General features: G+C 71.8%; 52 protein-coding genes (1 of these 52 running past the window's edge). 32 read left to right on the plus strand and 20 right to left on the minus strand.

Translation table 11 applies throughout. The features are described 5' to 3' along the window. Positions 1 to 801: 801 nt before the first annotated feature. Entirely contained in the window at positions 802 to 969 is a 168-nt protein-coding gene (locus IE108_RS07890) for a hypothetical protein (protein WP_159394651.1), read from the minus strand. A 1,079-nt stretch (positions 970 to 2,048) separates the two neighbouring features. Here IE108_RS07890 and IE108_RS07895 point away from each other — a divergent pair. After that, positions 2,049 to 2,495: a DUF5707 domain-containing protein gene (locus tag IE108_RS07895; protein WP_064731575.1), complete on the plus strand. Its 447-nt coding sequence runs from the start codon at positions 2,049 to 2,051 to the stop codon at positions 2,493 to 2,495. Positions 2,496 to 2,665: 170 nt separating this feature from the next. On the opposite strand, the gene IE108_RS07900 is transcribed toward IE108_RS07895, so the two are convergent. Continuing rightward, positions 2,666 to 3,622 carry an alpha/beta hydrolase gene (locus tag IE108_RS07900; RefSeq protein WP_064732119.1) on the minus strand — a complete coding sequence of 319 codons (957 nt, stop codon included), beginning with the start codon at positions 3,620 to 3,622 and terminating at the stop codon, positions 2,666 to 2,668. Positions 3,623 to 3,681: 59 nt separating this feature from the next. Further along, entirely contained in the window at positions 3,682 to 4,515 is an 834-nt protein-coding gene (locus IE108_RS07905) for a helix-turn-helix domain-containing protein (RefSeq protein WP_064731574.1), read from the minus strand. Between the two features lie 115 nt (positions 4,516 to 4,630). Between IE108_RS07905 and IE108_RS07910 the strand changes: the two genes are divergently transcribed. Beyond that, entirely contained in the window at positions 4,631 to 5,476 is an 846-nt protein-coding gene (locus IE108_RS07910; RefSeq protein ID WP_064731573.1) for an SDR family NAD(P)-dependent oxidoreductase, read from the plus strand. A 433-nt stretch (positions 5,477 to 5,909) separates the two neighbouring features. Here the strand turns inward: IE108_RS07910 and IE108_RS07915 are convergent, their stop codons facing one another. The 3 genes from IE108_RS07915 to IE108_RS07925 form a co-directional block, all read right to left on the minus strand. Then, positions 5,910 to 6,806, minus strand: coding sequence for an RNA polymerase sigma-70 factor (locus IE108_RS07915; protein WP_064731572.1), 897 nt, complete (start codon positions 6,804 to 6,806; stop codon positions 5,910 to 5,912). A gap of 105 nt (positions 6,807 to 6,911) precedes the next feature. Beyond that, positions 6,912 to 8,066, minus strand: a complete 1,155-nt coding sequence (locus tag IE108_RS07920; RefSeq protein WP_079163880.1) for an NAD(P)/FAD-dependent oxidoreductase — start codon at positions 8,064 to 8,066, stop codon at positions 6,912 to 6,914. A 248-nt stretch (positions 8,067 to 8,314) separates the two neighbouring features. Beyond that, the gene (locus IE108_RS07925) at positions 8,315 to 9,241 is read right to left on the minus strand and encodes a LysR substrate-binding domain-containing protein (protein ID WP_064731570.1); all 927 of its coding nucleotides are present in this window, start codon (positions 9,239 to 9,241) and stop codon (positions 8,315 to 8,317) included. A 140-nt stretch (positions 9,242 to 9,381) separates the two neighbouring features. On the opposite strand from IE108_RS07925, the gene IE108_RS07930 reads away from it, so the two are divergent. Then, on the plus strand, positions 9,382 to 10,392 hold the full coding sequence (locus IE108_RS07930; RefSeq protein WP_064731569.1) for an aldo/keto reductase: 1,011 nt from the start codon (positions 9,382 to 9,384) through the stop codon (positions 10,390 to 10,392). Positions 10,393 to 10,421: 29 nt separating this feature from the next. Beyond that, a complete protein-coding gene (locus IE108_RS07935; protein WP_064731568.1) occupies positions 10,422 to 10,850 on the plus strand; it encodes an SRPBCC family protein in 429 nt (142 codons plus the stop codon). A gap of 169 nt (positions 10,851 to 11,019) precedes the next feature. On the opposite strand, the gene IE108_RS07940 is transcribed toward IE108_RS07935, so the two are convergent. From IE108_RS07940 to IE108_RS07950, 3 genes are all read right to left on the minus strand, one after another. Further along, positions 11,020 to 11,460, minus strand: a complete 441-nt coding sequence (locus IE108_RS07940) for an OsmC family protein (protein WP_064731566.1) — start codon at positions 11,458 to 11,460, stop codon at positions 11,020 to 11,022. A 142-nt stretch (positions 11,461 to 11,602) separates the two neighbouring features. Continuing rightward, a complete protein-coding gene (locus tag IE108_RS07945) occupies positions 11,603 to 14,032 on the minus strand; it encodes a glycoside hydrolase family 95 protein (RefSeq protein ID WP_064731565.1) in 2,430 nt (809 codons plus the stop codon). Between the two features lie 151 nt (positions 14,033 to 14,183). Further along, on the minus strand, positions 14,184 to 16,073 hold the full coding sequence (locus tag IE108_RS07950) for a right-handed parallel beta-helix repeat-containing protein (RefSeq protein ID WP_064731564.1): 1,890 nt from the start codon (positions 16,071 to 16,073) through the stop codon (positions 14,184 to 14,186). Between the two features lie 391 nt (positions 16,074 to 16,464). Here IE108_RS07950 and IE108_RS07955 point away from each other — a divergent pair, with 391 nt between their 5' ends. Next, a complete protein-coding gene (locus tag IE108_RS07955) occupies positions 16,465 to 17,634 on the plus strand; it encodes a GntR family transcriptional regulator (protein ID WP_079163787.1) in 1,170 nt (389 codons plus the stop codon). A gap of 16 nt (positions 17,635 to 17,650) precedes the next feature. On the opposite strand, the gene IE108_RS07960 is transcribed toward IE108_RS07955, so the two are convergent. After that, positions 17,651 to 18,433: an IclR family transcriptional regulator gene (locus IE108_RS07960; RefSeq protein ID WP_064731563.1), complete on the minus strand. Its 783-nt coding sequence runs from the start codon at positions 18,431 to 18,433 to the stop codon at positions 17,651 to 17,653. A 278-nt stretch (positions 18,434 to 18,711) separates the two neighbouring features. Here IE108_RS07960 and IE108_RS07965 point away from each other — a divergent pair, with 278 nt between their 5' ends. The 12 genes from IE108_RS07965 to IE108_RS08020 all read left to right on the plus strand — a co-directional run bounded on the left by IE108_RS07965 (position 18,712) and on the right by IE108_RS08020 (position 32,444). After that, positions 18,712 to 19,590: a fumarylacetoacetate hydrolase family protein gene (locus IE108_RS07965; RefSeq protein ID WP_064731562.1), complete on the plus strand. Its 879-nt coding sequence runs from the start codon at positions 18,712 to 18,714 to the stop codon at positions 19,588 to 19,590. Between the two features lie 172 nt (positions 19,591 to 19,762). Beyond that, positions 19,763 to 21,004: a mandelate racemase/muconate lactonizing enzyme family protein gene (locus IE108_RS07970; protein ID WP_064731561.1), complete on the plus strand. Its 1,242-nt coding sequence runs from the start codon at positions 19,763 to 19,765 to the stop codon at positions 21,002 to 21,004. Beyond that, a complete protein-coding gene (locus IE108_RS07975; protein ID WP_064731560.1) occupies positions 21,001 to 22,020 on the plus strand; it encodes a hydroxyacid dehydrogenase in 1,020 nt (339 codons plus the stop codon). Before IE108_RS07970 ends, IE108_RS07975 begins: the two co-directional genes overlap by 4 nt. Positions 22,021 to 22,025: 5 nt before the next feature. Further along, positions 22,026 to 23,039, plus strand: coding sequence for an aldo/keto reductase (locus IE108_RS07980; RefSeq protein WP_064732117.1), 1,014 nt, complete (start codon positions 22,026 to 22,028; stop codon positions 23,037 to 23,039). Then, positions 23,036 to 23,920 carry an amidohydrolase family protein gene (locus tag IE108_RS07985; RefSeq protein WP_064731559.1) on the plus strand — a complete coding sequence of 295 codons (885 nt, stop codon included), beginning with the start codon at positions 23,036 to 23,038 and terminating at the stop codon, positions 23,918 to 23,920. The genes IE108_RS07980 and IE108_RS07985 overlap by 4 nt, the downstream gene beginning before the upstream one ends. A 26-nt stretch (positions 23,921 to 23,946) precedes the next feature. Beyond that, positions 23,947 to 25,392, plus strand: coding sequence for a hypothetical protein (locus IE108_RS07990; protein ID WP_229851707.1), 1,446 nt, complete (start codon positions 23,947 to 23,949; stop codon positions 25,390 to 25,392). A 50-nt stretch (positions 25,393 to 25,442) separates the two neighbouring features. Further along, a complete protein-coding gene (locus IE108_RS07995; RefSeq protein ID WP_064731557.1) occupies positions 25,443 to 26,711 on the plus strand; it encodes an ABC transporter substrate-binding protein in 1,269 nt (422 codons plus the stop codon). Positions 26,712 to 26,714: 3 nt separating this feature from the next. After that, a complete protein-coding gene (locus tag IE108_RS08000) occupies positions 26,715 to 27,626 on the plus strand; it encodes a carbohydrate ABC transporter permease (protein ID WP_064731556.1) in 912 nt (303 codons plus the stop codon). Beyond that, complete coding sequence (locus tag IE108_RS08005; protein ID WP_064731555.1) at positions 27,623 to 28,465, plus strand: carbohydrate ABC transporter permease; 843 nt, start codon at positions 27,623 to 27,625, stop codon at positions 28,463 to 28,465. Before IE108_RS08000 ends, IE108_RS08005 begins: the two co-directional genes overlap by 4 nt. 70 nt (positions 28,466 to 28,535) lie before the next feature. After that, positions 28,536 to 28,877, plus strand: coding sequence for an L-rhamnose mutarotase (locus IE108_RS08010; protein WP_064731554.1), 342 nt, complete (start codon positions 28,536 to 28,538; stop codon positions 28,875 to 28,877). Between the two features lie 28 nt (positions 28,878 to 28,905). Continuing rightward, positions 28,906 to 29,697: an SDR family NAD(P)-dependent oxidoreductase gene (locus IE108_RS08015; protein WP_064731553.1), complete on the plus strand. Its 792-nt coding sequence runs from the start codon at positions 28,906 to 28,908 to the stop codon at positions 29,695 to 29,697. Positions 29,698 to 29,777: 80 nt separating this feature from the next. Next, on the plus strand, positions 29,778 to 32,444 hold the full coding sequence (locus tag IE108_RS08020; protein ID WP_064731552.1) for a right-handed parallel beta-helix repeat-containing protein: 2,667 nt from the start codon (positions 29,778 to 29,780) through the stop codon (positions 32,442 to 32,444). A gap of 72 nt (positions 32,445 to 32,516) precedes the next feature. Here the strand turns inward: IE108_RS08020 and IE108_RS08025 are convergent, their stop codons facing one another. Further along, positions 32,517 to 33,266, minus strand: a complete 750-nt coding sequence (locus IE108_RS08025) for a FadR/GntR family transcriptional regulator (RefSeq protein WP_064731551.1) — start codon at positions 33,264 to 33,266, stop codon at positions 32,517 to 32,519. Positions 33,267 to 33,391: 125 nt separating this feature from the next. Between IE108_RS08025 and IE108_RS08030 the strand changes: the two genes are divergently transcribed. Together IE108_RS08030 and IE108_RS08035 are read left to right on the plus strand one after the other, a co-directional pair. After that, positions 33,392 to 34,534 (plus strand): mandelate racemase/muconate lactonizing enzyme family protein, encoded by a 1,143-nt coding sequence (locus IE108_RS08030; protein WP_064731550.1) that lies wholly within the window; start codon positions 33,392 to 33,394, stop codon positions 34,532 to 34,534. Positions 34,535 to 34,589: 55 nt separating this feature from the next. Beyond that, positions 34,590 to 35,255 (plus strand): ThuA domain-containing protein, encoded by a 666-nt coding sequence (locus IE108_RS08035; RefSeq protein WP_064731549.1) that lies wholly within the window; start codon positions 34,590 to 34,592, stop codon positions 35,253 to 35,255. Between the two features lie 97 nt (positions 35,256 to 35,352). Here IE108_RS08035 and IE108_RS08040 read toward each other — a convergent pair whose 3' ends face one another. Next, entirely contained in the window at positions 35,353 to 36,396 is a 1,044-nt protein-coding gene (locus tag IE108_RS08040; protein ID WP_064731548.1) for a LacI family DNA-binding transcriptional regulator, read from the minus strand. A 20-nt stretch (positions 36,397 to 36,416) separates the two neighbouring features. Next, positions 36,417 to 37,589, minus strand: a complete 1,173-nt coding sequence (locus IE108_RS08045) for a fumarylacetoacetate hydrolase family protein (protein ID WP_064731547.1) — start codon at positions 37,587 to 37,589, stop codon at positions 36,417 to 36,419. A 207-nt stretch (positions 37,590 to 37,796) separates the two neighbouring features. Between IE108_RS08045 and IE108_RS08050 the strand changes: the two genes are divergently transcribed. The 5 genes from IE108_RS08050 to IE108_RS08070 are packed head-to-tail and all read left to right on the plus strand — an operon-like array spanning position 37,797 to position 42,737. Beyond that, positions 37,797 to 39,008, plus strand: coding sequence for a CaiB/BaiF CoA transferase family protein (locus IE108_RS08050; protein WP_064731546.1), 1,212 nt, complete (start codon positions 37,797 to 37,799; stop codon positions 39,006 to 39,008). Next, a complete protein-coding gene (locus tag IE108_RS08055; protein ID WP_064731545.1) occupies positions 39,005 to 40,114 on the plus strand; it encodes an extracellular solute-binding protein in 1,110 nt (369 codons plus the stop codon). The genes IE108_RS08050 and IE108_RS08055 overlap by 4 nt, the downstream gene beginning before the upstream one ends. After that, positions 40,111 to 40,917 (plus strand): enoyl-CoA hydratase/isomerase family protein, encoded by an 807-nt coding sequence (locus IE108_RS08060; RefSeq protein WP_064731544.1) that lies wholly within the window; start codon positions 40,111 to 40,113, stop codon positions 40,915 to 40,917. The genes IE108_RS08055 and IE108_RS08060 overlap by 4 nt, the downstream gene beginning before the upstream one ends. Before the next feature lie 9 nt (positions 40,918 to 40,926). Next, a complete protein-coding gene (locus IE108_RS08065) occupies positions 40,927 to 41,673 on the plus strand; it encodes an SDR family NAD(P)-dependent oxidoreductase (protein ID WP_064731543.1) in 747 nt (248 codons plus the stop codon). Beyond that, positions 41,670 to 42,737, plus strand: a complete 1,068-nt coding sequence (locus IE108_RS08070; protein ID WP_064731542.1) for an aldose 1-epimerase family protein — start codon at positions 41,670 to 41,672, stop codon at positions 42,735 to 42,737. Before IE108_RS08065 ends, IE108_RS08070 begins: the two co-directional genes overlap by 4 nt. Positions 42,738 to 42,778: 41 nt before the next feature. On the opposite strand, the gene IE108_RS08075 is transcribed toward IE108_RS08070, so the two are convergent. The 3 genes from IE108_RS08075 to IE108_RS08085 all read right to left on the minus strand — a co-directional run bounded on the left by IE108_RS08075 (position 42,779) and on the right by IE108_RS08085 (position 45,850). Beyond that, complete coding sequence (locus IE108_RS08075; RefSeq protein WP_162494716.1) at positions 42,779 to 43,405, minus strand: YoaK family protein; 627 nt, start codon at positions 43,403 to 43,405, stop codon at positions 42,779 to 42,781. 236 nt (positions 43,406 to 43,641) lie between these two features. Continuing rightward, on the minus strand, positions 43,642 to 44,865 hold the full coding sequence (locus IE108_RS08080; RefSeq protein ID WP_064731540.1) for a serine hydrolase domain-containing protein: 1,224 nt from the start codon (positions 44,863 to 44,865) through the stop codon (positions 43,642 to 43,644). Positions 44,866 to 45,010: 145 nt separating this feature from the next. Then, positions 45,011 to 45,850 carry an endonuclease/exonuclease/phosphatase family protein gene (locus tag IE108_RS08085; protein ID WP_064731539.1) on the minus strand — a complete coding sequence of 280 codons (840 nt, stop codon included), beginning with the start codon at positions 45,848 to 45,850 and terminating at the stop codon, positions 45,011 to 45,013. Positions 45,851 to 46,151: 301 nt separating this feature from the next. Here IE108_RS08085 and IE108_RS08090 point away from each other — a divergent pair, with 301 nt between their 5' ends. From IE108_RS08090 to IE108_RS08100, 3 genes are read left to right on the plus strand one after another with little or no spacing between them, the layout of a single operon-like run. Further along, the gene (locus tag IE108_RS08090) at positions 46,152 to 46,997 is read left to right on the plus strand and encodes a hypothetical protein (protein ID WP_159394650.1); all 846 of its coding nucleotides are present in this window, start codon (positions 46,152 to 46,154) and stop codon (positions 46,995 to 46,997) included. Beyond that, the gene (locus IE108_RS08095; RefSeq protein WP_064731537.1) at positions 46,981 to 47,649 is read left to right on the plus strand and encodes a hypothetical protein; all 669 of its coding nucleotides are present in this window, start codon (positions 46,981 to 46,983) and stop codon (positions 47,647 to 47,649) included. The genes IE108_RS08090 and IE108_RS08095 overlap by 17 nt, the downstream gene beginning before the upstream one ends. Next, the gene (locus tag IE108_RS08100; protein WP_064731536.1) at positions 47,646 to 49,025 is read left to right on the plus strand and encodes a hypothetical protein; all 1,380 of its coding nucleotides are present in this window, start codon (positions 47,646 to 47,648) and stop codon (positions 49,023 to 49,025) included. Before IE108_RS08095 ends, IE108_RS08100 begins: the two co-directional genes overlap by 4 nt. Positions 49,026 to 49,038: 13 nt before the next feature. Here IE108_RS08100 and IE108_RS08105 read toward each other — a convergent pair whose 3' ends face one another. Then, entirely contained in the window at positions 49,039 to 49,347 is a 309-nt protein-coding gene (locus IE108_RS08105; RefSeq protein WP_064731535.1) for an ArsR/SmtB family transcription factor, read from the minus strand. A gap of 61 nt (positions 49,348 to 49,408) precedes the next feature. Between IE108_RS08105 and IE108_RS08110 the strand changes: the two genes are divergently transcribed. Beyond that, on the plus strand, positions 49,409 to 50,392 hold the full coding sequence (locus IE108_RS08110) for a zinc-binding dehydrogenase (protein WP_064731534.1): 984 nt from the start codon (positions 49,409 to 49,411) through the stop codon (positions 50,390 to 50,392). A gap of 40 nt (positions 50,393 to 50,432) precedes the next feature. Here IE108_RS08110 and IE108_RS08115 read toward each other — a convergent pair whose 3' ends face one another. The 3 genes from IE108_RS08115 to IE108_RS08125 all read right to left on the minus strand — a co-directional run bounded on the left by IE108_RS08115 (position 50,433) and on the right by IE108_RS08125 (position 52,467). Continuing rightward, positions 50,433 to 50,759 carry a hypothetical protein gene (locus IE108_RS08115; protein WP_064731533.1) on the minus strand — a complete coding sequence of 109 codons (327 nt, stop codon included), beginning with the start codon at positions 50,757 to 50,759 and terminating at the stop codon, positions 50,433 to 50,435. Between the two features lie 76 nt (positions 50,760 to 50,835). Next, on the minus strand, positions 50,836 to 51,486 hold the full coding sequence (locus IE108_RS08120) for a hypothetical protein (RefSeq protein ID WP_064731532.1): 651 nt from the start codon (positions 51,484 to 51,486) through the stop codon (positions 50,836 to 50,838). Positions 51,487 to 51,510: 24 nt separating this feature from the next. Beyond that, the gene (locus IE108_RS08125; RefSeq protein WP_064731531.1) at positions 51,511 to 52,467 is read right to left on the minus strand and encodes an SLAC1 family transporter; all 957 of its coding nucleotides are present in this window, start codon (positions 52,465 to 52,467) and stop codon (positions 51,511 to 51,513) included. Between the two features lie 364 nt (positions 52,468 to 52,831). Here IE108_RS08125 and IE108_RS08130 point away from each other — a divergent pair, with 364 nt between their 5' ends. The 4 genes from IE108_RS08130 to IE108_RS08145 form a co-directional block, all read left to right on the plus strand. Further along, positions 52,832 to 53,950: an FAD-dependent oxidoreductase gene (locus IE108_RS08130; RefSeq protein WP_064732116.1), complete on the plus strand. Its 1,119-nt coding sequence runs from the start codon at positions 52,832 to 52,834 to the stop codon at positions 53,948 to 53,950. A gap of 200 nt (positions 53,951 to 54,150) precedes the next feature. Beyond that, positions 54,151 to 54,687: a hypothetical protein gene (locus tag IE108_RS08135; RefSeq protein ID WP_064731530.1), complete on the plus strand. Its 537-nt coding sequence runs from the start codon at positions 54,151 to 54,153 to the stop codon at positions 54,685 to 54,687. Positions 54,688 to 54,896: 209 nt separating this feature from the next. Continuing rightward, positions 54,897 to 55,379 (plus strand): gas vesicle protein, encoded by a 483-nt coding sequence (locus IE108_RS35215; RefSeq protein WP_064731529.1) that lies wholly within the window; start codon positions 54,897 to 54,899, stop codon positions 55,377 to 55,379. Beyond that, on the plus strand, positions 55,369 to 55,724 hold the beginning of the coding sequence (locus tag IE108_RS08145) for a gas vesicle protein (RefSeq protein WP_229851708.1). Its footprint extends 574 nt past the window's final position; 356 of the gene's 930 nt are visible here — the first part of the coding sequence; the start codon lies at positions 55,369 to 55,371; its stop codon lies off the right edge, out of view. Before IE108_RS35215 ends, IE108_RS08145 begins: the two co-directional genes overlap by 11 nt.

A 55,724-nucleotide genomic window follows, 5' to 3' on the forward strand; every position in this document is an offset into this window, starting at 1 on the left:
GGCACCTACGGTCTGGTGAGGGTGGCCTCCGCTGCGCTCCGGCCACTCCAGACGCTGCGTGCTCTGAAGGCCGGCCCCGCTACGCGGGCCGGCCAACGGGCCTTCGGCCCGGGCGGTGAGGAGAGGGGATGCTGGGCTGGGCGGTTTTACTCGGGCTGGGTCACCGTGAGAGCCCAGCGGACACTGTCATTCGAGGCGTCAACGCCCACGGTGAAAGAACCCCGCTGCACTACCCCGGAATCCATGGTCACAGAGCCCACACCCGTGCTGACTGCGGGGCAGTCCACCGAAAACTCAGCCACGCGTGCCTGCTGCGATTCCATCGTCACCGCCACACTGCCTCCGCCTTCACAGGCCACCGTGAGCACGGTCGGCAGCCCTTCCCATACCCCACCGGACGCGACCCCGCCGTCACCCGTCCACTCCGGCACCCACACCAAACCCTCAGGCCCGGGATGAGGAAGAAGACCACTATCCGCCGCGGCCGGCATCACTCCTGCACCCACCGCCCCGAAAACCGCCAACAACGTCACTGCTACGGTCCTACGCGCACTCATCACGCCTGCCCCTCCTGATGGTCTGTCACGGCCAAGGCAGTGTGACCCGCGGGAAGACCGGCACGCATGAGTACAACGACTCAAGCCATCCAGAGCGCCATACGCTACCGGCCCGCTTGCCCGTGAACTGCGCATCGATGAGCCACGTTGCGCCCTGGATGGGGTACATGAGTAATCCGCCGTGCCCATCGGCCCTGACCGGGGCCTTGCCCACCGTCAGCCGACCTTGCCCAAGCCCCAGACACTAGTGCCCGGGGCGCATCACTTCTTCCTCCTGGCGGTGACGGCGGAGGGTCCGCAGCGTGCCGAGGAAGAACAGACAGAACATGACTGCACACGCGGCCGCCTTCACGATCTCCGCCCTGCTCTCGTCACCCGTGATCGTGTCGATCAGCAGCAGGCACCACAGCACCGTGAACCCTCCGTGAAACCAGCGGCCGAATCGGAGGATTCTCACTGGTCGGGCCGGGAGCGGGTACTGGCTTCGCCACTGGAACGGACTCATGAACGTCGGCTACCCGCCAACAGTCCACTCCCACCCCTCCCCCGCCTCTCACTTCCTATCCACATCAAATGATGCATCATGTAGTTATGGAAAAATCGGGCCACTCTCCCTGGATAAGATCGGTGAAATCGTGGAACCGGGCGGAAGGGAAACGAGGAACCCATGGACTCCTACGCGCTGGAGGCGACCTCCGAGACATGGACGCCCGCGCATAAAGCCGTGGAGACGAGCGACTACGAGACACTCTCCACCCTCCCGGACTCAGGGACCGATCCGGACGAAGTGTGCTTCGGACACACACTGCTGGCCTACGGAGGCCCGCGCGGGAACACCGGCCGAAGTGGTGCAGGCCGTCACGGCCGTGCTCAAAGCACTGTGGCGTGGTGGCTTCAAGGCCGTAGCCGCCTGTGACTACGAGGACGAGCTGCCCGCACACGGAGGGAGATCGACAGGTACCGCTCCCCGACTCTGGGACGTCCCTAGCCTCACGGGGGCGTAGTTACGGAAGCTGATGTCACCCGGGAAAGAAGAGGATGACTTACGTGATCAGCCTCCGGGAACACCAGGTGACCCAGAAGACAGCCATTCGGGAATGGGTTAAGAGGCCCTCTCACCTGGTGTGAAGTCTGTACGGCATGATGCCCGTCGTGGGCGCTGTCCGTCGTAGCGGCTGGTTCTGACGAACTCTGGGGACCGGTCGCCCCGTTGTTGCGGTCGTTCACCGCTTGTCCGCAGGGCGGTGGACCAACTGCGTCTACTGTTGCGGGCCGGCGGGGTTCCTCTCGTCCCCTTGGTATCCCTTCGGTGAGTGGTCGGCCGCGCAGAGTTCGGGCACGGGCGGCTTGCGCGAAGAAGCACGCGCCCAAGTCCCCACCCACAGTTGAGTATGCGTACTCACGGCTGGGCTGCTCCGCGCGGTGATCATTGATGCAGCGGCGCGGCCAAGCGCGCCGCTGAAGTTTGAGACGATCACGGGGAGAACTGACATGTCTCGACGCATCATCCTGGGCTCGGCCGCCGCGCTCGTCGTCCTCGGCGGTGGCGGAGCGTTCGCCCTGGCCCACGCAGGGGAGCAGCCGCCGGCCCTGAACAACAGCACCGCCCGCTATACGGCCCCGGCCGGAGACCGCGAGGGCTCCTTCACCTTCACGACCGACGTCACGGCGGCCTCCGGCGTCAAGAGCCTCAAGGTACTGGCCTGGCCCGCGGACTCTCCCGTCCTCGCGAAGAACCCGCTGACCCAGAAGGAACTGGCCGCCGTGGAGTCGGCCACCTGCAAGCCCACCGGTGACGACACCGCCCACTGCACCTACAGGGTCACGGTGACCGCTGCCGAGTCCGCCAAGGGCCGCTGGCACGTCGCCACCCTCGCCACGGCGGACAACGGCGACACCTCCTTCAACGACAAAACCGCCACCTTCACCGTGGACTGAGCCTGTTCAAAGTCCAAGGCGAGCATGGCCGACGGAATCTCCGAATACGGCACGGCCTTGTGCCTGCCCGGGAGGGAACGATGACCAGGCGGGGGCCGGCCCGACTACCTGGCGGTGGCCTGTCGTCTGAGCAGTAGAGCAGTTCACTGTCAGGCTGTCCGCCGGGCTGTTCAGAGCGTTCCGAGTGCCTTGCTGAGAACGTGGATGGTCTGCTCGATGGCTGCGGTGGCGGCCCGGGTGGAGCGGACGGGGTTGAGCATCATGAAGTCGTGAATGATGCCGTTGTAGCGAATGCTGGTCGTGGGCACACCGGCCCGGGTCAGCTTGGCGGCGTAGGCTTCGCCTTCGTCGCGCAGTACGTCGTTCTGGTCGACGATGATGAATGCTGGCGGCAGTCCGCGCAGTTCGTCGATACTCGCCCGCAGCGGCGAGGCGGTGATTTCCTTGCGCTGAGGGCCGTCGTCGGGAATGTAGGCGTTCCAGAACCACTCCATGGCCTCGGCGCGCAGGAAGGGCCCTTCGGCGAACGTTCGGTAGCTGTCGGTGTCCTGTGCCGCGTCGGTGACGGGATAGAACAGCGACTGCTGGACGAAGGACACGTCGCCGCGCTGCTTCGCCATGATGGCCACCGCGGCGCTCATGTTGCCGCCGACCAAGTCACCGGCGACGGCCATCCTGCTCGTGTCCAGTCCGTCGTCGACGCCATGCTCGGTGAGCCACTGGGCAGTTGCGTAGGCCTGCTCGATCGCGACCGGGTAGCGGGCTTCGGGCGAGCGGTCGTACTCGACGAAGGCGACCGCCGCGCGGGTGCCCGCACACAGTTCACGGATGAGCCGGTCATGGGTGTTTGAGTTGCCCAGAATCCAGCCTCCCCCGTGAATGTAGAGAATGACGGGGAGCGGGCCTGATGCGCCGAGCGGCTTGAGAAGACGTACCCGGACGTCGCCCACTGCTGCCGGCACGGTGAACCAGGTGTCCTCACCTACCTCCGCCTTCTCGATGGCGGCGGCCTGGATGTCATCGAGGACCTTGCGGGCACCTTCCGGACCGAGGTCGTACAGGTAGGGCGGGTTCGCGGTGGCGTCTGCGATCTCCTGGGCTTCGGGTTCGAGGACGTAGTCGGTCATCGTCATTTCCCTTCCTAGGCACGCGGGGGCATGTGGTGGCTCCCGGTGCGGGTTCAGGTTCAGGGGTGGGGTCTGCTGGTGAGGCCGAGCAAGGTGAGCCGCTCCGCGGTCGCGGTGCCGGCAACAGGTGAGAACAGGGCCAGGATCTGGGTGCGGTCCTCGTCGAGGAGCGACTGGCAGTCCAGCTCGAGCAGGCCGACCTCGGGATGCAGGATGCGTTTGCGACGGCGCCGGATCACGGCCACGTCGTGCAGGTCCCACAGGGCGGCGAACTCGGGGCTTTCGCGGCGCAGCCTGTCTACGAGGGCACGGGCGGGTGCGTCATCGCGGCGGGCGACGGCGGCCCGCAAGTCCGCGGCCAAGGCGCGTGACTCCTTGCCGTGGTCCTCGACCGGGTAGCCACAGCGCGTGCTGGGGTCGGTGAACCAGCGGTAGATGACGCTCGCCTCGGGACCCGTGTGCCCGGTGAGGTCGCCGAACACGGCGCGCGCGAGGTGGTTCTGGGCGAGGGTGTCGCCGAGGTCGGTCATCACCTGGGCGGGCACGTCTTGGAGTCGGTTGAGTACGGCCAGTAGTGTCGGGGCGACGTGCCGGTCACCGCGGCGGCGATCCGGCGCGGTGAGGCCGGCCAGCCGGTAGAGGTGGTCGCGTTCGTCCAGGCTCAGCCGCAGGGCACGGGTCAGCGCGCGCAGCACCGCCTCCGACGGCGTCGCCGTGGCCCGCTGCTGTTCGAGGCGGGTGTAGTAGTCCGTCGAGATGCCAGCGAGTTCGGCCACCTCTTCCCGGCGTAGCCCGGGGGTGCGCCGCCGCCCGGCAGCGGTGAGACCGGCATCAGCGGGGCTGAGCGCCTCGCGTCGGATGCGGAGGAACTGGGCGATTTGCTGGGTGTCCACAACAGCAAGTCTGCGCGTCCCCCTCCGCGCTAGCCAGGGACGACCTCACTCTGCCTACGGCCTGCCCGGTCTCCGAAGCTGGCACTACCTCCCTCTCACCTACGGAGAAAATCTCATGTCTACTGTGCGTACATGGTTCATCACCGGCGCCTCCCGGGGGCTGGGCGCCCTCTGGTCCGAGGCAGTCCTCGCCCACGGCGACCGAGTCGTGGCCACCGCCCGCGACGCGTCGGTGTTCGGGCCGCTCGCCGAGCGCTACGGCAGCCGGGTGCTGCCGCTGGACCTCGATGTCACCGACCGGTCCGCCGTCGACGCCGCGGTCGAAGAGGCCGAACGGAAGTTCGGTGGCATCGACATCTTGGTCAACAATGCCGGTCACATGCTTCACGGCACCGTTGAAGAGGTCGGCGCCGAGCAGGCGCGGACACAGATGGACGTCAACTTCTTCGGCGCGTTGTGGACCACTCGGGCCGTGCTGCCCGGCATGCGCGAGCGTCGCTCGGGCCGGATCCTCCAGGTCTCCTCGATCGGCGGGCTCGTCGCCTACCCGGCGCTGGGCATCTACCAGGCGTCCAAGTGGGCGCTGGAGGCCATGAGCCAGTCCCTGGCCGCCGAGGTCGAGGTCTACGGTATCCACGTCACCCTGATCGAGCCGATCATGTTCCCCACCGGCTTGGCCGAAGCCTCCCCGCAGTCACAGCCCCACCCCGCCTACGCACACGCCCGCGAGGCTCTGTTCGCTGGAGCGGCCGCGAGCGGGTTCACGCCCGGCGACCCGGCCGCGACGTCGGCGGCGCTGCTGGCGCTGGCCGACGCTCCCCACCCGCCACTGCGAGTGCTGTTCGGCACGGGCGGCATCGACGCACTGCGAACCGAGTTCGCCGGCCGACTTGCCGGCCTGGAGGAATGGGACCACATCTCACGACTCGCCCAGGGCAGCCTCGACCCGACGGGGAAGTGATGGTCCTAGGTGGTGGGGCGGTGCCGTCGTTGCCCTGTCCCATCGCCCTGCGGCCGAGCGCCGGCATCTGCGTGATGCAGTCCCCGACGGCGCCGCCTCGGCCGCCGACCTTGGCGGGGTCGACGGCGACCGCGGAGGTCTTGTACTGCGATCTCAGTCACAGCCCTTCGACGTGACACTCGCCATCGACCTGCGCCTGCCGGACCTCGCAGACGTACCGGCCGACGACCTCATCGAACGCTGGGAGGTCGACCCGGCCCTGGACTCGGACGACATCTGACGACGCCAGCCCGACGTCGGGGTGCCGCTGCCGCTACGCGTCGGCCCGCTGTTGAGGGAGGGAAGCCCAGCTTTTCCCGCAACACGTTGAAGGTTCTTTAACGACGTCCCCCGCGAGGTCCAGTAGATGACGCCCCCCGACGTCTTCGGACGGTCAGCGCGAAGCGAGCGGTGTCTCGGACTCGACGCGGGTGAGCTTGTCGGGATTGCGGACGTAGTAGAGGCCGGTGACGCGGCCGTCCTCCACGCGGAAGGCCAGCACCCCGTCGATGACGCCGTCGAGGCGCAGCACGAGTGCGGGGTTTCCGTTGACGGTCGTGGTGTCGCTGGTGAAGTTGCCGCCGGCCTTGCCGAGACTGCCCGCCATGTAGCGCAGCACCTTGTCGGCACCTTCGACCGGCTTCAGGGCCGCCAGCTTGAGGCCGCCGCCGTCGCTGACGAAGACGACATCCGGCGCGAGGACGTCCAGGAGCGCTTGTACGTCCCCCGTCTCCAGGGCGGATCGGAAGGAGTCCAGGGCCGCCTTGGCCTGCTGTGGGGAGGCCGGTGTCCGGGGCCGGCGGGCGTCCACGTGTCGGCGGGCACGGTAGGCGATCTGGCGGGCGGCGGCGGGGGTCTTGCCGATCGCGGCGGCGATGTCCTCGTATCCGAAGTCGAAGACCTCGTGCAGTACGAAGACGGCGCGTTCCGTCGGTGAGAGCGTCTCCAGGACGTAAAGGAGTGCCAGCGACAGGTTCTCGGAGAGTTCCGCGTCTTCGGCCACGTCGGGTGAGGTGAGGAGGGGCTCCGGCAGCCAGGGGCCGACGTAGTTCTCCTTGCGCCGTTTGACGGTGCGCAGCCGGTTGAGGGCCTGGCGCGTGGTGATGCGTACCAGGTAGGCGCGCGGGTCCCGGATCTGGTCCGGAGCCACCTTGACCCAGCGCAGCCAGGTCTCCTGAAGGACGTCCTCGGCGTCCGCCGCTGAACCGATCATCTCGTAGGCGACGGTGAACAGCAGGTCGCGATGGGCGACGAAGCTCTCCGTCGCGGGGTCGTGTACCGGGTCGTTCATGGGGTGTGCTGCCTCTCGGGGCCGGCTGATTCGGCGCGAGCAGGCGCCGTGGTGCGGGTGCCGGGTCCTGGCCCGGTCAGGTCTTGGGGTCCGGGATGAAGAGGGCTAGGGCGTTGTGACACTTTCGGCGCCGGCGGCGCGTGGCGCGCTCGACGTCGCTCTGCGGGCCCCGGTCACCAGCTGGCGGACGGTGGACCTGCACACGATCTCCTTGATGCCTGCTCCCGGCCGTCCGCTGACGTGAAGGGCGTTGACCCGGTCGTCCGGGTAGGAGAACTGGGTGACGCCCTCCGTACGGCCGAGGCTGAGGCACTGCCCGGCGAACAGCACCCGAACCGGGGAGGGCGACTTCCCCGCGATGCGGCGCAGGACGGTGGTCGCCGCTCCCGGGCCCAGCTGTACAGCTGCCTGGCAGCTCATCCGGAACGGTCGGCCGACGATCGCCGCTGCGTCTCCTGCGGCGACCACGTGCACGTCGTCGACGCTTGTCAGCGTGGCGTCGGTGAGCAGCCGTCCCTCCGGGTCGGTGCTCAGCCCGCTGCGGGCGGCCAGGTCGGGGATGCGGAAGCCCGCGGTCCAGATGGTTGTCGTGCTGGGCACGTCGCGTCCGTCCTCAAGCCGAACGGCGTCCGCCGTCACCGCGGTCACGCGGGTGCCGGGGCCTTCGAGCACGGTAACGCCGAGGGCTGCGAGCCGACGGGCGGCCGGACGGCGGACCCGGGCGTGCAGAGAGGGTCCGAACACGCCGCCGCAGACCAGCGTGACCGGGTGCCCCTCCTCCGCCAGCTCGGCGGCGGTCTCCAGACCGGTCGGGCCGGAGCCGACCACGGTCACCGGAGCTTGCGCGGGCGCCGCGGCCAGCGCGGACCGCAGCCGACGGGCCGCTTCGAGATCCGAGACGGAATGGGCGAACTCCGACGCCCCCGGCACCCCGGGATCGGAGGCTCCGCTGCCCACCGCGTACACCAGGTAGTCGTACGGCAGCGGGGCCCCGCCCGCCAGCAGCACGCGGTGCTCCTCCGCGTCGATGCGAGTCACCTCGTCGACCACGAGCCGGACGTCGCCGCCCAGGACCTCGTCGTAGCCGACGACCGCGTCGTCGGAACCCGTCAGCAGCTGGTGCAGACGGATCCGCTCGACGAAGTCTGCCCGCCGGTTGATCAGCGTCACCGCCACCCCGTCGCGTCGCGCCAGCCGGTTGGCCGCGCTCACGCCACCGTATCCGCCGCCGACTACGACCACCCGTACGTTCCCGCTCATCATGTCTCCCTCGGTTGTGGACTCGGCATGGAGACACCGGCCGGGGCGGGGGCATAACAAAGTGCAGATGAGGCGTCGTGCACATGCTTCACGGAGGCCGATTCGTAGGAGGCTGCCGCGCCCTGCCGGCCCCTGGGCAGCCGGAGCGCCGCCACACGGCTGTTCGTCCAGCTCGGCGACTGCGGACTCCTCCCCGCTACCCGTGTCCCACCGACCGTGCGGGGTCCACCCATGTCACCGAGGCTGGGCTACTCCTGTTCGGCCGGCACCATCGCGCCCGTCTCCCGTTCTTGCGACAGCACGGTCTTACGGAACGAGGCGACGACCGGCCGCAGGTCGATGTGGTGCCAGACCGCCCAGAGCTGGATGGACGCCGCGTGCCAAGGCAGGGCGCGCACGGCCACGGCCTCGGTGGCGCCGCGCACCATGCTCTTCTGCACCAGGGCAAGACCGAGGCCGGAGGCCACCAGGCCGAGTGCCGTCAGGGGATCCGCGGCGTCGAGCCGGATGTCGGGGGTGAATCCCGAGGCCACGCACGAGGCAACGAATGTGTCCCGCCACGCCGGGTCGCCCTCCTCCTCGACCGCGATCCACGGTTGCCCGTTCAGATCCTTCGCCGAGATCGTCTCGCTCGCGGCCAGCGGGTGGCCCACCGGAAGGGCCAGCAGCAGCGGGTCCTCCAGCAGCATCGCGGCCCTCAGCAGGGGGTCGTCGCGGTCCGGTGGCTCCCGCACCAGGGCGATGTCCAGGCTGCGCTGGCGCAGTCCCTCGAACTGCTCGGCCGCGGACATGCTGTACAGCGCGACATGGATGCCGGGGCTCTCCTCCTGGAGCCGGCGCAGCGCGCCCGGGAGCACACCGGTGTGCATGGCGTCGGCCACGTAGCCGATGCAGAGCCCGCCCTCCTCGCCCCTGCCCAGCCGGCGGCCGAGGTTCTCCAGCCGGTCGGCGTGGCGCAGCAGCGCCTGGGCCTCGCTGAGGAAGGTCGCGCCATCGCGGGTGAGCCGGATGCGCTGCTGGCTCCGCTCGAACAGGGTAAGGCCGAGGTTCTTCTCCAGCTGAGCGATCTGCCGGCTGAGAGGGGACTGGGAGATATGGAGTTGCTCGGCGGCGCGGCCGACGTGTTCGGTCTCGGCCACGGTGACGAAGTAGCGCAGTTGTCGCAGGTCAAGCATGTAAGACCTCGGAGGACTCAAGTGTATCCAAGAGAGTCTTGGACAGTCTGAACTTCCGATCCTAACGTCGAAGGCGAACGAACGGCGGACCGGCCGAAGGCCATGAGTCCGCCCCTTCCACCCCTCCCCGAGGACGCTTCATGACCATCACATCTCTGCTCCCGGGCCGCCTCGGACTGGGCACGGCTCCGCTGGGCAGCATGTTCCGCGACGTCACCGACGAGGAGGCCGCCGCGACCGTCGACGCCGCGTGGGACCACGGCATCCGCTACTACGACACCGCACCCTTCTACGGCGCGGGCCTGGCGGAGATACGCCTCGGCGACGCGCTCGCCGGGCGTCCCCGCGACAGCTACGTGCTCAGCACCAAGGTGGGCCGTGTCGTCCTCGACGAGGTCGAGGACCCCGCCACCCGTGAACTCGGCGAGAAGGGCGGCCTGTTCGAGCACGGCCGTCCCAACAAGCTCGTGCACGACTGGACGGCCGACGCGACCAAGCGGTCCATCGAGGACAGCCTGCGGCGGCTGCGCACCGACCGGCTCGACATCGTCTGGGTCCATGACGTGGCGCAGGACTTCCACGGCGACGAGTGGCTCGCCGTCTACGAGAGTGCCCGTACCGGTGCCTTCCGCGTCCTTCAGCAGCTGCGCGACGAGGGCGTGATCAAGGCGTGGGGGCTCGGCGTCAACCGCGTCGAACCCGTCGAGCTCACTCTCGAACTGGACGAGCCGAAGCCGGACGCCTTCCTGCTCGCCGGGCGCTACACCCTGCTGGACCACGACCGGGCCCTGCAGCGCCTGCTCCCCACGGCGGCCGACCAGGACGTCAGCCTCGTCGTCGGCGGCCCCTACAGCTCCGGCATCCTCGCGGGCGGCACCCACTTCGAGTACCAGGACGCGCCCGCGCACATCGTCGAGAAGGTGGCGCGCATCAAGCAGCTCGCCGAGCGGCACGGTGTCAGCATCAAGGCTGCCGCCCTGCAGTTCTCCCTTGCCCATCCGGCGGCCGCCGCCGTGATCCCGGGCGCGACCCGGCCCAGCCGGATCGCCGAAGACGTCGCAGCACTCGACGAGAGCATCCCCGCGGCGTTCTGGGCCGAGCTCCGCGAGGCCGGGCTGGTCTCCGCCCTGGCACCCCTGCCCACCGCCTGACACCCCCCACCTAGGACAGGAGCAACCCCGTGGCCTCCACCACCGCTACCCTCGACGTGGCCGTGCCCCCGGATCGGGTGTGGCAGCTCATCGGCGGCTTCGACGCGCTGCCCGACTGGCTGCCCTACATCTCCGAGAGCGTCGCCGCCGAGGGCGGCCGCGTACGCCGGCTGCGCAATGAGGAAGGCGGCGTGATCGTCGAGCGGCTCGTAGCCTTCGACGACGCGGCACGCTCGTACAGCTACGCCATCCTCGAGGCGCCGTTCCCGGTGACCGACTACCACTCCACGCTGCGCGTGCGCGAGGTCCCCGGCCGGTTGGACTCGTCGCGCGTCGAGTGGTCCGGGACGTTCACCCCCACCGGCGTCACCGACGAAGAAGCAGTCGCGCTGTTCCACGGCATCTACGCCGACGGGCTGGCCGCCCTGCACGACACCCTGTCGGGCTCGCTCGCCTGACGGGCCGTCACACCGAGGCAGTCGAGGAGCAGCCCGCCCGGCAGCACCCCCGCCCGGGCGGGGGTGCTGCCGCCGATCGTGGCGAGGCGGTCACGCGCCGCGTCCACCGGATGCGGGTCGACGACGTCGATGTTCGTCACGGCGCCGGCTGCGCTCGCGGTCGGTGGCCTCAGCCACTCGCGACGGTCGTGGTCACGGGCGTGCCGGTCTCCACCGTTCTGCTCACGGTGCACAGACGGTCGTGGGACGCCTTGACCGCGCGGGGCAGGATCGTGCGAGCGCGGTCCGCACCCTCGACGTCGGGGAAGGCGACGCTGAACGTGACCTGGAGGTTGGTCATGCGATTGCCCTGCTCGTCGCTGATCTTGTCGCCGGTGACCACCACGGAGAACTCGGTGGGCTCGGCGTGACGGCCGGTGGCGGCTTCGACGTCGACGGCCGTACACCCGCCGATCGCGGCCAGGAACAGCTCCACAGGGGTGAAGCCGGTGGGCCCGATGCCGTCGGGGGACGTGCCGAAGCCGATCGACTCACCGCCGGAGTTGGTCGCGACGAACCGGCCACCGCTGGTGCGCTCGACGACCACGGAACGCTTCGAGGTTTCACTCATGCACGGACACTAATGGTTCGGGGTGTGACGCAGCACGAGGCCCGGCCGACGGGGCCTGCACACGCCGGGCGGTGGGGCGCCGGCCCTTCGGGCTGTCGGTGAGGCGGCCGTGGTGGCGGTGTGTGTGGGCTGAGCCGGGCTGTTACGGGGTGAGCGGGACGAGCCGGTAGTGGCCGTTGCGGTGGGTGTCGAAGGACAGGACGTGGTGCTCGGGGCGGTCGGCGTCGGCGCCCTCGACGCGCACCGGGTGCGGGGTGCGGATCCGTACGGGGTTGCCGAGGAGCGAGCGTACTTCCGCGCGGGTGATGCCGTGGGCCGTCCACTCCAGGTCGATCTCGAAGCCGCCGCGTGCCCGCAGTCCCCGGAAGGCACCGGTGGGCCAGGCGTCGGGCAGGGCGGGCAGCAGCTCGATCTCGTCGGCGTGGCTCTGCAGCAGCATCTCGGTGATGCCGGAGACGCCGCCGAAGTTGCCGTCGATCTGGAAGGGCGGGTGCAGGTCGAAGAGGTTGGGCGCGGTGCGGGCCGGGGTGAGCAGGTCCGCCAGGTGCTGGTAGGCGCGGGCCGGTTCCAGCAGCCGGGCCCACATGTTGATCTTCCAGGCGAGGGACCAGCCCTGTCCTGCGGTGCCGCGCAGTTCCAGGCTCTTCCTGGCGGCCGCGGCGAGCTCCGGGGTGCCCCTCGGGGTGATCTGGGCGCTCGGGAAGACGCCGTAGAGGTGGGACACGTGGCGGCTTCTGACCAGGGCCGCCTCCTCCCAGTCCACCAGCCACTCCTGGATCTGGCCCAGGTGGCCGACGCGGGTGGGGGCGAGCCGGTCGCGGACCTCGGTGACGCGTTCGACGAGGCGGCGGTCGCGGTCCAGCACCTTCGCGGCCTGCCGGAAGGCGTCGAAGAGGTCCCGCAGCAGTTGCATGTCCATGGTGGGGCCGGCGCAGATGCTGACGCTCTCCCCCTCGTCCTGGTGGTGGGTGACCTCCGGCGACTGCGAGGGGTTGGTGACGAGCCAGCCGGTCTCCGCGTCCACCTGCAAGGTGTCGAGGAAGAACTCCACCGCGCCCTTCATCACCGGGTAGTTGCGGCTGAGCGCGCCCGTCTCGCCGGTGAACCGGTAGTGGTCCCACAGCATCACGCACAGCCAGGCGCCGCCGGTCGGCCACATGCCGTACTGGGCGGCGTCCACCGGTGCCGTGCCGCGCCAGCCGTCGGTGTTGTGGTGCAGGACCCAGCCGGGGGCGTCGTACAGCTCCCGTGCGGTGCGGGTGCCGGACTCGGCCAGTTCGTGCGCCATCCGCACGGCGGGGTCCCAGCATTCGGCGAGGTTGCCGGGGCCGGCGGGCCAGTAGTTCATCTCGAAGTTGATGTTGACGGTGTACTTGGACTCCCAGGCCGGGTTCAGGCTGTCGTTCCACAGTCCTTGGAGGTTGGCGGGCTGTCCGGGCGACCGGGAGCTGGAGGCGAGCAGGTAGCGGCCGTACTGGAAGTAGAGCGCGGCCAGTTGGGGGTCCTTGCCGTCGGCGAACAGCGGGATGCGTTCGTCGGTGGGCAGGGTCGTGCGTTCGGACGGGCCGAGGTCGATGGCGACCCTGCTGAACAGGCGCCGGTGGTCGGCGACGTGCCGGGCGCGCAGGACGTCGTACGGCTTGCTCGCGGCCGGTGTCAGGTGCTTGCGGGCGCGGGCCTCGGGGTCCGCGCCGACGTCGAGGTAGTTGCGGTAGCTGGTCGCCATGGAGATCACCAGGGTGACGCTGTCGGCGTCCTCGACGGTGAGGGTGCCGCCTTCGGTGCGCACCCGGCCTCCCTCGGCCTCGGCGCGTGCCAGGGCCCGGAAGCGCACCGAGCCGGGCAGGCCGTACCAGTCGCCGCTGACGCCGTCGAGGGCGATGGTGTGGGCGTCCACGGCCGAGGTGCCGGATCTCTGCGGGCTGCCGAAGCGGGCCGAGAAGCCGACGGCGCCCGGGGTGTCCGTGCTCAGGCGGACGACGAGGACCTGGTCGGGGGCGCTGGCGAAGACCTCGCGGACATGGCGTACGTCGCCCCGGGTGTAGCTGGTGCGGGCGACGGCGGTCTCCAGGTCCAGTTCGCGTTCGTAGTCGCTCACCTCGCCCTGGCCCGCGAGGGTGAGTTCGAGGTCGCCGAGCACCTGGTAGGCGGCCTGCTCCGAGGGGCTCCCCAGGAATTCGGCGTCGATCAGCCGCTGTGCCTGGTTCCATTTCTCCTCGGCCACCAGGCGGCGGATCTCCGCCAGGTACTTGACGGCGTCGGGGCGGGCGTAGTCGTTGGGGCCGCCGGCCCACAGGCTGTCCTCGTTGAGCTGGAGCCGTTCGGTGTCGGTGCCGCCGAAGACCATGGCGCCGAGCCGGCCGTTGCCGACCGGCAGGGCCTCCAGCCACTCCGCTGCCGGGGCGCGGTACCAGAGCCGCATCGGGTTGGCGGCGTGGTCCCCTCGCCGCCCCGCCGACGCGGCGGCGTCCGCCGTCTGTGGCGCGGCCTGTGCGGGAGCGGCGCTCAGCGCGGTCGCTGCCGCGGACGCTCCGGCCGCGGCCAGGACGTTTCGTCGGGACAGCTCGGGCATGGCGGGCCTCCAGGTGTGAGTCGGGTGCGGCGGCTGGTGCTCGGTGTTCTCGGCACGGGCGGATTCGGGCCCGCGCCCACCGCACCCCGGGCGGCGGCGCGTGCGGCACGCTGCCCGGGGGCGTTTCGTCGGCCGACCGGTCAGGGACGGCTCACTGGGTGTCCCCGTCGGGCAGCGGGTAGGGGAAGCCGGCGGTGACGCCGATCTTGTCGTACTCCATGCGGGAGGTGTCGTACCCGTCCTCCCAGTTGGCGTTCTCGACGTCGTTGCACTGGTAGCTTTGGTACGACTGGTCGGTGGTCTTGCCGACCTCGATGTCCTCGAAGGTGAAGCCGCAGCCGCCGGCGTCCATGTGGATGCCACGGGTGCCGCTGTCGGGCATCGACTCGTCCGGGATCACGTCGCCTATGACCATCTGGCGCACGTGGTTGTCCATCGGGTACGGCTCGACGTTGTTGACGCCGTAGGTGTAGAAGGCGCCCATGTCGCCGCTGTCCAGGCCGGCTTCGTCGATGCGCAGGTACTCGAAGGTGTTGCCGCGGGCGTAGTTGTCCTTGAGGGCCACTTCGGGGCGCACCTCAAGGCTGATGCCGTAGCGGGCGCTGTGCTTGACGTGGCTGTGGCTGACGGTGTTGTGCCCGGTGTTCATCAGCTCGATGCCGGAGGCGTCGCCGGGGTTCAGCTCGCCGTAGTGGGTGATGTAGTTGTTGGTCAGCAGGTGGCCGTTGGAGGTGTTCCCCTCGCCCGGGTAGGGGCCCTCGACCTTGATGCCGTCGGCGCCGATGTTCTCCAGCAGGCTGTCGCGGACCGTGAGGTGGTCGTTGGCGGCGATGGCGTAGACGGCGTGGTAGCCCGTGTCGGAGATCTTCAGCCGGGACAGGGTGATGTCCTTGCTGTTGGTGAGGGTGACGGCGCCGAAGCGGTTGCGCGGCATCTCGATCTGCCGGTCGTACTCCGGGTACTTGTGCACCTCGCCGGAGTCGCCGTCGCTGATCCACCCGTTGCGGTACCAGTCGACGAAGTCGCTGTACTGCAGGGCGAGTCCGTCCAGGGTGATGTCCCGCACCCGTCGGTCGGGGTCGGCGCCGGACAGGTCGAACAGGGTCTTGACCGTCGGACGCAGCACGGTGACGTCGTCGATGTCGCCGCGGGGCTTGTAGTACAGCCGGCCCTCCTTGAAGTCCAGGTAGTACTCGCCCGCCTGGTCCAGGAAGTCGAGCGAGTTCTGGAGGAAGTAGCGCGAGCCGCCGCCGGAGTTGTTGAGCGCGTACCGGGTCCAGTACTTGAGGGTCATCTGGTTCTTGGCGGGGTTCCAGTCCCGGATCGGGACCGTGTCGGTGAACCAGCTCCAGCTGCCGCCCGACCAGACGACGGCCTGGGCGTTGCTGAGGTCCCAGTCCGCCTGCCAGTCACCGGGGTTGGAGTACAGCCACTGGTGGACGGCCTCCTTCTCCGGCTCCGGCAGGGTGGAGGTGAGATACGGGGCCCACTCGTCGTCGGACTTGCGGTTGGGGTAGCGGGCGGTGGTGGCGCGCTTGCCGTCCTCGAAGAGGGTGTAGAAGGGGCTGTCCGTGCCGACGTCGGCACGGTAGATGCCGTCCTTGTACTCCTCCCAGCCGGTGACCGGCTGGGCGCCCGTCACGCGGGCCTTGCCGGGGCCGTCGTAGGAGCGGTAGACGACCCGGTGGCCGTCGGTGCCCGAGTCGCGGTCGTCGAGTTCGACGGTGCGGCTCAGCGGGTAGTCGCCGGCACGCAGGTTGACGTGGATGTCGCAGCGCATCCTGCCGGGCCGGTTCAGGCCCTTGTCACGGATGTGGTCGCGGGCCTTCTCGATGGTCTTGAACGGCTTGCTCCTGCTCCCCTTGGCCTTGTCGCTGCCGTCGGGGGACACGAACAGTTCGGTGGCCTTGCAGCCGTCGGCCTGGGCGCTCGCGTCGGGTGGGTCAAGGGTTGCCCCGCCGACCAGCAGGGCGCCGGCCGCGAGCAGCAGGGGCAGTCGTCTGGTCCTTCGTCGGACTGGTCGTACCTGGGTGGTGGGCACGAGGTCTCCTTGCCGGGTGGAGTGCGTGATGTCGTGGTCCGGATCCCCGTGGACCGGCCGGTGTGTTCCGTGCCGTCACGGGTGCTGGTGCCGCGCGGGCTCGTGTTACTGGTCCGGGGCGTCGGCGCCGTCCGGCGGCTCGCGTCGGCCGCCGACGGGCCCGGGGCTCGGGGCCCGGAGGAGGGGGCGCCCCGAGGTACTCGCTCCGGCGGAGCACCCGCACGGCACCGCCGTACATGACTAGTGGGTCACTGATCGAGCAACGACAGTTAATATGTTCGTGCCGTGGTGTCGTCAATACACAATGCCGAACCTGAAATTGATGGCCTGAGGGGCGACGCATGCGCGGCCTCTGAGTCATAAGTCAGCGCATTCGAGGGAGCATGGTGCCATGACGGATCCCGGCCTGCCGGCGTTTCCCCAGCTCGGTGCGGAGGAGCGGGCGGCCCTGACGGGCCTCGCCCGGCAGCAGTCGGCCGGGCTCCGGCTGCGCGGCCGGATCGTGCTGGCCTGTGCCGAGGGGCTGACCAACGCTGAGGTCGCCCAGCGGCTCACGGTCAGCCCGGCCACGGTGGCCAAGTGGCGCGGGCGCTATCTGCGGCGGGGCGTCGCAGGTCTGCACGACGCTCCTCGGCCGGGGCGACCCCGCAGCGCGGACCGCCGGCAGGCGGAGGCGCGGATCGCGGCCGTGGTCGAACAGGCCCGCGCCGGTGCCCCGGTGCCCTCGACGCGCGCGCTGTCCGACACCCTCGGTCTGTCGCAGTCCACGATCGCCCGGATCTGGCGGGAGCAGCAGGCCGCGCTGCCCGATCCGCCGGCTGCCCGGCCCGAGGGTCCGCGCGGGGACGCGGGTGGGGAGGTGCGCGCGGCCGAGGGCGGACCGGTGCCGGGCACGCCGCGCATGCCGCGGCAGTTGCTCTCCGACCACGTGTACACGCTGCTGCGCGACTGGATCGTCGGCGGCCGGCTGGCGCCCGGTCAGCGCCTGGTCGAGTCGGAGATCGCACGCGGTTTCGGCACCAGTCAGGCACCACCCCGCGAGGCGATCAAGCGCCTGGCGTACGAGGGGCTGGTCATCTCCCAGCCGCACCGCGGCACCTATGTCGCTCGGGTCTCCGAGCGGCAGGCGCAGGACGTCCGGGACATCCGGGTGATGTTCGAGGAGTACGCGGCCCGCCGGGTGGCCGGCCGGCTGGACGCCGAGCACGCGCGGCTGCTCACCAAGGACGTGGACCGACTGCGCCGGGCCGCGGCCCAGGACGACATCGGCGCCTTCCGCGACGCCGACATGTCATTTCACCGGCATGTGTGCGAATCGGCCGACAACGCGGCGCTGATCCGCCTGTGGCGCATGATCGAGTCCAGTCTGTGGGACCTGCACGTGCTCGGCGACCCGCGCTACGCGGGAAGCTGGGGCGCGATGGCCGAGCACCACGCCGAACTCCTGGACGTCCTGCGCCGCGGTGACCCGGACGTTGCCGGGCCGATGTTCGCCGACCACGCCGCGGGCGAGACCGCCCGCTACCTTCCCGACCGGTCCGGGCCCGCCCCCGGACGGTGAAGCGACCGCCACCCCCTCACTCCGCCCCGCCCATCCGTCGGACGACACCCTTGATGAGCGCGGCGAGCGCCGCCACCCGCTCGGGTGTGGCCTGGGACTTGAGCAGCGAGGAGCTGACGGCGAAGGGCCGGCCGCCCGTCGGCGGTCCGGGCACGGCCGCCGCGACGCAGACGATGCCCTCGGCGGTCTCCTGGTCGTCGACGGCGTGACCGGTCGAGCGCGTGTCGCGCACGTCCGCGAGCAGGGCGTCCAGGGTGGTGATCGACCAGGGTGTGCGGGACTCGAACGGCTCACGGCCGCGGAGCAGTTCACGCACCCCGGCGTCGTCCAGGCCGGCCAGCATGGCCTTGCCCAGCGCCGTGCAGGTGACCGGGAGCCTCGCCCCCGCCCTGCTGGTGAGGCGCATCAGGACGGTGCCCTCGTGGACCGCCAGGTAGACGACGTCCGTGCCGTCCATGGTGGCCAGTTGCAGCGTCTCCTCGCGGTCGCCCAGGCGGCGCATCTGCTCCCGGAAGGCGTGGACAGGGTCGAGGGCGTCCAGGTAGGACTGGGCGAGCCCCAGCAGCCCGGGTCCGAGGGCGAAGCCGCCCTCCACGGCCCGGACGAGTTGCCTTTCGTGCAGGGCCGCGCAGATGTTGACGACGGAGGCTCGCGGTATGCCGCCCGCGGCGGCGGCCAGTTGGGCGGGCGACAGTGCGCGGCCGCGGGCGTCCGCCAGCGCGTCGAGGATCGCGCCCGCCCGCAGCACGGCCGGTGCCGGTGCGGCACTGGCCCATACCGATCGGTCCCGAGTACTCATGGCGCCATACCTTAGTTGTCAGCCTGTTGACTGGTAAACCACTCCATTGACAACTGGCGGTGTCGTACACCGATACTGGGCCCACCAGCCCGGAGCGGCGGCACCACGACGGTGCCGGTCACCGCGAACCCCCGCGCACGCCCGAAGTTCGGCACCCGTCCCGTCATGGCGATCGCCGCCGCCGCCCTCACCGCACCCGGCCGACCCGGCCGGGACAGGCGTGTCCGACGCGGCGGGCGCCACCGGCCGCCGGGGGCCTCGACCAAGGAAAGCGGCACATGAAACTCGTACGGCTCGGAGACCCCGGGCGGGAACGCCCCGCCGTCATCGACGACCGGGGCGTCACCCGGGACCTCTCCTCCCTCACCACCGACATCGACGGAACCTTCCTCGCCGCGGACGGCATCGCCCGCACCCGGCGGGCGCTGGCCGAGGACGCGCTGCCGGCGCTGGCGGCCGGGGGACTGCGCTTCGGGCCACCCGTCGCGCGGCCGGGCGCGGTGGTCTGCGTCGGCCAGAACTACGCGGCGCACGCGGCGGAGTCCGGCGGCGAGCCGCCGTCGCGTCCGGTGATCTTCTTCAAGCCGCCCAACACGGTGGTCGGCCCGCACGACGACGTGGAGATCCCGCGCGGTTCCGCCAGGACGGACTGGGAGGTCGAACTCGCCGTCGTCATCGGCCGCACCGCGCGGTACCTGGACTCCCCCGAGCAGGCCCTGGACCACGTGGCCGGCTACGCCGTGTCCAACGACGTCTCCGAGCGCGACTTCCAGCTGGAGCACTCCGGCGGCCAGTGGTCCAAGGGCAAGTCCTGCGCCACGTTCAACCCGCTCGGCCCGTTCCTGGTCCCCGCCGACGAGGTGGCCGACGTCCAGGATCTGCGGCTGCGCTCCTTCGTCAACGGCGAGCCGCGGCAGGACTCCCGCACCACGGACATGATCTTCTCCGTCGCGCAGATCGTGTACGACCTGAGCCAGTACCTGGTGCTGGACCCGGGGGACGTCATCAACACCGGCACCCCGGAGGGTGTTGCGCTGTCCGGCCGCTTTCCCTACCTGAAGCCCGGTGACGCGATGGAGATCGAGATCGGGGGGCTGGGGCGCCAGCGCCAGGCACTCGTCGCCGCCGAGACCTCTTCTCAGTCATCACTTGTATGATACGTTACGACTCGATGAGGGCGCGGTTGCGGAACTGATTCCGCCGGCCGCACGACGCCCGTTCCCCTGGCCCGACGGCACGCTCCCCCCACCTCCCGCGCCTCTGGGTCTCCCGGCGCGGGACGGGTGGTCCGGCAGGCGGGACGGCGAGGAGACCGAAGAGGGGGAGCAGTTGAAGATCACCGGATTCCGGAGCCTGACGACCGTGCACCGCTGGGGACGTCCCGTCGGGGACGCGAACGGCTTCGTCGCGCAGGGCGTCACCGAGGTCCCGGTCCTGCTGGTCGAGACCGACGGCGGCCTCACCGGAGTCGGCCTGGGCGCGCACGTCGAGGCCCGCCGGGTCTTCCCCGCCCTCGACGGGCAGGATCCGCGCGCCGTCACCACGCTCTACGACCGGATGCTGGCCCACACCTTCAAGAGCGGCCACGCCGGCACGGCCTTCGGCACCATCGGCGCCTTCGACATGGCGCTGTGGGACCTCAAGGCGAAGATGGCCGGCGAACCGCTGTGGCGCACCCTCGGCGCGGCGGACCGCTTCGTGCCCGGCTACGCGTCCGGTCTCGACATCGCGCTGGACGAGGAGGAGTTGGTCCGGCTGTACTCCGGCTGGGCCGCACGCGGCTTCACCGGCGCCAAGCTCAAGGGCGGCCTGGACGCCGAACGCGACGTAGGCAGGCTGCGCGCGGTCGCCGAGGTGCTGCGCGCCAACACCCGCTCCCCCGCCCTGATGCTGGACGTCAACGAGTCCTGGGGCAGGCACCAGGCCGTACGGCTGCTCGCCCGGATCGAGGACCAAGTCGAACTCGCCTGGATCGAGGAGCCGGTGCGCCGCTGGGACGCGGAGGGCCACCGGGCCGTGGGCCGGGCCTCCCGCACCGCCGTCGCCAGTGGCGAGAACCTGACGGGTCTGGAGCAGTTCCGTCCCCTGCTGGCGGCCGACGCCCTCCAGGTCGTGCAGACCGCCGGTGTCTGGGGCATCACGCACTTCCTGAGGGTGGCCACCCTGGCCCACGGCCACGACCTCCCGGTCAGCCCGGTCGGCTACCACGCCAACCCGTTGGCGCACGCGGCCGCCGCCACCCCCAACCACCTGGTCACCGAGGTGCAGGACACCGGCGCACCGGCCGGACTCACCGTGGACCAGGTGATCGAGGACGGCGGCATCGTCCTCGGCGACGCGCCGGGGCTCGGCATCACGGTCGACGAGAGCAGGCTCACCGCCCCGGAGGCGGACGCCGGCTGGACGCGTCCCGACGGTCCGCACGTGCGTCCCCGCGACGCCGGTCTGCGGCTGGTGCCCGAGTCCGGCCCACCGGGTCCGGCCACCCGCACACCCGCGGGCACCGCCTTCGCCGCCGTGCCCGGCCCCGTCCACCGTCCCGAGCGCACCGAGAGGGAGAGCACGCCGTGACGCGACCACGTGCCGTCCTCGCCATGAACCCCCGGCTCGTCCGCGCCGTCTTCGACGAGGACGCCCTGGCGCGGCTGCGCCGCGCGGCCGACATCGACACCGAACTGGTCCTCGGCGAACTGGACTCCACCCGCTCCCGCGACGCGCTGGCCGCTGCCGAGATCCTCGTCGCGGGCTGGGACGCACCCGTCGTACGGGCCGAGCACCTGCCCCGCACCGAGCGGCTGCGGGCCGTGGTGTACGCGGGCGGGGTCGCCGCCACCTGCCTGGAGGACCCCGCCGCCTTCGCCGACCGCGGCGTGGTGGCGGCCAACGCCCGCACCGCCAACTCGGGGCCCGTCGCCGAATACACCCTCGCCATGATCCTGCTCGCCAACAAGCGCGTCCTCGCCGAGGAGCGCCGCTACCGCGCCTCACGGACCCGCCCCGACCACTTCGGCGCGTACGCCGGACGCGGCAACTACCGGCAGACGGTGGGCATCGTCGGCGCCTCCACCGTCGGCCGCGCGGTGCTCGCCCTGCTGCGCCCCTTCGACCTGGACGTCCTCCTGCACGACCCCACCCTGACCGCGGAGCAGGCTCGGACCCTCGGCGCGCGCCTGGTGCCGCTCGACGAACTGATGGCGAGCAGCCGGGTGGTGTCCCTGCACCAGCCCCTGACTCCCGCGACCCGCGGCGGGATCGACGCGGGCCGGCTGGCGCTGATGCCGGACGGCGCGACTCTCGTCAACACCGCCCGCGGTGCCGTGGTCGACCAGGAGGCCCTGATCGCGGAGCTGCGCACCGGCCGTATCGACGCGGTCCTCGACGTCACCGACCCGGAGCCGCCCGACCCCGGCAGCGAACTGTGGACGCTGGACAACGTCGTACTGACACCGCACCTGGCGGGTTCGCTCGGCGGGGAGCTGCGCCGCCTCGGTGACGCCGTCGTCGACGAGGTGGAGCGGTTCGCGGCGGGCCGGCCCTTCGCCCACCCGGAGGACCTCGCGGCCTCCGCCCGTACGAGGGTGTGGTGAGCCGGATGCGCACCCGTACGCTCACCCGCGGTGCGAAGCTGACCGAACTCGGTCTGGGCGCGGCCCAGTTGGGCAACCTGGCGCGGGAGACCAGCGACACGGACGCCCAGGGCGCCGTCGACGCGGCCTGGGACAGTGGCGTGCGCTACTTCGACACCGCCCCGCACTACGGGCTCGGGCTGTCGGAGCGCCGGCTCGGTGCCGCGCTCGCCCGGCGTCCGCGGGCCGAGTACACCGTGTCCACCAAGGTGGGCCGGCTGCTGGTGCCCAGCCCCCGGACCGCGCACCGCCAGGACGACGGCGGCTTCGCGGTACCCGCCACCCACCGGCGCCAGTGGGACTTCTCCCGGGACGGCATCCTGCGCTCCCTGGAGGGCAGCCTGACCCGGCTCGGCCTCGACCACGTCGACGTCGTCTACCTGCACGACCCCGACGACCACTGGCACGAGGCGTCCACCACCGGCGTCGACACCCTCGTCGAACTGCGTGACCAAGGGGTGGTGAAGGCGGTGGGCGCGGGCATGAACCAGGGCGCGATGCTCGCCGAGTTCGTCCGCCGCGCGGACGTCGACCTGGTGATGGTGGCCGGGCGCCACACGCTGCTCGACCGGTCCGCGCTGGACGAGCTGCTGCCGCTCGCCCGGGAGCGCGGCATCGGTGTCGTCGCCGCCGCCGTCTACAACTCCGGCCTGCTCGCCGCCGACCGCCCGCCGTCCGACGCGACCTACGACTACCTGCCCGCACCCCGCGAACTGATCGCGCGGGCCGGCGCGCTCGCCGACGTCTGCGAGCGCCACGGCGTCACGCTGCCCGAGGCCGCGATCGCCTACCCGCTGCGGCACCCGGCGGTCGTGTCGGTGGTGCTGGGCGCCCGCGACGCGCGGCAGTCCCGGACCAACGCGGAGCGGCTCGCGGCCCGCGTACCCGACGCGCTCTGGGCGGAGCTGGCGGACCTCGGCCTGGTCCCGGAGGTCCCCGGCGCACCGTCCACGCCGTCCGTCGCCGGGGAGGGGTCATGACCGTCGTCGACGCCCACCTGCACGTGTGGGATCCCGGGGTTGCCGCCTACGACTGGCTGGGGCCCGCGATGTCGCCCCTCGACCGCGCCATGCGGTTCCCCGAAGCCCGCCCGAGCCTGCGCTCCGCCGGGGTCGACGCGGCCGTCCTCGTCCAGGCGGCCGACAACGACGCGGACACCGACCTGATGCTGGCGACCGCCGCCGCGCACCCGGAGGTCGTCGGTGTCGTCGCCTGGGTCCCCCTGGACGACCCGGACCGGGCCCGGGCCCGTCTCACCGCGCTCCGCGGCGACCCGCACGTGGTGGGCGTACGCACCCTGCTCCACGAGCGGTCCGACCCGGACTGGATCCTCGGCCCCGACACCGGCGCGGGCCTCGCACTGCTCGCCGGGGCCGGTCTGACCTTCGACTACCCGACCGGCTCGCCCGCCGCGCTGCGCCACCTGCCCGAACTGGCGGCCCGCCACCCGGGCCTGCGCCTGGTCGTCGACCACCTCGGCAAGCCGCCCGTCGGCGGCGGCCGCGAGGACCGGGCCGAGTGGCGCCGCCTGATCGCCGCAGCCGCGCGACACCCCGGCACGCACGCCAAAATCTCCGGGCTCTACCCGGCCTCGGGCCCCCTCGACGCGTGGACCACCGCCGAGGTCCGGCCGTTCGTCGAGGACGCGCTGGAACTGTTCGGACCCGAGCGGCTGATGTACGGCGGAGACTGGCCGATCTCCCTGTCTGCCGGGGGCTACGCGCGCACCTGGGAGTCCGTGTGCGAACTCCTCGCCCCGCTGGCCCCCGACGACCGCGCCGCCGTGCTCGGCGGCACCGCCGCCCGCGTCTACCGCCTCGACCCCGCCCTGCTGGACGCCGCGCACCGCGCGGCCGTGTGATCCGCTCCGGAAGGAACGCCAACGCCATGGAACACCACACCACGACGCCGGACACGGCCGCGCTGGCCGGCTGGCTGCACAGCTGGGTGACGGACGAAGGGGCGATCAACGGCTTCCACAACCACAGCGTGTGGGGCACCAACCCGGCCACCTTCCTGGACTTCACCAGCGGGCACACCACGTTCGCGGCCCCGGCCGTCGGCGCCTGGGCCCAGGCCCTGGCCGCGCGGCCGGACGGGCGGGGCCTCGCCCTGCTGCGCCGGCTGCTGCGCCACCAGTGCGCCGAGGTCCAGCCCGACGGGCAGTACGCGCACATCGGCTTCCAGGTCGGCGAGTCGGCGACCAGCGGGCTCATCCACAACGCCGTCGGCAGCCTCGGCATGCTGCTGGCCGTGCGCCACGCCGGCCATCTGCTGCCGGCCGACGAGGTGGCCGCCGTACTGGCCGCCGTACGGCGCAACCTGGACGCCTGCGAGGTCTACGGCGGCGGACGCCCAGGCGAGGACGGCACCTGCAACCAGGAGTACGCCCGGGTCTGGGTCAAGCAGCTCTACACGGAGCTGAGCGACGACAAGACGTACGCCGACGAGATCCCCGAGGACCTGTCGGAGCTGGTCCGGCTCTTCCACCACCGGGGAGTGCCCGACGCGGACAGCGCCGGGACGTTCCGCACCGTGCGCGACCGCACCGAGGGCGGCATCCTGGAGCCGGCCGAGTACTACGGGCTCATGATCGTGCCGCTGGTGCTGGGGTACCGCGCCCAGGGCGATCCGGAACTGCTCGACGAGGCGCGGCGGTTGTGCCGGCACGTGGCCAGGTCTCCCTGGACGGACGAGACCGGCGCCACCCGCTTCCACCGCTACTGGTACGTGCGGGGCGAGCGCGCGCTGAAGACGGACACGCCGATGCTGATCGCGGGCATGGGGCTGACCCTGTACGGCATCCACGAGGTGCTGGCGGAGGGGCCGGACGCCGAGTTGGAGGCGTTCACCGAGGCCTGCCTCGCCACCTACGCCCGCTACCAGACACCGGCCGGCTACTTCGTCTCGGCGAGCGGTTGGCACAACGAGGCCGACATCGCGCCCAGCACCGCCTGGCACGCGCACGACCTGCTGTTCCTGATGGCCCGGTACGGTCCGGACGACGACTTCTGGGACCGGGTGACCGCGCCGCGCGAACGGCGGTCGGTGCTGGTCAGCGATCGCGCGTACTGGGCCGAGTCCGGCGTCCACTGGTCCGTGCGCAGCCCGCTCACCGCGGGCGACCTGCATCTGTACGGCCGCAAGGACCGGGCCGTCTTCGCCCGGGAGTTCTTCGCCTGGACGGACCGTGAGCCGCTGCCCGAGGAGCTGCGTCACCCGGACGTCCCCGAGTTCTTCGTCGCCGGCGACGGCATCTACCGCGTCGACCGCGGCGAGGCCCCCACCGACATCACGGCCGTCGGCCCCCTGCCCTACCGGGGGCGGCTGTGACCACCGAACGACACCACCGGCTTTCCCCACCGAGGAAAAGAGAGATGACAATGACGTCAGCCAGAAGAGGGAGCAAGGCGCGGGGTGCCGCGCTTGCCGCCGTGGTTCCGCTGCTTCTCGTCGCGGCCTGCTCGTCGGGCTCCGGCTCGGCGGGGGGCGAGGACGGCGAGATCCGGATGATGGTGAATCTGACGGACAACCTCGACCAGGCCTACTGGGAGAAGCTGGTCAAGCCGTTCGAGGACAAGACCGGTCTGAAGGTGAAGATAGAGGGCCCCACCGGCAAGTCGGTCGCCGAGTCCTTCCCGCAGCAGCTGGCGGCCGGCACCGCGCCCGACGTCATCCAGTCGATCTTCCCGGACGACGACACGGCGCCCGAGCTGATCGACCTGAGCGGCGAGGCCTGGGCCAAGGGCACACCGATGTTCGACGAGTACGCCATGGGCGAGGCCCACTACGCGGTCGGCGTCGGCACCCAGACGCAGTCGCTGGTCTACTACAACAAGACCGCCTTCGAGAAGGCCGGGATCGGCGAGCCGCCCACCACCTGGGAGGAGCTGACCCAGGACCTCGGCGACCTGAAGAAGGCCGGGTACACGCCGATGCAGACGGCCGGCGACTTCCAGACCGGCCTCCAGCTCCAGCAGATCTACCACCCCACGCTGAATCAGCTGCACCCCGAGTGGCAGACCGCCGTCTCCGACGAGAAGCTCGCGGTCGGCGACGCGTACGAGCCCGCGTTCCAGATGTACGCCGACTGGATCAAGGCCGGACTCATCAACAAGAGCGACGTCGGGCTCAGTCCCTCCCAGGCGGACGGCAACTTCACCGCGGGCAAGGTGGGCCTCTACACCAACGGCAGCTGGTTCGCCGCCACCCTGAACAAGGCCGGGGATCTCCCCTTCGAGGTGGGCGTGTTCTCCCCGCCGGCCGCGGACGGCAAGGAGTACCCGGGCCCGCAGGGCGCCACCATGGCCAACCCCTACATGATCCGCAAGGGCATCGGCGACGAGGACGGCGCCAAGCAGCTGGTGGAGTACCTGGTAACCGACGCCAAGGCCATCGAGGCGCAGCTGGGTTCGGACGGGGTGTTCCGCAAGGGCTCCCAGCTCGAGCAGTCCGAGGTCGACGCGCAGATCCAGGGCGTCCTCGACGCCGCTCCCGCACTGGTCGCCGTCGGCGAGGGCCAGGGCAACGTGCGGCTGCCCGTCACCGGATTCAACCCGAAGTTCACCGAGGTCGCGCAGAGCCTGTACACCGGTGCGAGCCCGGCGGACGCCGCCAGGAGCATCGACCAGTGGGTCGACGAGAACCGCTGACCCATGGAACGGACAGCTGCCTCGAAACCGCGGGGATGGCGCGACCTGGGCGCCCGCGTCAGCATGGTCGCCCCCGCGGTGCTCATCTACGCCGCCCTGCTGGTCGTACCGGTGATCTACGCGTTCTACTACAGCTTCACCGAGTACAACGGATTCCCGAACCGCGTCCCCGAGTTCGTCGGCCTGGACAACTACCGGTCCATATTCGAGTCCGACGACATGACCGGGACCATGGTGGTCACCGCCGTGGTGGCCGTGGTGGGCGCGGTCGCGGTGAACCTGGCCGCGCTGGGTCTCGCGCTGCTGTTGCAGCGCACCAACCGGTTCAACACCTTCGGCCGGGTCGTCATGTTCTATCCGCACGTGCTCAGCGCGCTGGTCGTGGGCTTCCTGTGGCAGGCCATCCTCGGCCCGCAGGGCGTGGTCAACACCATGCTGGAGAAGGTGGGCACTGACAGCCTGCCCTTCCTGAGCGACCCCGACTGGGCCCTGTGGTCGATGATCCTCGTCATCGTCTGGTCGCTCTTCGGCGTCCAGCTGATCCTCTACCTGGCGGGCCTGCAGGCGGTGCCGGCGGATCTGCTGGAGGCGGCCAGGATCGACGGCGCCAACAGGTGGCAGACCTTCCGTGCCGTCACCTGGCCCTCGCTCGCGTCCACCGTGACGGTCGCCGTCATCACCTCCGGCATCTCGCTGCTGAAGACGTACGACGTGGTGGTGTCCCTGACCGGCGGCGGCCCGGCGGGATCCACCAAGACCCTCGCCTACTCGATCCTCGCCGTCTCCTTCCCGCAGCGGGACATCGGCGTCGCCTCGGCCCAGGCCGTGCTGCTGATCGTCGCCGCCGCGGTCCTGGCCATCACAGTCCTCGTGCTGCGCAGGCGCGCCGAGGACGACGCGGAGTCCATCGGATGAAGAAAACACTCACCTCGGCCGCCACCGTCCGGGTCGCGTTCGTCTCCCTGGTGTCCCTCGGCATGCTCGTGCCGATGTACCTCCTGGTGGTCAACGCCTTCAAGAGCCAGCGGGAGATCCTCGCCAACCCGTTCTCCCCCGGCTTCGGCTCGGCGACCTTCCAGTACCTCGCGGACGCCTGGAACAACCCCGACTTCAGCATCCTGAAGGGCTACGGCGTCACCATCGCGCTGGTGCTCTGCGTGAACGCCCTCGCCATGGCGGTGTGCGCGCCGGCGGCGTACGTGCTGGCCCGCACGCCGAGGCTGCTCTCGCGGCTGCTGCTGTTCTTCTTCATCGCGGGCATGTTCATCCCCACCCAGGTGATCCTGGTGCCGGTCATCTTCGTGCTGCGCGCGATCGGGCTGATGGGGACGATGCCGGGGCTCATCCTGTTCATGACGGCCACCACCGTCCCGTTCACGCTGTTCGTGTTCTTCGGCTACATCCGGGTGCTGCCCAGGTCGCTGGACGAGGCGGCGGCCATCGACGGGGCCGGAAGGTACTACACGCTGTGGCGGATCATCCTGCCCCTGATGCGGCCGATCATCGCCACGGTCTTCATCCTCAACTCGCTCAGCGTCTGGAACGACTTCGCCAGCCCGCAGATGATCCTCGGTCCCGGCAGCGGCGTCTACACCGTCACCACCGGTGTGTACGCGGCGGTCGGCCAGTACTCCACGGACTACACCAAGGTGTTCCCGACACTGCTGCTCGCGGTGATCCCGATCCTGGTGATCTTCATCGTGATGCAGCGGCACATCATGAGCGGCCTGGCGGCGGGGGCGGTCAAGGGCTGACCGGCCCCTGACGCCCCGCGCGGGCCCGCCGCACCGAGAAGCGACCCGTTGCGCGAAGGAGTGACCAGCCATGCCCGCACCTCGCCCGCCCCGCCGGGTCGCGTCCGTGATCCGGCTGCGCCCGGAGCACGCCGAGACGTACCGGACGTTGCACCGCGCCGTGCCGCAGCCGGTGCTGGACACGCTCTCGCGCGCCCATGTCACCAACTACTCCATCTTCCTGCGCGAGGACACGCTCTTCGCCTACTACGAGTACACCGGCGACGACTACGAGGCCGACATGGCCGCCATCGCCGACGACCCGCAGACCCGGCGCTGGTGGACCCTCACCGACCCCTGCCAGCAGCCCCTGGACTCGGCGCGGCCCGGGGAGCGGTGGGTGAGCGGCGAGGAACTCTTCCACCTGGACTGACCACCACCCCATGCGAAGGAACACCGCCATGCCGCACACCCCCTCTCCCCGGTCCCCCGAACTCGGCGGTCTCTCGGCCGTCGTCACGGGCGGCGCCTCGGGGATCGGGCTCGCCACCGCCCTCCTCCTGGCCCGCCGCGGCGCCCGGGTCGCCGTCCTCGACCTCGCACCGGACGCCGTGCCGGCCACCGGCTCCGAAGCCCCGTTCCCGATCCGGTGCGACGTCACCGACGACGCCTCGGTCCGGGCCGGCGTCGCTCGGGCGGTGGACCGGCTGGGCGGCCTGGACATCCTGGTCAACAACGCGGGCATCGGCGCGCAGGGGACGGTCGCGGACAACGACGACGCCGAGTGGCGGCACGTCCTGGACGTCAACGTCCTCGGCATCGTGCGGACCACCCGGGCCGCGCTGCCCCACCTGCGTGCTTCCGGGCACGCGGCGGTGGTCAACACCTGCTCGGTGGCGGCGACCGCGGGGTTGCCCCGGCGGGCGCTGTACAGCGCGAGCAAGGGCGCCGTGCAGTCCCTGACCCTCGCCATGGCCGCCGACCACGTCCGTGAGGGCATCCGGGTCAACTGCGTCAACCCCGGTACGGCGGACACCCCGTGGATAGACCGTCTGCTGTCGAGCGCCGACGACCCGGCCGCCGAGCGCACCGCGCTCAACGCCCGCCAGCCGACCGGCCGTCTGGTGAGCGCCGAGGAGGTCGCCGCGGCGGTCGTCTACCTGGCGTCGCCGGCGGCGGCGTCCGTCACGGGCACGGCCCTCGCCGTGGACGGCGGCATGCAGGGACTGCGGCTGCGGCCCGAGGGCGGCTGACCGAGCCACCGCGCGGGACCCTGCCCCGCGCCTCGCACCTCCCACGTCAGTCACATGAGAACCGACGAAAGGGCACCCCCATGCTGAGAACCCGGCCACGACCGGCCCGGACCCTGTGGGCCGCGCTCGCGCTGGCGCTGACGGCGGGCGCCGTCGGACCGGCGACCGGGGCAGCGGCCGCGGCAGGCACCTCGGCCGCTCCCGGGAAGCTGACGGTCTACGTCTCCGCCACCGACGGGGACGACGCCAACAGCGGCGGCCGCAAGGACCCGTTCCGGACCATCGCCGCCGCCCGCGACGCGCTGGCCGGCCACACGTCTGCCAAGGCCCGCGGCACGGTGCTGATCCGGGGCGGCACCTACGTCCTCGACGACACCGTCGAGCTGAAGGGCGCCGCGAACTCCTGGGTCACCTACGCCCCGTACCGGAACGAGAAGGTGACGATCACCGGGTCGCACGAGCTGCCCGCGGAGGGGTGGAAGAAGCTCACCGACCTCTCCGAGGAGACCCTCGCCCAGCCGCGGTACTCCTCCCACTCCCGTCTGGACACCCCCGAGTTGCGTGAGGGCGTGTGGGTCTACGACCTCGGCGCCCAGGGCATCGACCCGGGGACGCTGTACAAGAACGGCTTCAACTGGGTGCAGGACCCCTTCGCCCCCGAACTGGTGGTCGGCGGTGACACCCAGGTCCTGGCCGAGTACCCCAACTCGAACTCCTGCGCCACCACGGAGACCGACTGTCACCTGTGGGGCACGGGCGACAAGTGGGACGCCGAGGGTCCACGGGACCTCATGAATGTGGATCTCGACGCCCGCTTCGGACTCCAGGACGACTGGAACTCCTCCGGCACGACCCCGAGGGCGCAGTTCGAGGACAAGAAGCAGCAACTCGACGACCCGGAGCAGCGCGACACCTGGTCGCCGCAGGAGATGCGGCGCATGACGCCGCAGATCTTCACGGTGGGCGGCCGGGCGGCGGCCGGGGACCGCTACAAGAGCTGGGCACCCGAGGCGGTACCGACGGTGGACGACCTCGGCACCCGCGGCTTCGGCGAGTACGCGGACGTCCCCGTGCAGCTCGACCCGCGGTGGATCGAGGGCATCGACAACACGAAGGCCGAGACCGAGGGCTGGCTGTCGGGGTACTTCGGCAACAACTACGCCAACGACATGGTGCGGCTCCTGTCCTGGAGCGGGGACCGGCTCTACACCAAGTACCCGTCGATGTACATCCCGCAGGACGCGTGGACGAAGGTCAAGGTCCTCAACGTCCTCTCGGAGATGGACACGGCCGGTGAGTACTACATCGACCGCTACGACGACAACGACGTCCTCTACTACCGGCCTGAGGGCGGAACGATCGAGGGCAAGGACGCCACGCTCCAGACCTTCGACAAGAACTTCTTCCTGCTCGACGGGACGCGGGGCGTGACCCTGCGCGGCCTGGCCATGACCGGGTCGCTCGTCAGCGGCGTACAGCTCCTGGACGCCGTCGGCACGCTCGTCGACGCGGTCGACATCTCCAACGTGAGCATGGACGCCGTCCGCATCGGCCGGACGACCGACACCATCACGGCCATGCCGGACTACCAGAGCCTGCGGGGCGGCCACGGCAACGTCGTGCAGAACTCCTACCTCCACGACCTGGGCGGCGGCGGGGTCCTGCTCGGCGGCGGCGACCGGGCCACGCTGGAACGGGGCGGCAACGTCGCCCGGCACAACGAGATCGCGCGCTTCTCGAAGCTGGCCACCTACACGCCGGCGGGCTACCTCTACGGGGTCGGCAACTCCTTCGAGTACAACTACGTCCACGACGCACCGCACATGGCCGTACAGATCATGGGCAACGACATGCGCGTCAACCACAACCACTTCTACGACGTGGTGAAGAACGCCGGGGACATGGGGGCGGTCTACGCGGGCCGGGACTTCACCTACCTGGGCAACGAGATCGCGTACAACCACTTCGAGAAGATCGGCGGTTCCAACGACGCGCTGTACATGGACGACGGCGCCTCCGGTGTGCGCTTCCACCACAACGTGGTGAACGGCTCGAACTCCGGCGTCAACTTCAACTCCGGACACAGCAACACCGCGAACGACAACGTGTTCGTCGGGGTGAAGCACGTCGGGCACGGAGGCATCTACCACCAGAAGGGCGAGACCCGGCTGCCGCTGGACAACAGCTGGGTGCTGCACAGCAGGTTCAACACGTTCCTCGACGTCCGCGAGGGCGAGAAGTACAGCGCGACGCCCGAGACGGTGGCGGCCTGGCACGAGCACTACACGGACGGGCAGGCGACGTACTCCGACGGGAAGCCCATCGTGTACCCGCAGGTCGAGCGGTGGTACGTGCCGCGGGTGACCGCGACGGGCGCGGAGTGCACGGCGGCCGACTACGCGACGGCGGGCACCGAAGGATGCAGCCGGGCGACGGTGTGGGACGACGCCGACTCGCTCTACGTGCCGTCCGGTGTGGAGATCGACCACGCGGTGGTCGTCGGCGGCGGGTCCGGGTTCCTGGAGACGACCGCGACGTTCACGGAGCCCGCGGCGGAGTACAACCTGTCGCGCTGGAGCGACAAGGTCAACACCCGTTCGGTGGCGGCCGCTTCGGTGGCGGAGACGGGTCTGGACCTGGACACGCTGCGGTTCTCCGGCTCCGGCACGGTGGCCGAGGCGTACGGGGCCGCGTGGGTCGCGGAGTGGAACCGGCACGTGACCGCGCAGGGCATCGGCCGGCCGTGACCGGCTGAACGGGGCGAGGCGGCCGGGGGCCGGTCCGACGACGGGTCCCCCGGCCGCCTCGCGGTGGCCGTCCTACGCGTCCGGCGCGCCGGCCGGCCGGCGGCGGGCCCACGACGACGTGATGTGCTCGCGCATCGCCTCCGCGGCAGCGTCGCCGTCCCCGGCGAGCACCGCGGCGGCGACCCGGGCGTGTGCCGCGTGGGTCAGCTCGATGTCCTCGCGGGTCGGGTCCCCGCTGTACTGCGGGGAGCGCACGGCCTTGCCCTGGATGCTGGCGACGATGGCCCGCCCGAACGCGTCCCGGGAGACGCGGTGGATGATCTCGTGGAACTCGATGTCCGCGCGCGAGTACGCCTCGGGATCGTCGATCAGGCCCGCGAGTTCGTCGAGCTTGGCGGCGAGCGCCGCCGACTGCTCCTGCTCGATCAGCCCGGCGGCGCGGGCGGCCATCGCGCACTCCAGGGTGGTCCTGATCTCGATGAGGTTGTCCAGGTAGACCAGGCGGTCCTCGCGCTGGAACAGGGCGTCGAGGACGAGTGGGTCGAGCAGGCTCCACTGGTCCTGGCCCAGGACAACGGTCCCCCAGCCCTGACGGGTCGCCACGAGTCCCTTCTCGGCGAGCGTCGTCGTCGCCTCCCGGATCACGGTCCGGCTCACCTCGTACTCCTCGCAGAGCTCACCCGCCGACGGCAGCGCGGTGCCGGGCGGGTACTCACCGAGCACGATGGCCGTGGCGAGGCTCTGGACGACGGCGGCGGCGAGCGGCGGCCGGCGCCGTTGAGGTCGGGACACGGCGGCGGTGTCCGCGGATGGCTTGATCATCTGGTCAGAGACTCCCAATGTTCGTGCAGGTTCGCCCGGCCCCCGCTGTCCAATGACTCCAGGTTAGCCGAACATGCTAAGGTCATCACTCGTATCACAAGTTACGACTCACCCGTGGGAGAGCGATGCGCATCACCGGATACCGGTCCCTTGCCACGGTCCACGAGTGGGGACGGCGGGTGGGCGACGTGAACGGCGTCGTCGCCGGCGGTGTCACCGAGGTGCCGGTCCTGCTGCTGGAGACCGACGAGGGCCTGACCGGAGTGGGTCTCGGCGGGAACGCCGACGTCGCGCGGGTCTTCCCCGCCCTGGAGGGCCAGGACCCCCGCGCGGTCACCTCGCTCTACGACCGGATGCTCGCGCACGTCTTCAAGTCCGGGCACGGCGGGCAGGTGTTCGCCACGATCGGCGCCCTCGACATGGCGCTGTGGGACCTCAAGGCGAAGATCGCCCAGGAGCCGCTGTGGCGGACGCTGGGCGCCGCCGACCGCTTCGTGCCGGGCTACGCCTCCGGTCTGGACTACGCGCTCACCGACGACGAACTCGTCGCGTTCCACGAGCGGTGGGCGCGGCGCGGGTTCACCGGCGCCAAGGTCAAGGGCGGCCTCGACGTGGACCGGGACGTGCGGCGCCTGGCCGCGGTCCGTGACGTGTTCCGGGTCAACAACGACCGCCCCGCGCTCATGTACGACGTGAACGAGTCCTGGGGACGGCACCAGGCGGTGCGTCTGGCCCGGCAGGTGGAGGAGCGCGTCGAGCTGACCTGGATCGAGGAACCGGTCCGGCGCTGGGACGTGCCGGGACACCGCGCGGTCGCGACCGGTGTCCGTGCCGCCGTCGCGACCGGGGAGAACCTGACGGGCCTCGAACACTTCCGGCCGCTGCTGGCCGCGGACGCGGTGGGGGTGGTGCAGACCGGCTCCGTGTGGGGCATCACGCACTTCCTGCGCGTCTCCACCCTCGCCTTCGGGCACGGCCTGCCGGTGAGCCCGGTCGGATACGACGCCAACCCGGTCGCGCACGCGGCGGCCGCCGTGCCCAACCATCTGGTGACCGAGGTGCAGGACCTGTCCTTCCCGGTCGGGCTGCGGGTGGACCAGGAGATCGCCGACGGCGGGATCGTCCTCGGGGACGCCGTGGGACTGGGCATCGAGGTCGACGAGGAGCGGATCGTGGCGCTGACGGCGTCGGGCGGGTGGTCCCTGCCGTCGGGACCGCACGTCCGTCCGGCCGACGCCGGCCTCAGACTCGCACCGCAGGCGCGATGAGGGCGCGTCGGGGCCGCGTCGGGAGCGCGTCGCGGCCGGACGGAGGGAAGAGGACATGAGGATGCGAAAGGCCCTGGTGGTCCGCGGCGGGTGGGAGGGGCACGACCCGGTCGGCTGCACCGAGTCGGTCATGCCCGCTCTGGAGCGCGCGGGGTTCGGGCTGGAGGTCGCCGAGGACCTTGCGGTGTACGAGGACGCCGGCCTGCTCGCCGCGACCGACCTCGTCGTGCACTCCTGGTCGGCGGGCGGCCTGACGGCGGCTCAGGAGGCGAACCTGGTCGACGCGGTGGAGGCGGGCACCGGCTTCGCCGGCTGGCACGGGGGCGTGGTCGCCACGAACGTCGCCAACCCGCGCTACCTGCGGATGGCCGGGGGCCGCTTCCTGTGGCACCCGGACGGCTTCCAGGAGTTCACCGTGCGCATCGCCTCCGCGCCGGACCGGGACGGCGAGATCGTCGAGGGCATCACGGACTACGACGTGGAGACCGAGCACTACTGGGTGCTCACGGACTCCCTCAGCACCGTCCTGGCCACGTCCGTGCTCGTCCCGGGGCCGGCCGACCCGTGGCACGAACCCGTCGAGTTCCCGGTGGTGTGGACGCGCCGCTGGGGAGCGGGGCGGGTCTTCGTCTGCACCCTCGGCCACCGCGTCGCGGACCTCCGGGTGCCGCAGACGGCGGCGATCGTCGGCCGCGGGCTCCAGTGGGCGGCGCGCGCGTGACCTTCGGGGGCGCCCGGACCCTCGGGGCGTTGCCGCCGCGGGCCGTCCGGAACGCCACGCGTGCCGGGCGCCCTCGCGGGTCAGGTGCCCCCGCGCGTCAGGTGCTCTCGCGTGCGACCACCCTGTACCCCACGTCCCGGTGCGGGACGTCGACCGTGGCGCCGCGCATCCGCGTGAGCAGCAGCTCGGCGCTCAACTCGCCGATGCGCACGCTGGGTACGGCCACCGTGGTCAGCGCCGGGACCAGGTGCCGGGCCAGTTCGAAGTCGCCGAAGCCGGCCAGGGCGAGCGTGCCGGGCACGTCGACGCCGCGCCGTACGCAGGCCTGGAGCGCGCCGGCCGCGAAGACGTCGCTGGAGAACATCACGGCGTCGGAGTCCGGGTACCGCTCCAGTGCCAGGTCCAGCAGGGCGACCCCGGTGTCCATGGTGACCGGCTCCGGACCGGCGTCCACGGTGCGCGGTTCGCTGCCCAGCAGGTCGCGGACGGCCCCGTGGTAGCCGTCGAGGCGTTCCGCGGCCCGGGGATCGCCGGAGGTGTGCCGTCCCGCGAAGGTGATGCGCCGCCGGCCGCGCCGGACGAGGTGGTCCACCATCGCCGCCGCGGCCGCCGCGTTGGAGAAGCCGACCAGCAGGTCCACCGGGTCCTCGGACCAGCCCCAGGTCTCGACGACGGGTACTCCGGCCGCCCCGAGCAGCGTCAGGGTGCCCGGGGTGTGGCGGGTCCCCACCACGAGCAGTCCGTCGGGCCGCCGGCCCAGGAAGCTGCGCAGCACCTCCTCCTCGTGCTCGGGCCGGTAGTCGGTGGTTCCGACGAAGATCTGGTAGCCGTGGGCCGCCAGCGCCGTGGAGAAGGCGTGCACGGTGTCGGCGAAGACCGAGGCGTTGATCTGCGGCACCAGGGCGGCGACCGTGCGACTGCGGTTGGAGGCCAGGTTGCTGGCGGCCAGGTTGGGCACGTAGCCGGTGGCCGTGAGGGCCGCCTGGACCCGGGCGCGCGTCTCGTCGGACACCGACATGGGGTCGCGGACGACCCGGGAGACCGTCTGGGCCGACACCCCGGCGGCCGCCGCGACGTCCGACAGGGTCACCGACCGGGTCGCGGATCGTTTGCGGGGACGGCGGGGCGGCGGCTGGGTCACGCCGGAAACGATATCGGGCGTCACAGTGCTCCCCGTGCCACCAGGGCCCGCATCAGGTCCGCGATGCCGAACGTCCACGGCACGCAGGCGTCGCTCGGCCGGATCCGGTTGACGAGCGTGCCGAGCTTCGGCGTGGCGATGGAGACGAGGTCGCCGTCGTGATGCGTGAAGCCCTGGCCGGGTGCGTCCCGGTCCTCGACGGGCGCGAACATCGTGCCGAGGTAGAGCACGGCACCGTCCGGGTACTGGTGGTGCGGGCCCAGCAGCTGCCCCACGAGGTCCAGGGGATCGCGGCTGATGGCGGCCATCGAGGACTCGGCGTCGAGCCGGTACCCGTCGGCGCCCTCGACGGTGAGGGTGACCGTGGCCCGCCGTACGTCGTCGATGCGGAAGCCCGGTTCGAACAGCCGCAGGAACGGTCCGAGGGCGGCGGAGGCGTTGTTGTCCTTGGCCTGGGGCAGCAGCAGCGCGGAACGGCCCTCCACGTCACGGAGGTTGACGTCGTTGCCGAGGGTCGCGCCGACCACGGACCCGGTGGAGGAGACGGCCAGCACCACCTCCGGCTCCGGGTTGTTCCAGCGGGAGGCGGGGTGCACTCCGGCGTCGGCGCCGCTGCCCACGGCGGCGAGCACCGGCGCCTTGGTGAAGATCTCGGCGTCGGGACCGATGCCGACCTCCAGGTACTGGCTCCACGCGCCCTGCGCGACCAGGATCTCCTTGAGCGCGGCGGCCTCCTCGGAGCCGGGCCGCAGGGAGGCGACGTCGTCGCCGACGAGTCGGCGGATCCGCTCCCGGGCCTCGGCGGCACCGGCGGCGTCGCCGCGGACCCGTTCCTCGATGACCCGCTCCAGCATCGAGACCACGAAGGTGACCCCGGCCGCCTTCACGGCCTGCAGGTCGACCGGCGCGAGCAGCCAGGGACGCCGCGGATTCCGGCCGTTCAGGGGTGTGTTGGCCAGCACCTCGTCGAGTCCGGCGATCCGCTCGCCGCGGGTGGCGCGCAGGCGTTCGGCCGGGTCCGGTGCCTCGCACAGGTCCCGGACGGTCGGGAAGGCGGTGGTGATGTCGTGCAGGCCGTCCTCGCGGACGGCCACGACGGACGGTCCGAGGCCGGGGCGCCAGACCCGGCCGAGGAGCGCGCCCCGGGTGCCGTCGGCGGGCAGGGTGGTCGCGGCGTCGGGCCACTGGTTCATGGGATTCCTTTCGTGTTGCCCGGCCCCCTCTCCAGGGGTTCGGCGCGGTCGGGGCAAGGGCGTTGACACTGCGAGCGGCGCCCGCCTAGCGTGCATGTTAGCGCTATCGCTAGCGCTAACAACAGTCTCTGGAACTCTCTCCCACGGCGTCCGGCGCCCACCGTCCGCGCCCGTGCCGTCCTCCGTGCGCCGCCTCCAAGGAGCCCCATGACCTCACTCGACAGACCCGGCGTCCTCGCCGGGTACCGGGTCCTCGACTGTTCCATCGCCATGGCCGGCCCGTTCGCCGCCCAGCGCCTCGGCGACCTCGGCGCCGACGTCGTCAAGGTCGAACCGGTCACCGGGGAGTGGCAGCGCCACGCCGCGGCCGGCGGGGCGGCCGGCCACCGGATCAACGTCTCCTTCCTCTCCCTGAACCGCAACAAGCGGTCCCTCGCCGTCGACCTCAAGGACCCGGCGGGCAAGGAGGTCCTGCGCCGCCTGGTCGCGGGCGCCGACGTCTTCCTCCAGAACTACCGCCCGGGCGTCGCCGACCGCCTCGGCGTCGACTACGCCTCCCTGGCCGCGATCAACCCCTCCCTCGTCTACGTGTCCATCTCCGGATACGGCGAGGACGGCCCCTACGCCCAGCGCCCGGGCCAGGACCTGCTGCTCCAGGCGATGTCGGGGGCCATGCTGTCCAGCGGCCGCTCGGGCGAGGCACCCCGGGCCGCGGGCCAGTACCTGGTGGATGCCGTCACCGCCTCCACGGCCTTCGAAGGGGTGCTCGCCGCGCTGCTCCACCGCGAACGCACCGGCGAGGGCCAGCTGGTGACGGTGAACATGCTGGACGCCGTCACCACCCTCCAGATGCAGGAGCTGTCGGTCCACACCGTCGGCGGGCTGCCCCAGACGCGCTCCGCCGAACCGCACGCCCACGTCTACATCCGCTCGCCCTACGGCGCCTTCCAGACCTCCGACGGCTATCTCGTCCTCGCCTTCCCGCCGTTGAAGAAGCTCGGCGAGATCCTCGGCGAGGACGGCTTCCTGTCCATGGAGGACGAGGAGCACGGCTGGACCCACCGGGACGAGATCTTCGCCCGTACCGCCGCCCGGCTGCTGACCCGGCCCTCGCGGCACTGGCTCGACGCCTTCGCCGCCGCCGGCATCTGGGCCGGCCCCGTCTACGGCTACGCCGACCTGGTCCAGGACCCCCAGATCCGCCACAACGGCACCTTCGTCACCTACGACCACCCCACCGAGGGCCGCGTGACCGTGCCCGGCTTCCCGTACAAGTTCTCCGCCACCCCGCCCCGCATCGACCGCGGCGCCCCGCTCGTCGGGGAGCACACCCGCGAGGTGCTGACCGAGGCGGGCCTCGTGGAACGGGAGATCGAGGACCTGTTCGCCACCGGCGCCGTGGCGGAGACCACCTCATGACGTACGGCGGACCGCCCTACCGCGGCCTGACCTGGGACCACCCCCGCGGCCACGACGCCCTCGCCGCGTCCGCGGGCGGCCTCGTGCACTGGGACGTCCAGCCCCTGGAGGGCTTCGAGTCCCACCCGATCGACGCGTTGTGTGCCCGCTACGACCTCGTCGTCCTCGACCACCCGCACCTCGGCGAAGCGCTGGCCACCGGGTGCCTGCGGCCCCTCGACGACCTGTTCACCGCCGAGGAACTGGTCCGCTGGGGCGATGGCTCCATCGGCCCCACCATGCGCTCGTACGCCATGGGCGGCCGTCAGTGGGCGCTCCCGTTGGACGCCGCCACCCAGGTCGCCGCCACCCGGACCGACCTCGTCGGCGCGGCGCCCGGTACGTGGGACGAGGTCCACCGACTCGCCCGCCGGGCGCCGGTGGCCCTGTCCCTGGCCGGGCCGCACGCCTTCCTCACCTTCGCCTCCGTGGCGGTCGCCATGGGAGAGGAGCCGGCCGCCGACCCCGACGAGCTGATCGGCGACGCCACGGGACTCGCGGTGCTCGACCTGATGGCCGCGCTCGACGCCCTCGCCCCGCCCGGGACGCGTGCGCTCAATCCGATCGGGCTGCTGGAGCTGATGGCCGGCACGGACCGGCTGGCGCACTGTCCGCTGGTGTACGGGTACGTCACCTACGCCGACCGCCTGACGTTCAGCGACGCCCCCGTCGTGGCGGCGGGCGGCCGTCCCGGCTCCACGCTCGGCGGCACCGGGATCGCGCTCAGCTCCCGCTGCGTCCCCTCCCCCGAACTCCTCGCCCACGTGCGCTGGCTGATGTCCCCCGAGGCGCAGGGCGACTTCCTCCCCCGGCACAGCGGACAGCCCAGCGCCCGCGCCGCCTGGACCAGCTCCGAGACCGTCGCCGCCGACTTCTACCGAGGCACCGCCGCCACCTGCGAGCAGGCCTGGGTCCGTCCCCGGCACGCGGGCTACATCGGCTTCCAGACCGCCGCGTCGGCCGCCGTACGCGCCGCGCTCGCGGGCGAGACCGACCACCGCCAGGCACTCGACCGGATGCGCGCCCTGTACCGGTCGAGCCGGACACCGAAGGAACACCGGACATGAGCGACACCGGCCCCCTCCCGCCGCCCCGACTCGGCACCGACCACGTCCTGCTGGACGTCGAGGACCGCGTAGCCACCCTCACCCTGAACCGTCCCGGCAAACTCAACGCGGTCACCCCCGACATGTCCCACGCCCTCGTACGGGCCATCGAATGGTGCGACACGACGGACGACGTGCGGGCCGTCGTGGTCACTGGGGCGGGCGAGCGCTCCTTCAGCGTCGGCTCCGACATCGGCGCCCTCGACCGGTACGCCACCCCGTGGGACTTCCGCAACCGCGTGGACTACTGCGACGCCATCCGCGCCGCCCGCACTCCGACCGTCGCCGCGGTCGGCGGCTACGCCCTGGGCGGCGGACTGGAGACGGCCCTGTCCTGCGACATCCGCCTCGCCGCGGACACCGCGTCCTTCGGCGCACCCGAGATCACGCTCGGCTGGATCGGGGGCGGTGGCATGGCCGCCTTCCTGAGCCGCGCCGCCGGGCCGAGCAACGCCGCGCTCATGCTGCTCACCGGCGAACGCATCGACGCGGCACGGGCGTTGGAGTGGCACCTGGTGAGCGAGGTCGTGCCCCGCGCCGGGCTGCTCGACCGGGCCCGTGCCCTGGCCTCCGTCATCGCCTCGCGCGCTCCCGTGGCGGCCGAGACCGCGAAGATCAACCTGCGGGCCGCCGGCAACCTGCCCGAGGACCAGGCGCTCGCCTACGAGCGCGACCTGCAGACCGTCTGCTTCGCCACCGAGGACGCCGCCGAGGGCCGGCGCGCGTTCGCCGAGAAGCGCACCCCCGTCTTCCGCAAGCGCTGAGAGGAACTCATGAAGCAACCCCGAGCCGCACTCGTGACGGGTGCCGGTGGTGCCCTCGGCCGGGCCACCGCCGTCCGGCTGGCCGCCGACGGACTCGACGTCGCCGTACTCGACCGCGACACCGAGTCCCTGGAGAACACCGCCGCGCTCGTCGAGAAGGCCGGCGCGCGCGTGCTGGCCCTCACCGCCGACCTGCGCGACGCCCCGGTGGTCGAGGCGTCCGTCGAGCGGACCGTGTCCGAACTGGGCCCGCTGCACGTACTGGTCAACAACGCGGCCGTGTACCCGAGCCGGCCCTTCCTCGACGTACCGCTCGCCGAGTACGAGGAGGTCGTGGCGGTCAACCAGCGGGCGTACTGGGTCGCGGCGCAGGCCGCCGCCCGGCACATGACGGGCACGGGCGGCGGGGCGATCGTCAACGTCGCCTCGATCACGATGCACGGCGGCTGGGACTCCCTGGCCGCCTACGTCTCCACCAAGGGGGCCGCCGTCGCCCTGACCCGCGCGCTCGCCCGGGAGCTGGGTCCTGCCGAGATCCGCGTCAACTGCGTCTCCCCCGGCGCCTTTCCGACGGCGGCCGAGGACATCCACGAGGACCCCGAGGGCTACCGGCGGCACGTGCTCGACCACCAGGCCCTGAAACGGCGCGGGCGGCCGGAGGAACTGGCCTCGGTGGTGTCCTTCCTCACCGGCCCGGACGCCTCGTTCGTCACGGGTCAGTGCGTCGAGGTCAACGGAGGGTGGGTGATGGCGTGAAGCTGTACGGGCGTTCCCACGACCGGCAGTCACTCGCCCGGCACGCGGGCGACCTGAGCGCGGCGGGCGGGGTGCGGTCCGTCGTCCTGGACGACGGGTCCGAACGCGGCATCCGCACGCTGGAGTTCCGGACCGGCGGCGGACTGTCGTTCGACGTGCTGGTGGACCGGGCCATGGACCTGGGCGGGGCCGAGTTCGAGGGGCGGGGCTTCGGCTGGCGCTCGGCGACGGGCTTCAGGCACCCCGGTCTGCACGAGTACCGCGACGACGACGGCCTGTCCATGATGCGCAGCTTCTCGGGGCTGCTGCTCACCGCGGGCCTGGACCACACGCTCTTCGGCGCCGAGGTGGACGCCTCGCAGTACCGCTATCCGCCGCGGCGCACCGCCGTGCACGCCCTCCACGGGCGCGTCGCCAACCTCCCGGCCCGGCTGACCGGTTATGGCGAGCGGTGGCAGGACGACGGCCGGTGCGTGCTCTGGGCGGAGGGCGAGGTGCGCCAGGCCGCGATCTTCGGGGAGCACCTGCGGCTCACCCGCCGCATCGAGGCCGATCTGGGCGGCAGCGAGATCCGCCTGACCGACCGGGTGCGCAACGCGGGCTTCGACCCGACGCCGCACATGTACCTCTACCACGTCAACGTCGGCTGGCCCTTCCTCGACGAGGGCGCACGCTACGAGCTGCCGCCGCACCGGACCCTGTGGCGCAGCGACAGCGTCGCCGATCAGGGCGTCTCCCACACCGAGATGCCCGCTCCGCTGCCGGGCTTCGTCGAGCAGGTCTACGAGCACGAGCTGGAGGCCGACGCGGCTGGTCTGGCCCGGCCCCGCCTGGTCAACGAACGCCTCGGCGTCTACTTCGAGCTGGAATTCGACACGACCCGGTTCCCGTCCTTCTTCCAGTGGCTGCACCTGCGCGAGGGCGCCTACGCGGTCGGCTTCGAACCGTCCACGCACCATGTGCGGGGCGAGGCCGCGGCCCGGGAGGACGGTTCCATGACCTTCCTGGAACCCGGTGAGGAGCGGGAGTACACGACGACGTTCCGGGTGGGTCACCTGGACTGACGGCGGGACCCGCGGCTCGGGCGGCACGGGGGCGCGGCGCGTCAGGACGCGCGCCGGGCCCCCGTACGCGTGTGCACCGTCAGCCACGCCGCCGTCACCAGCAGCGCGGGGAGCAGCGGAGCGGCTCCGGGCAGCAGCCGCTCCAGCAGCGATGCTGCGGCCGCGCCCAGGATCAAGAGGGCCGTCGTGCCCAGCACGCGCCACTGGATGCGCCGGTCCGTCACCGCGTCGGTGACGGCCCCGGTCAGCAGACCCGTCAGGTACGCGGTCGGCATCTGCGCGCCCATCGCGACGCGGACACCGGCGTTCTGGCAGCCCATCGCGGCCGCCACCGTGCCCAGCATCGCCGTGCGCTCCCCGTCCGACGGGTCCCCGTCCACGGCGAGCCACCACCCCACGACGGCCCACAGCAGGAGGAGTTCCAGCAGGAGGAAGTCGGCCCGGTGCGGCCGCCCGCCCCGTTGAGGGCGACCGGCCGCCCGGCCGGCGCCCGCCGCGCCGAGCACGTAGCAGAGCACCGCGACGGCGGCCAGGCCGCCGAGCGTCGGGTCGGCGCCGCCGAGACCGACCCCGATCAACGCCGAGTTGGCGGTGACCACGCTGGTGAAGACGCCGCCGAGGGAGAGGAAACCCCAGGCGTTGACGGCGCCCGCGGAGAAGGTCAGCAGCCGCGCGGCCCACGGGTCCGCGCGCTCCGGTGACTCCGGCGGGAGATCCCGAGACCGATCGCCTTCCGTGGTCCTCTCCTCGCCTCGTCCGTGCCCCGGACGGCATCCTGGCCGACCGTCGTGCCGACAGGGACCGCGACATGCCGGGCGGGGCGGGCGCGACCTACGGTCGGCCGCCCCGCCCGGCTCCGCGTCCCGCTTCCATGGTGGAGCGGCACGGGATCCTCAGGGCCGCGTCAGTGACGTACGACCTGCGGAGCGATGTCCTCGGTGTGGTCGCCGCCGGTGGTGGCGGAGCGGCCGAGTGCGGCCGTCCGGGTCGGGTCGGTGCCGCAGAAGGCGGCCTCCAGAGTGCCGCCGAGGACGGTGTTCACCGTGCCGTTGTTGGAGGTGTTCGCCATCGACGCCATGCTGCGCCGGCCGTCGGCCGTCGTGAACGCGTAGGTGTAGTAGCCCTGGACGGTCCCGGTGTGACCGTACACGGTGACTCCGCAGGAGAGCTTCCGCCCGCGCAGCCCGAGGCCGTAGGACTGGGTCTGGTCCGCGTTGACCGGGACCATGCTCATCATGTCGCGCAGCTGCGCGGGGGCGACGAGCCTGCCGGAGACGAGCGCGGCGAAGAAGCGGTTCAGGTCCGAGGAGTTCGAGATGACGGCACCCGCGGACTGCGCCCACGAGACGGTCTGCTCGGTCGAGTCCACCAGCGGCAGCGTGGTGTCGTCGTCGCGTACGTATCCGCGCGCGTAGGAGCCGGTGAGGGTGGTCCGCGGGTGGACGTAGGAGGTGTTCTTCAGACCGAGCGGCTCGAAGATCCGCTGCTGGTACTGCGTGGCGATCGGCACACCCGTGGTGTGTTCGATCATCAGGCCCAGCACCACGAAGTTGGTGTTGGAGTAGCTGTAGGCGGCCCCGGGGCGGCCGGTGGGGGCGTGCGCGGTCGAGAGGTCGATGAGTTCCTGGTACGTGAACACCTTGTTCCGTACGGCTTCGAAGCCGGGAACGGTGTGGTAGAACATGTCGTTCGTGTAGTCCCACAGCCCGCTGCGGTGGCTCAGCAGGTGCCGCACGGTGATGCCGTCGTCCGGCAGGGCCTGGGGCAGGTAGTCGTTGGCCGGGGCGTCCAGGTCGATGCGGCCCTCGGCGACGAGCTGCATCAGTACCACGGTGGTGAAGCTCTTGCTGACGCTGCCGACGCGGAACCTGCGGTCGGCGTCCATGGGCGTTCCGGCGGCCCGGTCCGCCTTGCCGCTGGCGAGCCGGTAGACCGCGGAGCCGGAGTCGATGCGGGTGAGGGCGCCGGGCGCCCCGTCGGCCATCGCCTGCTTCTGCACGGCGAGGACCCCGGTGAGCGAGGGCTGGGGAAGCGTGGGGGTCGAGTCCGCGACCGCCGGTGAGGCGGTGACCAGGGCGGCCACCATCGCGGAACCTACAAGCGCGAGGCTCGTGTTTCTGATGCGCATCCGATTCTCTTCACGTGTGATCGGACGGAGGCCCTGGACTCCGTTCAGGAACTGTGAATCCCGTCTGTACAGGGGCGTGTTGCCACTCCCTGTCCGCGCGACGGACGTGATCTCCAGGGCGGACAGAACGATAGCCCAGACCGGATCACCCCAGGTCGAGGTCGGCGTACAACTGGTGGTGGTCGGAGTACCGGGAAGGGTGCACGCGGGGCTCGCCGGGGGCGATGCCGCGCAGGAAGACGTAGTCGAACTTGCTCTGCCAGTCCGTGGTCGCCCGGCAGGTGCCGGCGGCGGTGCGCGTCGGACGGCACCGGGGGTCCGTGTCGACGGCCAGGGCCCAGAGCCGGGAGAGTTCGGGGGCGTCCGGCAGCGCGTTGAAGTCACCGAGGACGACGGCGCGTTCGTGCCGGGCGACCTCGGTGGCCAGCACGGCGACCTGTCCCGCCCGGACGGACTCCTGCCGGCGCTGGGCGAGGTGGGTGTTGAAGACCCGGACGTCCTGACCGCCGACCTCGGTGGTGACCGCCATGTACCCGCGGTCCTCGGAGCCGCCCTCGGGGTACTCCTTGCCGACGTGGTCGCTCATGGGCGCGGCGGAGAGGATGGCCTGGCCGAACGCGCCCGGGTTCCACGGTGTTCCCCCGCAGCGGCTTCGCTTCTCCAGGACCATGCCGTACTCGACGTGGTAGACGAGCCCGTGGAGGTTCTCCAGGTGGTCCCGGATCGCCTCGACGTCTCGTACGCAGGCTTCCTGCACGCCGAGGACCTGGGGCGCGAAGGAGGCGATCTCCGCGGCCCGGTGGACGTTGCTCTCCTTGCACGGGTTGCAGAGGTTCCACGTCATGACGCGGTTCGCCACCACGTCCCGCACGGGCTCGACGGACCGGCCCGGGCCGGCGTCGGGGCCGCCGTGGGAACCTGAACCGACGAGGATCACGCAGAGCACGGCCATCGCGCCCACGAACCACCGGGTGCCGCGCACCATCGCCTCCCCCGGGCCGACGCGCGGAGCGTCCCCCGTCCTCACGCACGAGGGTATCCAGGACGCGGTGGAACTGTTGATGGATCGCCACCCGGAAGCACCCGGCCCACTCACCGGTTCGCACGATTTTCACGTTTTCTCCATGATCTACGTTCCCGTCCCGTATGGTCCTGGGCTACGGCGGACGTCCACCCCCTTTTCCGGCCACCTGGGCGGTCGATCAGGGCGCACGGATCCGCCGATGGCAAGGGCCCGTTGGGGTGAGCAGGCGGCTGCCGGGGGGCACCGCCGGGGGGACGACGACATGACACAACTCCAGGAAGAGCCGCGTTCGCACGGCTCCGGCCGGCCGTGTCCACTGACGCGGCGCTTCGTCGCGGCAGTGAGCTGCTGCCTCGTCGGGATCGCGGCGGTCAGCGCGTGCGGCGACGGTGACGGCTCGGGCGAAGCCGAGTCCGCGACGAGCACGAGCAGTACGCCCACGACGGTCGTGACCAGCTCCGCGCCGGCCACCGACACACCGCTGGAGGCCGATACCACTCCCAGCGAGCCGACCTATACGGAGGAGAGCGAAGCCGACGAGGACCCGTACGCGACGGATCCCGAGACGGAGAGCGGCGACGAGGGCATCTCCGAAGACACCTCCGGTGTGCCGCACGGGGAGTGGAGCGGCACGGCGCAGGTCACCGTCGACTTCGCCGACCCGGGCTGCGCCGCCGACTCCCGGTCCTACGCCCTTCCCGCCACACTGATCATCGACGAGCCCGTGGGGACGGAGGGCAACTCCTTCCACCTCTCCTGGGCCAGCGACGACCAGACCGCGGACGGTGCCTTCGGCGTCACCTCGGCGCAGAGCGGTACCGACACGGTCGACGGGGAGTCCGTCGAGATCGCCTACTGGTCGCTGTCCGACGACGGGGACGGCTCCTTCTCCGGGCAGCTGACCGACACGGCCGCGGCCGCGGGAGCCTCGCTGAACCTGCTCTTCGTGCCCAAGCCACTGTTCCAGTGCGGCACCTACACCAGCTTCCCGTACGGCATGAACACCGACACCACGATCGAGGGCAGCATCACCGACGGCTCCGCGTCCGTCACGCTGAGCGGCACCACGGTCGACGGCACGAGGAGCTTCCGTGTCGAATGGTCCTGACGCGTCCGCCCGGCTGGAGGCGTGGGCCACGGCCATCGCGTCGGCGTCCGCGCCGCACGAGACCGACTTCGCCGTGCACACGGCGCTCACCTACGCGCGGGGCGGCCGCGGGCGCCGGGCGCTCGTGCGCCGGGCCCCGTCGGTCACGGCGGGCAGCGGCGGTGAACTGGTCACGACCGTCCTGCCCGCCCTGTGGGACGCGCTGGCGGCCTCCTGCGAACTGTTGAAGACCGCGCTGGGCTCGCCCGTGGTCGCCAACGGCGTCTCCACGGCCACCCTGCTGCTCGCCGTACACCGGCGACGCGACGGCGCCTCTCCGGCGGAGGGAACCGGCGGGTCCGCACCGGCGGAGCCGGCGACCGGGGGCGGCGAACTGCTGGTGCTGGCCCGCGCGGTGGCCGAGGTGTCCCGGCGCCTTCAGGCCCACGGGATGGATCCCGCGGCGGCGGACCAGGCGGCCGCCTCGGCCGTGGCGGCGCTCCACGCGGGCCGGGACGAGGGGGCCGGGGCCTTCCTGGGCCTCCTGGCGGGCGAGGGCCGGGACGCGTCCGGTGAGCGGTCGGCAGGTACCCCGAGGACCGGTCTGCGACGGCTGGCCGCACGGGTGCCCGGGCTGCGGCGCTCCGCCCGCGCCCGGGGCCGTTCGCGATGAGGGCACACGCGGCTCACGGGGGCGTCCGCCTGCCGCCGCCCCCGTGGCTGTGGCTGCTGGTCTGCACGTACGTGTGGGAGCTGCCCTCGGGCGTGGTGTGGTGGCGTGAGCAGATCCGCGACCTGTGGACGGACGAGGGCGCCTACGGCCCCGAGGTCGTCGCGAGCCCCGGGTTCGCCGCGCTCCGCGCCTCCACGGTCAGCCAGCTCATGCCGTCCCTCGTCCTGGTCGCCGGGCTGCTGGCCGTGGCCCTGCCCCACCTGCGGGGGTGGTACACACGCCTGCGGTACCGCCTGGTGCCGCTCACGGCGCTGGGCTCCACGGACGCGGCCGCACCCCAAGGGGTGGGCGGTCTGAGGGACGTCGCCGCCTCTGTCGCCCCGGGTGCCACGGTCATGGTCTCCCTGTGGGGCAAGGGCCCTCCCGCGCGCGTCTACGCGGCGGGCTGGCGGAAGCGACGGATCGCCGTGTCACTCGGGTTCCTCGCGCTGTGGCGCCGGGACCCCGCCCGGGCGAGGGCGCTGCTGCTGCACGAGGCGGGGCACCTGGGGTCGGGCGAGCACCTCATCGCGGGCCTCGGCAGCCCGTTCACGCGGGCCGTGCAGGCTTGGCCCGCGGTCTTCCTCGCCTTCGGGGCCGCCCCGCTGGTGTGGCTCGCCTGGCGGCACGAGCCGACGGCGTCCCTGATGTGGCCGCAGGTCGTGGTCGTGCTGTCCCGGGCGAGCGTGATCATGGTGCCCGTGGCCGCGCTGTGGTGCGCGGAGCTGGCGGCGGACCGGCACGCGGCCGCGGTCTGCGGACGGCGTGCCGTCGAGCACGCGCTGGACGAGATCGGCGCGGGCGGCGGTCGGACCCGGGGAGGCCTGACCCATCCGCCGCACCGTCTGCGCCGGTGGTGCGCCGAGCGGGCCGACGGGTCACTGGTTCCCGCCCTGCTGGCCCTCGCCGGCCCGGTGATCCTGCTCGTGCACGCCGCGGTGGTCGTCTGCTTCACCACCGCGGCCCTCGTGCTCGCGGGCGATCCCTGGTCGTCCGCCGCCGCCAGCAGCCTGGACCTGGCTCACCGCGACGTCCTCACGGTCCCGTTGTGGTCCGCCCTGGTGGGGCTGGCCGTCCTCTGGCCGCTGCTCGCACCGCGCTGGTCGCGGCTGTGGGCTGCCGCAACGGCGGGGAGCGGGGACGTGGGCGGTGGTGCGGGCCGGGCGGGGAGCGGGGACGCGGGCCGGGCGGGCGACGGGCTCGGACCGAGAGCCCGGGCGGCGGTGATCATGCTGCCGGCCGTCGCCCTGGCCGTGGCACTGCTGCCGTCGACCGGTGCCGTCGAACGGGACCCGGTGCTCCGTCCGGCGGGCCCGGAGGCCGGCGCGGAACGCTGAACGCCGACCGGCCCTAGAACACGTCGCGCAGGGTCTCCAGGAGGCGGGCGATGTTCGCCTCGTCGCGGCGGTAGTAGGTCCACTTGCCTCGCCGGGTGGCGATCACCAGCCCTGCTTCCCGCAGCATCGCCAGGTACTGCGACGTGGTCGACTGCCCCAGCCCGGTGCGCCGCTGGATGTCGCTCACGCAGACGCCGATCTCGACGTCGCCGGGCTCCTGGCCGGGGAAGCTCATCGGCTCCTTCAGCCACACCAACATCTGGCGGCGGGCCGGATTGGACAGGGCCCGGAACACAGCGAGCAACTCCGCCTCCGAGAACATACGGTGATCGTAACGCACGGACATATTGGCGATTCGCAATATGACGATCTAAGGTCGTCGCATGTCCACTTCGATGCGCGTCATGGAACTCGTCCGCTTCGGTGCCGCGGAGGCCGCGTTCGCCGCCCGAGAGCTGCCCAGACCCACGCCCGGGCCCGGGCAGGTGCTGGTGCGGGTGGTGGCAACCTCCGTCAACCCCCTCGACCTGCAGACCCGGCGCGGCGACTACCGCGACCAGGTGGCGCTGCCGACGGTGATCGGCAACGACGTGTCCGGTGTAGTGGTCGAGACCGGCCCCGGGGCGGACGAGTTCCAGCCGGGCGACGAGGTCTGGTACCTGGCGCCGGTCTTCGCCGGACAGGGCACCTACGCCGAGTTCCACGTCGTCGACCAGGCCCTGGTCTGCCCCAAGCCCGCACAGCTGTCGCACGTCGAGGCCGCCGGTCTCGCGCTCGTCGGCATGACGGTGTGGGAGGCGCTGGTCGAACGCGCCGGGGTGCGGCCCGGCGAGCGGGTCCTGGTGCACGGCGGAGCGGGCGGAGTCGGCTCGGTCGCCATCCAGGTCGCCGGCGCGCTGGGGGCCGAGGTGGTGACCACGGCCCGGGCCAGGGATCACGAGTTCGTCACCGAGCTGGGAGCCGACCACGTGATCGACTTCTCGGCCGGTGACTACGTGCCGCAGGTCCGGGCGACGGGAGGAGTGGACGTCGTGCTGGACACGGTGGGCGGGGACACCCTCACCCGCAGCCCGGAGGTCCTGGCCGACCGGGGCCGCGTGGTGTCCATCGTGGACATCCCCGAACCTCAGAACCTGCTCGCCGCATGGGGAGTGAACGCGACCTACCACTTCCTCTTCGTCAGCCCCGACCGGGCGAAGCTCGCGGCCCTCGGCCGGCTGGTCGAGCAGGGCAGGATCCGGCCGGTGATCGGAGCCGTTCTGCCGCTGGCCGACATCGCGCAGGCGCACGCACTGCTGGAGGGCGGCTCCACCGGCGAGGGCCGCAGACGCCCGCGCGGCAAGATCGCCATCGCGGTCGACGCGTGAGGGCGGAGGTCAACTCGGCGGTATCCGGCCGTGCGGGCGCCTACACGTCCGGCGCCCGCTCGTCCAGCTCCGCCAATCCGCCCTCCCACCGCTCCCGGCGCGCCCGGTCGGACTGCTCCCACCATGGCGTTCCGCGCTCCCCCAGTGCGACCTTCGCCCGGTTCACCCGCGCACGCGCCGCCGCTTCGGCCCGCGCGTCGCTCTGGTCGAGCGCATCGCGCACCGCGCGCCGAGCCGACATCAAATGGCTTCGCAGGCGCGCCGCGGGCTCCTCCGGGATGGAAGGGTCGGTCGCCCGCCACTTCCGCCCCCGGACAACGACGAAATGCCCATCAGGCGTGCGCTCCGGTGACTGATCCGCCTCCATGGGCTCCATCCTGCCCACCGGATCCCCACGGCGCAGAACGGAACGCGACGAAGTCCCCGGGGAGGCAGGGTCCCCGTCAGCCGCCGAGGCTCGCCGACACCGCGTCCCCGTTCTGCGCCTGCCGGGAGCGGTCCGCGAGTACCGTGGCCAGCTCTCGGACGCCGTCCTCGTCGATGCCGCCCTTGCCGGTGGAGGCCGCCTCGGTCCACAGCAGCGTCGTGCCCACGCGGGTCTGGGTCACCGCACCGGGCTCGCCCTCGAAGCCGGACGTACCGAACCGCGCGTCACGCTCGTCGCCGAGCGGGCCGAGGTCGAACGTCCTGGCACGCGGCCCGGCCTTCTTTCCGTAGGAGCCCTCCCACAGCACGTCGTACGCCTTCTCGGCGGCCTCTTCGCTGTCGTAGGCGACGACCAGGAAGCTGACGTAGGCGGCGTCGTCGTCGTGCCGGAAGGTCGAGGCGCCGAAGAACCGGGACTCCTCACAGCCCGCGTTGCCCTTGATCGGGCAGGCTTCGCGGCGGTAGAGGTCGTTCATCCGCACGGCCGTGGGCCGAGCGGACTGCTTCCAGTCGGGCATGGCCGCGTCGTCCGGCAGTACGTCCCGCACTTCGTCCTGGGAGAGCGCGGCCGCCTTGCCGCTCGCGCCGCCGGCCTGCGCGCCGCCACCGCAACCGGTGAGCAGCAGTGCCGCCACGATCGCCGTTCCCCACCACTGCCTCATGACCATGCCATCACCCCTCGGACGGCGATCCTACGCGGGCGCTCTCGGCAGGAAGGTGCCGCGCACCAGGCCGAGCACCGTACGTGCGAAGAGGGCGCCGTAGGCCACGGTTGCCAGGCCGAGCAGGGCGTAGGTGATCTCCGTGCGGGCGGGGACGTCCTCGGCCTGGAGCCAGCGGACCGTCACCGTGAAGCCCACGGCGTAGGAGAAGGCGAAGGACCAATAGGGAGGGCCGAAGGGGGCTTTCCGGTAGGTGCCGGTCAGGGAGAGCTGGACCAGGGCCATCAGGAGCGCGTAGCCGGCGAGTGCGGTGGCGACGAGATCCGCCCGGCCCCCGTTCATGACGAACCACGCGTTGCTCGCGACCAGCGGGGGCGCGAACTCGATCGCGATGGTGGGCAAGAGCGGCGCGGGGAGGGCGGGCTGCGTGAAGAGCCTGACGAGGAGGATGGAGCCGAGGACGAACCAACAGACCGTGCCGTAGCCGAACATGAGCTGTGACAGCCGGACCCAGCCGAACGTGGCCGCACATCCGGCGGCGATCAGGCCGCCCGCGACGGTGGGCAGGAAGTACCCGGGGTGCCAGTCGGTGAGTCTCATCTCCAGGCGGATCCACGCCCCGGTCAGCCAGGCGCCCAGGGCGATGGTGCCCGCGAGGCCGATGACGAACACCACCTTGCCGGCCGTCCCGGCGTACGGTTCCAGGGCTACGCCCAGCAGCATGGGGATGATGGGGAGCAGTGCCGTGAAAGGGCCCGTCGTCGGGTGCGCCGGTTCGCTCCGGAGCCGCCCCTGGGACAGGGCGTTCGCGCAGTACGCCGTCGCCGTGACCGCCCAGAGGGCGGCGGCCGTGATCCAGAGCGCGGCGCCCGGCCAGTCGGGCACCTCGGTGGTGTGCCGCGCGAGCGTCCAGAGCTGGGCGAGCCCGGCCGTGCCGAAGCTGATCCCGAAGAGGTTCGGAGCCAGGCGGTAGGTGCTCCGGTACATGGCGCGCCCCCTTCCCCTGCGGTGTCCGTCGGTGGCCGGGGCGTCGGGCGAGCCGCCGGCGCCGTCACTGTGACACGGGGCGGCGGCACCGGTGGGCAGGCGCAGCGGGAGTCGTCACCCGCTCGGAGCAGGCCCTGCGGGCCCCTCTCCGGGTGAGGCAAGGCCTCTCGGGCCGTGGCACGGAAGCGGGCCGCGTTATAGTCGGAAGGTCGCGAAAAACGATGTTCCGCCGGGCCGCCGCCGGACATCGCGCACACATCGATCCAGATGGTTCTGATCGTTGAGCGTCTCCTCGCCGGGATCGGGCTCCTGCCCGCTGCCGGTGCCGACCACCGCCGGCCGTGCCGGCATCAGGGAGCTCAGCATGCAGAAGACCATCGCCGTCGTCGGAGCGGGACTGGGCGGGCTGTCGCTCGCCCGGGTCCTTCAGGCCCACGGTGTCGTCGCGACCGTCTACGAGAGCGAGGCTTCGGCGACCAGCCGTGCGCAGGGCGGCCTCCTCGACATCCACGAGGAGACCGGCCAGTACGCGCTTCGGGCCGCCGGTCTCCACGACGAGTTCCGCACCCTGGTCCGGCCGGGCGAGGACGCCAAGCGCGTGGTGGACCGGCACGGCACGATCCTGCTCGACAAACCCGCCGACGGCCGTTCCGTCCGTCCGGAGGTGGACCGCGGCGAACTCAGGCACCTGCTCGTCGACTCACTGGCGCCGGGGACGATCAAGTGGGGCCGCAAGGTCGACTCGGTCCGGCGCCGGCCCCGGGGCGGCTACGACCTCACCTTCACGGCAGGGCCCGCCGCACATGCCGATGTCGTCGTCGGCGCCGACGGCGCCTGGTCGAAGGTCCGTGCGCTGCTCACGACCGCCGCGCCCCGCTACAGCGGAACGTGCTTCGTCGAAGTCGCCCTCGCCTCGGGCCGTCGGGCCCGTCGGGCGGACGTGGACGCGATCGGCAGCGGCACCCTGATGGCGGTCGCGCCGGGCAAGGGCATCATCGTGCACCGCCACGCGGACGGGCAGGTACGCGGATACGCGGCGCTGAACAGGTCCGAGGAGTGGATGAGGTCGATCGACTTCGGCGATCCGCCCGCCGGCCTCCGGCGCGTCGCCGACGAGTTCGACGGCTGGTCGCCGGAGCTGACCGCCTTCGTGACCGAGAGCGACGCGGATCCGCTGCTCCGGCCCATCCACGCCCTTCCCGTCGGACTGAGCTGGGAGAGGACGCCCGGCGTCACGCTCGTCGGCGACGCCGCGCATCTGATGTCGCCCTTCGCCGGCGAGGGCGCGAACCTCGCCATGTACGACGGTGCGGAGCTGGCGGGTGAGTTGGTGCGGCACGGTGACGTCGAAGCCGCGCTCGCCGCCTACGAGGAGCGGTTGTTCCCGCGCGGCGGTGACGCCGCCGGCCGTTCGGCCCGGAACCTGGAGACCTTCTTCGGCCCCGAAGCCCCTCGGAGCGTCGTCGCCCTGTTCGATCGCTAGTGACGCCGTCGCGCACCGGCGCGCGACCGAGGCGGCCGTCGTACGGCCCCGTCCTGGTCCACCGCAGCCACACGGCCGTGCCGGTTCCTTCGGGCGAACGGCCGGGCTCGACCGCGTGGCACCCGTGTTCCCGGGCTGCGCGCGGGTGAGCATGGGCCGACCCACTCTGACCCACTCCTCCCCCGCACCGAGGCGACGCGATGTCCGAACCCGCCGACCACGTCCATTCCGCGAACGCCGCCCCGCGGCGAGGTCTGCCGCCCAGGACCGCCGAGCTGTGGCTGTTCCGCGGCATCTACGGCCTGGTCCTGGCCAGCGCCCTGGTGGCGGCCCTCGATGTGCCGGGCGAGGTCGCCGACCCCGGCGAGGACGCGCTCTGGGTGCTGCTCACCGCGCTGGCGTCGAGCGCCGCCCACGGCTACGCGCACGTGATCGCCCAGCGTGCGGTCGCCGAGGGCGGGGCCAGGCCGAGCCGCCTGCGTGCGGTGCTCGCCGAGTGGCCCCTCGTCGCGGCGGCGCTGCCCACCGTGTGCCTGCTGCTCGGCGCGGTGGCCGACTGGTGGTCCGAGGAGACCGCCGCCGACACCGCCCTGCTCTTCAACACCGTCGCCCTGTTCTGCCTCGGCATCTCCGCGGCCCGTACCGCCGGGCTGCGTTGGGCGTCGTCGCTGCGCGCGGGGTTCATGGACATGCTGATCGGGGTCGTGATCATCGGTGTATACGCGCTCGTGGAGTGACGGCCGGGTCCGGCCCCTGCGGTGACGCGTGTCACGTGGTGGGACGCCGAGTGTGAGCGGTCGCCGGGTATGAAAGGCGCGTGACCGGATACGCGGCTGGGATGAGCAGCGTTTCCGGAAGAACCTCCCCGGGTGAAGGCGGGTTCCCCGCCACTGCCGCCGCGCGCGAGCCGTCCGCCCGCACGGTTCCGGCCGTCAGTGCGGCCCCCATGCAGCCCCGGCGGGACGGCGAGGGCAGCCTCGCGCACGTCGTGGAGACCCTCCTGGACAAGGGCCTGGTGCTCAACGCCGACATCATGGTCTCGGTGGCCGGCGTCGAACTGCTGGGCATCCGCCTGCGGGCGGCCCTCGCCTCGTTCGAGACGGCGGCCCGCTACGGGCTGGAGTTCCCCTCCGGCACGGACACCGAGACCGCCGCGTGGCGGGAGACGCGCGAGGAGAAGGATTCCTGCCCCGCGTGCGGCAAGCGCGCCCCCGTGGAGCAGTTGCTGAACCAGTGGTGCCCCTGGTGCGGTTGGCGCAGTGCGCAGGCGCAGATGCGGGAGGCGTCCGGCCGGGCCGCCGTCGTGAGCCGCGACGACGCGGCCGTGGAGGGCGGCGCGGACGACGGCGCCGACGAAGGTGACCGGGCGGGCGACGGCAGGCGCGGTCGGCGCTCCGCCGAGCGGGAGGCCGAGCCGCGTGGCGAGTGAACAGCCGCCGATGCGTCCCACCCGGGAGCCCCGGGTGACCCTGGACGACCTGGTGGAGGTGCTGCTCAACAAGGGCGCGGTTCTGCACCTCGACCTCATCGTCGCCGTCGCGGACATCCCGCTGATCGGCGTCTCGGTGCGAGCGGCGATCGCGGGGATGGAGACGATGCTGGAGTACGGCATGATGCGCAACTGGGACGAGGCGACCCGGGAGTGGGCGGAGCGCTCCGCCGTGCCGCGTGTCCTCGGGCTGCGCGAGGACGAGAGCGTCGTGCGGCGGATGAGCGGCGGCCACCTGCTGACCGGCGGCGTCTACCACGGCTGGCGGCCCGGCACCGTCTATCT

This window comes from Streptomyces parvulus (assembly GCF_014648855.1).
In the GTDB taxonomy this organism is placed as follows: Bacteria; Actinomycetota; Actinomycetes; order Streptomycetales; family Streptomycetaceae; genus Streptomyces; species Streptomyces parvulus.

What these genes read in the sequence shown, in the direction of transcription:
- IE108_RS07895 (WP_064731575.1), top strand. Translation starts at nt 2,049, where the DNA reads ATGTCTCGACGCATCATCCTGGGCTCGGCCGCCGCGCTCGTCGTCCTC.
- IE108_RS07900 (WP_064732119.1), bottom strand. Translation starts at nt 3,622, where the DNA reads ATGACCGACTACGTCCTCGAACCCGAAGCCCAGGAGATCGCAGACGCC.
- IE108_RS07910 (WP_064731573.1), top strand. Translation starts at nt 4,631, where the DNA reads ATGTCTACTGTGCGTACATGGTTCATCACCGGCGCCTCCCGGGGGCTG.
- IE108_RS07915 (WP_064731572.1), bottom strand. Translation starts at nt 6,806, where the DNA reads ATGAACGACCCGGTACACGACCCCGCGACGGAGAGCTTCGTCGCCCAT.
- IE108_RS07920 (WP_079163880.1), bottom strand. Translation starts at nt 8,066, where the DNA reads ATGAGCGGGAACGTACGGGTGGTCGTAGTCGGCGGCGGATACGGTGGC.
- IE108_RS07925 (WP_064731570.1), bottom strand. Translation starts at nt 9,241, where the DNA reads ATGCTTGACCTGCGACAACTGCGCTACTTCGTCACCGTGGCCGAGACC.
- IE108_RS07930 (WP_064731569.1), top strand. Translation starts at nt 9,382, where the DNA reads ATGACCATCACATCTCTGCTCCCGGGCCGCCTCGGACTGGGCACGGCT.
- IE108_RS07940 (WP_064731566.1), bottom strand. Translation starts at nt 11,460, where the DNA reads ATGAGTGAAACCTCGAAGCGTTCCGTGGTCGTCGAGCGCACCAGCGGT.
- IE108_RS07945 (WP_064731565.1), bottom strand. Translation starts at nt 14,032, where the DNA reads ATGCCCGAGCTGTCCCGACGAAACGTCCTGGCCGCGGCCGGAGCGTCC.
- IE108_RS07955 (WP_079163787.1), top strand. Translation starts at nt 16,465, where the DNA reads ATGACGGATCCCGGCCTGCCGGCGTTTCCCCAGCTCGGTGCGGAGGAG.
- IE108_RS07960 (WP_064731563.1), bottom strand. Translation starts at nt 18,433, where the DNA reads ATGAGTACTCGGGACCGATCGGTATGGGCCAGTGCCGCACCGGCACCG.
- IE108_RS07965 (WP_064731562.1), top strand. Translation starts at nt 18,712, where the DNA reads ATGAAACTCGTACGGCTCGGAGACCCCGGGCGGGAACGCCCCGCCGTC.
- IE108_RS07980 (WP_064732117.1), top strand. Translation starts at nt 22,026, where the DNA reads ATGCGCACCCGTACGCTCACCCGCGGTGCGAAGCTGACCGAACTCGGT.
- IE108_RS07985 (WP_064731559.1), top strand. Translation starts at nt 23,036, where the DNA reads ATGACCGTCGTCGACGCCCACCTGCACGTGTGGGATCCCGGGGTTGCC.
- IE108_RS07990 (WP_229851707.1), top strand. Translation starts at nt 23,947, where the DNA reads ATGGAACACCACACCACGACGCCGGACACGGCCGCGCTGGCCGGCTGG.
- IE108_RS07995 (WP_064731557.1), top strand. Translation starts at nt 25,443, where the DNA reads ATGACGTCAGCCAGAAGAGGGAGCAAGGCGCGGGGTGCCGCGCTTGCC.
- IE108_RS08000 (WP_064731556.1), top strand. Translation starts at nt 26,715, where the DNA reads ATGGAACGGACAGCTGCCTCGAAACCGCGGGGATGGCGCGACCTGGGC.
- IE108_RS08005 (WP_064731555.1), top strand. Translation starts at nt 27,623, where the DNA reads ATGAAGAAAACACTCACCTCGGCCGCCACCGTCCGGGTCGCGTTCGTC.
- IE108_RS08010 (WP_064731554.1), top strand. Translation starts at nt 28,536, where the DNA reads ATGCCCGCACCTCGCCCGCCCCGCCGGGTCGCGTCCGTGATCCGGCTG.
- IE108_RS08015 (WP_064731553.1), top strand. Translation starts at nt 28,906, where the DNA reads ATGCCGCACACCCCCTCTCCCCGGTCCCCCGAACTCGGCGGTCTCTCG.
- IE108_RS08020 (WP_064731552.1), top strand. Translation starts at nt 29,778, where the DNA reads ATGCTGAGAACCCGGCCACGACCGGCCCGGACCCTGTGGGCCGCGCTC.
- IE108_RS08025 (WP_064731551.1), bottom strand. Translation starts at nt 33,266, where the DNA reads ATGATCAAGCCATCCGCGGACACCGCCGCCGTGTCCCGACCTCAACGG.
- IE108_RS08030 (WP_064731550.1), top strand. Translation starts at nt 33,392, where the DNA reads ATGCGCATCACCGGATACCGGTCCCTTGCCACGGTCCACGAGTGGGGA.
- IE108_RS08035 (WP_064731549.1), top strand. Translation starts at nt 34,590, where the DNA reads ATGAGGATGCGAAAGGCCCTGGTGGTCCGCGGCGGGTGGGAGGGGCAC.
- IE108_RS08045 (WP_064731547.1), bottom strand. Translation starts at nt 37,589, where the DNA reads ATGAACCAGTGGCCCGACGCCGCGACCACCCTGCCCGCCGACGGCACC.
- IE108_RS08050 (WP_064731546.1), top strand. Translation starts at nt 37,797, where the DNA reads ATGACCTCACTCGACAGACCCGGCGTCCTCGCCGGGTACCGGGTCCTC.
- IE108_RS08055 (WP_064731545.1), top strand. Translation starts at nt 39,005, where the DNA reads ATGACGTACGGCGGACCGCCCTACCGCGGCCTGACCTGGGACCACCCC.
- IE108_RS08060 (WP_064731544.1), top strand. Translation starts at nt 40,111, where the DNA reads ATGAGCGACACCGGCCCCCTCCCGCCGCCCCGACTCGGCACCGACCAC.
- IE108_RS08065 (WP_064731543.1), top strand. Translation starts at nt 40,927, where the DNA reads ATGAAGCAACCCCGAGCCGCACTCGTGACGGGTGCCGGTGGTGCCCTC.
- IE108_RS08080 (WP_064731540.1), bottom strand. Translation starts at nt 44,865, where the DNA reads ATGCGCATCAGAAACACGAGCCTCGCGCTTGTAGGTTCCGCGATGGTG.
- IE108_RS08085 (WP_064731539.1), bottom strand. Translation starts at nt 45,850, where the DNA reads ATGGTGCGCGGCACCCGGTGGTTCGTGGGCGCGATGGCCGTGCTCTGC.
- IE108_RS08090 (WP_159394650.1), top strand. Translation starts at nt 46,152, where the DNA reads ATGACACAACTCCAGGAAGAGCCGCGTTCGCACGGCTCCGGCCGGCCG.
- IE108_RS08100 (WP_064731536.1), top strand. Translation starts at nt 47,646, where the DNA reads ATGAGGGCACACGCGGCTCACGGGGGCGTCCGCCTGCCGCCGCCCCCG.
- IE108_RS08105 (WP_064731535.1), bottom strand. Translation starts at nt 49,347, where the DNA reads ATGTTCTCGGAGGCGGAGTTGCTCGCTGTGTTCCGGGCCCTGTCCAAT.
- IE108_RS08110 (WP_064731534.1), top strand. Translation starts at nt 49,409, where the DNA reads ATGTCCACTTCGATGCGCGTCATGGAACTCGTCCGCTTCGGTGCCGCG.
- IE108_RS08115 (WP_064731533.1), bottom strand. Translation starts at nt 50,759, where the DNA reads ATGGAGGCGGATCAGTCACCGGAGCGCACGCCTGATGGGCATTTCGTC.
- IE108_RS08120 (WP_064731532.1), bottom strand. Translation starts at nt 51,486, where the DNA reads ATGGTCATGAGGCAGTGGTGGGGAACGGCGATCGTGGCGGCACTGCTG.
- IE108_RS08125 (WP_064731531.1), bottom strand. Translation starts at nt 52,467, where the DNA reads ATGTACCGGAGCACCTACCGCCTGGCTCCGAACCTCTTCGGGATCAGC.
- IE108_RS08130 (WP_064732116.1), top strand. Translation starts at nt 52,832, where the DNA reads ATGCAGAAGACCATCGCCGTCGTCGGAGCGGGACTGGGCGGGCTGTCG.
- IE108_RS08135 (WP_064731530.1), top strand. Translation starts at nt 54,151, where the DNA reads ATGTCCGAACCCGCCGACCACGTCCATTCCGCGAACGCCGCCCCGCGG.
- IE108_RS35215 (WP_064731529.1), top strand. Translation starts at nt 54,897, where the DNA reads ATGCAGCCCCGGCGGGACGGCGAGGGCAGCCTCGCGCACGTCGTGGAG.